The organism is Amorphus sp. 3PC139-8, assembly GCF_040750475.1.
GTDB lineage: Bacteria > Pseudomonadota > Alphaproteobacteria > Rhizobiales > Amorphaceae > Amorphus.
The window spans coordinates 57672-103309 of the sequence record NZ_JABJVY010000023.1; the positions used below are offsets into that span (position 1 = coordinate 57672).

The following is a 45638-nucleotide window of genomic DNA, read 5'->3' on the forward strand; positions in this document are numbered from 1 at the left end:
GCAACGCCGTGCCCGGATGGGCGACGAGCGCGAGGCGCACCACGGCTTGGCGGTGCAGGTCGAGGTAGTTCTGCATCGCCTTGGTGACCTCGGGCCGCGCGACGGTGGCGGCCTCGATCGCTTCGCCGTCCGCGTCGGTCGACGCGGCCCTCTTCGCCGCGCAGCGCGCCTCCTTGCGGGAAAGCCAGCCCTCGTGGATTTCGACCTCGCCCCGGTGCGTGACGGCGATGAACACCTTGCCGCCCTTCTTCTTCGGGGTCTTCTCGTGCTCCCACGTGTGGAAGTGCTGGCCAGGCTCCAGCACCACGACCTCGGTCCATCCGGCTTCCAGAAGCGCGTCCCGCTTCGCCGCGATGGCCTCGTTCTGCTTCTGCCAGAACAGGTCGGCGTCGGCGAAGTAGGCGTCCTCGCCGAACAGGTCGGCGACGATCTGGCCGGGATAGTCCTCAACCGGGAACAGCGCGACGGACGTGGGGATCGACTGGCCGCCAAACAGCCACTGCTTCAACTGGAAGCCGCGCGGCGCGTACTGCTCCGGATCGGCGAAGAGCGCGAGCCAGTCCTTCTGCTGCGCCTTCGAGGCCAGGGTGAGATGGCGCACCGTCTCGGCGTCGATCTGGCCCTTGCGGTAGGCCGCCCTGATCCTCGGCATCAGGTTGCCGAGGGCGAGGCGGCGCTTCACCATGATCTCGGTGATGCCGAAGGTTTCGGCGATCTCGGCCACCGACTTCCCTTCCCTCGTGAGCCGTACGAAGGTCTCGTACTGGCTCATCTCGTCGGGATCGAGCCGGGCCGCGTTCTCGATCAGCGAGGCTTCGAGCGCCCCCGCGTCATCGCCCGGCTCCATCACGGCGCAGGGCACGGGCTCGACCTCGCCGCCTTCCTCGGCGACCGCCTTGGCGGCGAAGTAGCGCCGACGCCCGGCGACGATCTCGAAGCGCTCATCCTCGCCGTTGGGCCGCACCAGCAGCGGCTGCAGGATGCCGCGCGCCCGGACGCTCGGCAGGATGTCGGAGACGTCCGGCTCGCGCTTGGCGTTCCGCATGTTGAACGCGGAGACGTCCAGCTTGTCGAGGGGGATGTGTTGCAGTTGCATGGTCACTCTCCTTGGGCCTTGGGTTCGACGGCCCCGCCGGAAGCCCAAGCCACGGGCGGGGCCGTGCGCCGCCTATCGGCGCGTCGGCCCCGCCTTTTCGGGCGGAAGTTCGGGGTTTCGGGTGCGGAGCGCGGTGGCAGCCTGCGCGAGCACGCGCTCGGCCTCGGTGACGCGGCCCGCGATCTGCGCCGCCTCGGCGTACACGGAGAGCGAGAAGCGGGCGGCGAAATGGAGGTCGCGCTCGATGCCGAGGCCGAGCGGTCCCTTGACGCTCTCAAGCTCGGCAAGGCTGACATAGCCAAGCTCGGGACAGCCGAAGCCGAGGTCGCAGAGCCCGAACAGGATGTCGCGCTCGTCCGGCATCATCTCGGTGATCAGCCACGTGGCCGCGCCGGTCGGGTCGAACAGCTTGACCACGGGTACGTGGTCGGTCTCGCGCTCGGCGGCGCCGTTGGCGAGAAGGCGCTGGCGGATGTCGTCGGGGATCAGGATCATGGCGGGCTTCCGGTCAGAACAGGTCCAACTGATTGCGCGCGTTCTCGTCGAACAGGCCGATATCGAGCGGCTTCTGCGGCACGCGTGGGGTGAGCGGCGCGACCATCCGGGCCTCGATGCGCGCGCCGGCACTGATCGGCTGGACGCCGGGGACGAGGGTCTGCTCGCCCTCTTGTGTCGGCTCGCTGGCGAGCGGCTCGCGCGGGGGGATGGGGGGCGCGGTCATGTCACGGCCTCCGCGTCGCGGAAGGCCAGCAGGTAGTCGGCAGCCTTGGAGGCGAGGCTCGCGGCGCGGAAGATGGCGCGGTTGTCCTCGCGCAGGACCTCGAGCCACGACCCGATGTAGTCCGCGTGGCGCACGGTGGGGGTAATGCCGAGGCTGGCGCAGACGAACGCGCTCGCCATCTCGGCGACCAGTTCCTCGCGGGCGTAGGTCTTGCAGCCGAACGAGCCCGACAGGTCGCGGGCGAGCCGGGACGCGTGCCCCGTCCAGTGGCCGAGCTCGTGAAAGCAGGTCCGGTAATAGTTGATCTGCTCGAAGAAGGCGGGCTGCGGCGGCACCTGGATGTAGTCCGCGCTCGGCACGTAAAAGGCGCGCTCGCCGCCGATGCGGAAGTCCGCGCCGGTCGCGGCAATCAGCGCCTCGGCGTGCGGGACGGTCTCGCGCTCAGGCGGCGGCTCCGACCCGCCATGGACGCGCTCGGGCAGGTCGTCGCACTGCGCGACGTTGAACACGGTGAAGCGCTTGAGGAACGGCACCGCCTGCGGCTCGTCCCCCGTCTCCGTCGCGCGCTTCCGCTCGTCCTTGGGGATGAAGCGGTCGGCATAGACGACGGTGGTGCCGCGCTCGCCCTTGCGCACGTGCCCGCCAAGGCTGAGGGCCTGGCGGAAAGTCAGCCAATGCTGGGCGGGGTATCCCTTCTCGATGACCGCGCCCCACAGGATCAGGATGTTGATCCCGGAATAGGTGCGATCCGTCGCCGCGTTCCGGGGCAGGCCGATCCCGGCCTTGGCCCTACCCCAGGGCTGGACCCACGGCACCCGGCCGGCCTCAAGCTCCGCAATGATCCGGTCAGTGACCTCCTGATAGACCGTCTCCCGCTTGCGCTCCGGCATGGCACACCTCCGCTCGCAAAAACTCGCGCGCCTTTCCCCGGAAGCGGGGTGGGCGGCGAGATGCGACCGAAAAGGCCCGCCAAAGGGGCGGGCCGCACCCGGAGGGCCGGAACGCCAGTGGAGGACCCGGAGCGAAGCGGAGGGTTGCGGCACGTCGCGGCGGGCCTAGAAGGGAGCGCCGCCCACCCCGCGCCACCGGGAAAGGCAACAGAAACAAGCTCGCCGCCCGGAAGGGCGGCGGCCGCCGGGCAGCCCGCAGGGCTGCCTATCGCGCCAGGGATCGAAGCCCGAAGGGCCGAGACCGCGTCAGCGGGCTCGGTTCACGAGAGCCCGGCGACCGGCCGCCAGGCCGGGCGGGCGCCCTAATCGGAGAACCAAGAGCCGAAATCGATGAACTCGGGGAGCGAGGAACAGCGCCTCAGAGTTGAGGCTCTTTCGCGGATGTGGCGGGCCGGCGCAGGAGATCCGCTGCCTCCACGCCAAGACCCTGGGCGAGCCTGTCCACCACCTCGATGCTGGCGGCGTAAACGCTGCGCTCCAAGGCGCTGATATAGGTGCGGTCGATGTCCGCGCGGTCGGCGAGTTCTTCCTGCGACAGGCCCTGGGCCTGCCGGTATTTTCGCAAGTTGAGCGCCAGCACCTCTCGTATTTCCATGGACGAGAGAGCACCGGCTTGTTGAGTATTTCACCACGGAGTATTTTCGACAATCGCGAGCTGTCGGCGCTATGAGTCTGCTGCGGGCTTCACCGCCGAGACGCGAGCGGCGGCGCCGACAGCAACAACGGCAGAGGAATTCCGACGATGCCGACGGATGATCACAGCTCGGACGTTGCGGACCAGGTCTCCTGGGCGGAGCGGATCACCCCCTACGACGAAGCGCATTTCATCACCTACCTCCGGCTGCTGGACGCCGAGGCGGACGGGGCCGACTGGCAGGAGGTCTCGCGTTTGGTGCTCGGACGGGACCCGGATACCGATGCCGCGGCCCGCCGCTGTTGGGAAGACCACCTCGCACGGGCGCATTGGATGACACGGTCCGGCTACCGGCAACTGCTCGAGGACGCCTGAGCGGCGTGTCAAAGGAGAAGCTTGCGGTAGCCACCCCGCATGAGCTGCCGACCACGGCGAACGGCGCGACGCACGTGGTCGCGGAGATGATCCCGGGGGTCGGTCCAGTCGGCGTCGACGCGCGCCTCACCGAAGAGCGCCACGGCAATCTCGCGGTACGGCGCGTCGGCGAGCCAGCCGTCGAGCGCTTGCAGCACCACGCGCAGGCGCCGCCCGGAGGGCTCGATCCGCGGGCGGCTCGAGAACCGGCCGCGCCCGATGATGTTGGCGAGGCACTCGAGCGCGTGGAAGCGAGCGCGGAGTCGTTGAGACTGGAGGACGGCATCGGTCATTAGCCGCACCGGCTGCAACAGGCTCGTCCCCGTGACGCTGAGTTGAAGCGTGTGGCCTGCGTCCATGACCGAGAGGTGCTGTCGCCCGTCGGGCGTCAGCAGCACGGTCGTTTGGCACGGGATGTCTGGCAGGATGAACCGCTCCACGCCGAGGCGTGAATCCGCCACGAGCGCGATCGCGGGGAGCACATACGGGCACACGCAGGGGTCCCAGAAGACGGCAGCCGAGGTCGCGTTCTGGTCAGGCGCGTCGGCGAAAAAACAGCCCCCAATGCGCCATCTCGCGCAGTTCGGCCCGTGCCGTCATCACGGTGAGGTTGGGCGACCGCGTCTCGACCGCGACGGCGGCCGACGCGTCCGCCCAGGCGCGCCGGTAGGCGCCGTCGCGCCGAAGGAACTCCCAGGCCCAGCCGCGTCGCGGCAACGACGCGGTGTAGCCATAGGCCGCGCGATGGCGCCATCCAGCAACTTGGCCGGTGTTCGGTTGCTCTACCATGCCTGCAGGTTTCCGCGCTTATGGCAGATGAAGATCGCTGCGTGCCCCCCAACCTCGCCTTGGCGATCTCCTCTCGCCAGTCGATCCCTGCACCCGGTCCGCCGGACCTACGCGGCGGCCGAGGCCACCGGTGCCCAGAGGACGGGTCCGCGGAGCGCGCCGCCCTGCCGCATCTTGGCAAGTGCTTCCGGCGAGACCCCGAGGTAGCCAGCCACCGAGCGCATGCCCCCGATCGTCTGCGGCTCGCCAAGGCGCCGCAGTGGCCAGGCAGCGCGGCGGAGGATGCGCTCCATGCGGAGATCCGTGACGGTAACGATGTCAGCAAGGCCGCGGGCGAGTCCGAACTCGATCATGCCGGCGAAGAGTTCGTAGGTCGCCGAGGCGATCCCGCTCGCGGGGTCGCCAGCCTCGTGTCCGACGTCGAGCGCAAACCGGCTGCTCTCCCATATGGCCGGGTCCGAAGGTGCCGGGTGGCCGGCCAGCAACGGGGCGAAGGTGTCGCGGAGCATGGTCGGGCCCGAGGTCGGCAGCAGCCGCACGCAACCGCGGACATGGCCGTCGGGCGCGCGCTGAAGGAGATAGGCGGGATGGAGCGCATCGAACGCGTCGAGCTCCATGTCGCCGCTGACCTCGACATCCCAGTCGAGCCGTTGCTTGAAGACGCGGTAGCGCAGGCGGTACATCTCGGCGAGATCCTCTGCGAACTCGCCGTAACGGTCGGGAGTGATGAGCTGCATCATGATCGCCTCCTACGAAGATTGGCCTTCGCGTATTGGAGGCGAGACGTCAGGAAGAAACACCCTGTGCAGTTGCACAGGGTGACGGCGGATGGCCCGTCAGTGCGAAGTTGGCCTGGATGCGGACAGGCGCGCAACGGCCTGGCAGACCGTGCGGACGTCGAGCTTCGCCCTCGCGTTATCCAGGTGAAACGCGACCGTTCGGCGAGAGATGCCAAGGATGCACCCAATCTCCCAGGCGGATTTGCCCCTGGCGGCCCATTCGAGGCACTCGAACTCGCGCGGCGACAGAGCGGCTCCGTCGACGACGCGGTCGGCGACGAGCTTGCGGCGAGCGTGGGCATGAAAGTACATCGCCATGAGCTGCAGGACCGGCGCATGGGTCTCGATGCTGCGGCGGAACGCTGGATGGCGCTGATCGGCGGCGAAGGTAATGGCCGCGACCGGCCCCTGGCCGTCGTGGATCGGGATCGTGAAGCCGCAGCGGATGCCGAATCCGGCGGCCTCGTCGAAAAACCGCTGCTGCGGCGGCGTGAGCTCGTTCAAATCCACGCCGTGGCCCCACTCGAACGGATCCGGGGTACGCGCGGCCCTGAGAATGACCGGGTCGACGCGCTCGTAGTGGCTTTCGACGTAATGGCCGGTCCAGGCTGCCGGATAGGTAGAGATCACCTGTGCGTCCGCCCCGCGCCGGCGGGGCATGGACAGATAGGCGAAACAGCGCAGGTCGAGGGCGGCCGTAGCCTCGGCCATGGCCTCCTGCAGGCCCTGGAGGTCGACGCTTTCCCAAATATCGTCGATGAATCTTTGGAAGATGCGATGCATTTCGACATCTCCCGACTACCGGAACGAATTCCTCCTCTTTGCATGGCGAATGGAAGCCGTATGCGATCCAGAGCGGCCATCCGACGACTATGTAGTGACCCAAACCGGCACGTCCAGTGCTCAAATGACTGCCGGAGAAGCCGAGCTAACGCCTTTCATTCAGCCGCGATCGGGCGCTCAGTATTGTGATTGCTACGAACATGGAAAGTCGAATCCTGTAGGCCTTCTAGTCAGGGAGCACCGCTCTATGTGAGGTCCTCTCGGAGGCTAGGAAGCCTCGCCGTGCTGGCGCCGGGCCCGACGTGTCGGATCGAAACCTCGGGAGACCCTCAAGCGAAAACGACGGAAACATGACATCGGCAAGAACAAGGACAAGCGAAAGCGTGCAGCTCTGGGCGTTGCTGGCAGGTGTTGCCCTGCTCGTGGCGGGCAACGGCCTGCAGGCTACGCTGCTAGGCGTACGCGCGGGGCTGGAAGGCATGGCCGACGAGACGGTTGGCGTGGTCATGTCCGCTCACTTCGCCGGTTTCGTCGCCGGCTCGATCTACGCGCCCAGCCTGATTCAGCGGGTCGGCCACATCCGTGCCTTCGCCGCCCTCGCCTCGATCGCGTCGGCCGTCGCGCTCTGCTTTGCGATCTTCGTCACGCCGCCGGCATGGATCGCCTTCAGGGGGCTGCACGGTGCCTGTTATGCCGGGCTGGTGATCGTCGCTGAAAGCTGGCTCAACGCCTCGGCCAGCCGCGAACGGCGCGGACGGGTGCTGGCGCTGTACATGATCGTGATGTACGGGAGCTGGACGGCGAGCCAGCTATTCCTGACCCTGGCGCCGGCAGACGGGTTCGTTCTGTTTTGTCTTGTCTCGGTGTGCCTCTCGCTGGCCCTGGTGCCGATCACGCTTACCGAGGCGGGCATTCCCGGGGTGGTGGCAGCCACACGCCTGAAGCTGGGGCGGCTCTACGCCCTGTCGCCGCTGGCCCTGGTCGGCGCCTTCGTTCTCGGACTCACCGTCAGTGCGTTCTTCGGAATGGCGCCGACCTTTGCCCAATCGATCGGGCTGGAGAAAGACGCCATCGCGATTTTCGTCGGAGCCATGCTGACGGGTGCACTGATCCTGCAGTGGCCGCTTGGCTGGCTTTCGGACCGGGTAGACCGACGATACGTCATCGTTGGCACGTCCGCCGTGGCCGCCGCGACCGCCGCACTCATAGCGGCCTACGCCGGAGCGTCGCCGGGGCGTCTTATAGTGCTGTCTTGCCTGCTCGGCGGCGCGACGATGCCGGCCTACTCCCTTTGCGTTGCCCATCTTAACGATCATATCGAAGAAGACGAGTTGATCGCCGCCGCCAGCGGCCTCGTGCTCGTCTACGGGATCGGCTCCGCCGTGGGACCTTTTGCGGCGAGCGTGGTTATGGGGGGTCTCGGCCCGGACGGGCTCTTCGCTTTCATCGCCGTCGCCATGGGTGCCTATGCCGTCTACAGCGGGTACCGCTTTACCCAACGTGCGGCACCGGCGCCTGAAGACAAGGAAAGCTACACGGCCGTGCCGCAAACCAGTCACGCCGCGCTACCCCTGCATCGGCATGGCACCGGCAAGGCCGAGGGCGAGCCGGCACCGCGCTAGGTGTTCAGTCCCGGCATGTGGTGGACGGGATTGAGTCTGAACTGTTTGGGCTGCTCGTTCCAGATTTTGCAGATGTGCTCATATGGCGTTAGGCCTTTGAGCGTCTTGAGGCGCTTGGCGAAGTTATAGGCGTCGAGGAACGCTGAGAGATGCGTTCTGAGCTGTTGATGGCTCTCGTAGTGGTAGCGCCTGACGGTGGCCTCCTTGATGGTTCGGTTCATGCGTTCGGCCTGTCCGTTGGTCCAGGGATGGTTGGGTTTGGTGAGACGGTGTTCGATGCCGTGCTCACGGCATCGCATGTCGAACATGTGCGCGGTGTATCGGGCTGTCGGTCCGTCGCGATACCGTGTCGGGAAGCTGAACTGGATGCCGTTGTCGGTTAGTACGGTGTGGATCCTGTAGGGTACGGCTTTGATGAGGGCTTCCAGGAAGGCTGACGCGGTGCGCCGGTTTGCTTTCTCCTCGAGTCTGGCGAAGGCGAACTTCGATGTCCGATCGACCGCCACGAACATGTAGAGCTTGCCGTCTGCGGTGCGCAGCTCGGCGATGTCGATGTGGAAGTAGCCGATGGGATAGTCCTTGAAGCGCTTCTTCGGCTTGTCGCCCTCGACACTGGGCAGCCGGCTGATGCCGTGACGCTGGAACAAGCGGTGCAGAGCTGAGCGTGTCAGCTGTGGAACCGTTGTCTGCAAGGCGTAGAGACAGTCGTCCAGCGGCAGCAACGTGTGCTTGCGGAAGGCGACGATGAGCGCTTCCTCCTCGGCCGACAGCACGGTCGAGTGGCGCTCCTTCGGCCCCATCGGGGCGTCCTCCACAAAGGACCGTTTACGCCACTTCCGCACCGTCTTGGGGTTGACACTGTAGCGTTCGCTCAGCTCCTGGACCGAAGCTTGCGATCGCTGTATCGCAGCTCGGACAGCGTGCGTGGTCGTGGCGCTGCCGTGTAGTACCTGTCCCATAGCGTGTCCTTGTCGCTGGCCAGAGATACACTGCCATCACACCTTGGGACTGAACAGCTAGGACCAGAAGAGCGCGCCTCTACCGATTCAGCAGCCAAAACAGGAGGCTCAGGACTAGGCTCACGACCAACGACGTCATAAGCGGCAGATAGACGCGGAAGCCCTCCCGCTCGATGACAACGTCCCCAGGCAATCTACCCAGGCCCAGCTTTCCCAGCCATGGCCAGAGAAGGCCGGTGATCACAAGGACGATGCCGAGTACAACTAGAATCCGGCTCACCGCGATCCACCCGTACCACTATTCCCACGCCAAGCTCAGTACCAGATGCCCGGCCAGCGGTACCGGGGTGGTCTCGCAACCGGCATGATCGTGGCCGGCACGACCACCACGCGGGTTGCCGGGGGCGACAGCGGCGGCGACGATACTTCGTCGCGGAGCCTCATCAGTCGACGAATGCGCTCCTCGGTCGGCGGATGGGTGCGAAGAAGAGACGGGTCCGGCACGTGCCGACCGGGGAAAAGCACCCTTTCCCAGAAGCGCCCCTGCCAGCTCTCGAGTTTCGCGAGCGCTAATGCCAACCCCTCCGTCTCGCCTGTCAGCCTGACGGCGTCGAGATCGGCATCGAACTCACGCGCCCGCGAAAGCGCGAGCTGAAGCAAGTCCATGAGCGTTGGCGCGACAATCATGAGCAGTACGAGAAACCAGGGCACCACACCGCCGTCGGCCGCGATCAGCGGAAGATTCACCGCCAGCAAAACGATGCCGAGATAGGACATCAGCGCGGTGACCCGGCTCATCGCGTCGGCAAGATTCATGACCCACAAGTCGTTGTTCGCGATATGGCTGACCTCGTGCGCGAGCACACCGACAAGCTCGCGGAAGGTCAGGTTGCGCAACATGCCGTCCGTCACCGCAATTGCTGCGGCGCTCCGGTTGCCGACGGCGAAGGCGTTGAGCACCGCGCTTGGCACGTAGTAAAGGCGGGGCGGTGCCGGCAAGTCGGCCCGCCGGCCGAGTTCCGCCAAGGCGGCATAGACGTCCGGCAACTCCGCGTGGCCGACGGGCCGCGCTCGATAAAGTGAAAGTACGAGAGCCGGCGGCACCGCGGGCGAAAGCACCATCGCGAGGATCGCCCCGGCGAGCCCCCAAAGGATCCCTTCCGTCCCCCAAAGGGTCCACGCGCAGGCGCTCACGATCAGCGCCATTCCGGCAATCAGAAGCGCCGAATGGACAATGTTGCGCAGCTTGTGCATGGCGTGGGCGCTCATTGTCCTATTCCTTGTCGTTACCAGCGGCCGCTGGCTTCGCCACATCAAGGGCAAGCAAGGCCTCCTCGCCGCGAAGCGCGCGGGCGTGCAGCCACCTGAAAAGAAAGAGGGGAAGCAACGTGGTAAGGGCGATCACGAAGACCATGACGGCGTAGACGTCGCTCGTGAAGACGCCCGCGCCGCGACCCAGCTCGGCAAAGATCAGACCGACCTCACCCCTCGGCACCATCGCCGTGCCGATCAACACGCGGGACGGCGATGGCGCCGGGATCAGCAAGGGCCCGATCATCTTGCCGAGCACAGCTGCGACAAGCAGGCACGCGGAGAACGTCCAGACGAAGGGCTCGTCCCAGCGGACCAGGCTCAGGTCCAGGGAGAGACCGACGACCACGAAGAAGAACGGTGTGAAGAGATGGATGATCGGCTTCATTTGCCCCTCGACCTTGTGCGCAAAGTCCCGGTCCACCCGGGGGACGACGCCGAGCGGCAAGAAGAAGCGACGAGAGAGCGAAAGGCCCGCGGCAAGGCCCCCGAGGATGGCGGGAGCGCCAACCAGGGTCGCGAGCCACGCAAAGAAAAATACGAGTGCCGCGATGACGGTCGGTACCAAGCCAGGGATGCGCCCCATCTCATCAAGTCTGCGGATTGCCCAGGTGAGCGGATGGGCAATGAAAGGCGCGAACACAAAGAAGCCCACAAGAAAGACAAAAACGCGGGCCGTCTCGGTCCAATGGACGGCACCCTCGGTGGCAAACTGATGGACGAGGACGAGCAGCAGGACGCCGAGCACATCATCGACCACTGCCGCGCCGATCACGATCTGTGCCTCCGGGGCTTTCTGGAGGCCCAACTCCGAAAGGGCACGGACGGTTATACCGGTGCTGGTCGCGGTGAGCGTGCCGCCGACCAAAAGCGCGACGAGGAACGAGGTGTCGAACACCCAGTAGGCAAGCGCAAAGCCTAAGCCGAGCGGGAGAAGAAGGCCGGCAACAGCGACGGCCAGGGCCTTGCCTCCCGTACGGACCAGCCTCGCAACATCCGTCTCGAGCCCGACCTCGAAGAGCAGGAGCGTGACGCCGATCTCGGCAAGAAGCCTTAGCATCTCGCCCGGCTCCAACCACCCGAGCAGACTGGGGCCGAGAATGACGCCGGCAACCAGCTCGCCGATCACCGCCGGCGCGCCCGCCTTGACGGCGACGGCCGCGAACAGGCGCGCCGATACCAGGACCGCCACCAGCTCCAGGAAGAATCGATGATCGTCCATCGTTCCCCTCGAGCAGGTCAGCGGACGACGACGAACAGTTCGGCGCCATTCCGGTAGAGGTTGAGCGCGATGACCGGTCCGGCTTCGTCGATCGCTCGGGAAAGATCGTTAACTGTCGTCACCGGCTCGCGGTTGACGGCCATGATCACGTCACCCGGACGCAACCCCACTCGCGCGGCGGGACTGCCGGGCGCCACCTGTGACACGACGACGCCGTCGACCACCCCGTAGCCGTTCATTCCTGGTTTCAGCTCCTCGAACTCGGCGCCCGCGAGCGCGCGGCCGACCCTGCCGGATGGCGCCACCGACACCCGGTCACCCGGCCCCAGACGAGCGGAAACGGTGATTTCTCTTCCATCCCGCAGCAGGGTGAGCTCCACCTCCGAGCCAGCGCGCATCAACCCGATGGCATTTCGCAGGTCCGCGGAGTCCTCGACCGCACGTCCGTTCACCGCCACCACGATATCGCCCGGCCTGAGCCCTGCCCGCTCGGCCGGCGTGTCTTCTTCGACACTGGCGATGACGGCACCGGCAGTCCGCGGCAGCCTCAGAGCCTCGGCAAGATCGGGCGTGAGATCCTGGATCATCACGCCGAGCCGGCCGCGGCGGACTTCTCCGTACTCGATCAGTTGCTCCATGACGGCGCGTGCCATGTTGACGGGGACCGCGAACCCGATACCGACGTTGCCGCCGGCAGGCGCGATGATGGCGGTGTTGATGCCGACGAGCCTGCCGTCCAGCGTGAGCAGCGCACCGCCCGAATTGCCGGGATTGATCGGGGCGTCGGTCTGGATGAAGTCCTCGTAGCCCTCCACGTTGAGGCCGCCGCGGCCGAGCGCGCTGATAATGCCCGAGGTGACGGTCTGGCCGAGGCCGAACGGGTTGCCGACGGCAACCACGAAGTCTCCGACCTTCAGCCGGTCGGAATCGCCGAGCGGGACGTCCGTGAGCGCCTCCGGTTTGATCTTCAGCAAGGCGATGTCGGTTGCGGCGTCGCTGCCGACGAGCTCCGCGTCGAACCGGCGCCGGTCCTTCAAGGTGACGACGATCTGGTCTCCCTCGTCGACCACGTGATGGTTGGTGAGCACATATCCTTTTGCAGCGTCGACGATCACGCCCGATCCGGCGCTCATCTGCGGCCTGCTGCGGGGCAGTTCGGGGAGATCGAAAAAACGCCGAAAGAAGGGATCCTGATAAAGCGGATTGCTTTCGATGGGCCGCTCAGAGACGACCGAAATGTTCACCACGGCGGGCGTTACCTTCTCCAGCAACGGCGCCACGGTGGGGACACCGCGGCCATCGCCTTCTCCCGCGAGCGGCGCGACAGCGTCCGCGCGCCACGGCATGGCAAGCGCGACCACAATAATTATCGCCTTGAGAATCGATGAGCTGGCTCTCGTCATGCTTCGTACTCCTGGTCTAAGAGCTGGTCATGAGACGGTGCCTCCCTGTTGCCAAGAGGAGCCGGTTGCGAGCCGCTGCAGAGCGCTGTTGTGATCGGCGTCGGGGCATCGGCTTCCAAGGGGAAGGCCGAGGATGCCTGCTTCCCGGCAGCGAGCCGGTCTACGAACGCGCGGTGCCAGGCCTGTGCATCCTGTTTCCGGAGTCTCCGCAGCAGGGCATCATGCCGAGCCAGGCGCTCGTCGAGCGGCATGGTCAGTGCCTGGTTGATCGCGTCGGCAGTGCCGTCGACATCGTGCGGGTTGACGATGAGCGCTTCCTTCATCCCCTCCGCCGCGCCGGCGAAGCGCGAGAGGACGAGGACACCGGGATCGGCCGGATCTTGCGCGGCGACGAACTCCTTGGCGACCAGATTCATTCCATCGCGCAAGGGTGTGACGAGGCCGACCCGGCTGGCACGAAACAACGCCGCGAGTGTGGACCGCGCGAGCGGCTTCACGTGGTAGCGGATCGGTGTCCAGTCGAGGTCGGCGAAAACCCCATTGATCTCGCCGCTGAGCCGGTCCAGCTCCTCGCGCGTGATGGCGTACGGGCCGAGCTCTTGGCGGCTCAAAGGCGCGATCTGCAAGAGCGATACCTTGTTCCGCCACTCGGGAATGCGCTCGAGGAGGCTTCGGTAGGCGGCGAAGCGATGCGACAAGCCCTTCGTGTAGTCGAGGCGATCAACGCCGATGATGACGTCGCGATCCTGAAGCGCGCCCGTCAGCCTTTCCACGTGGTGGCGCGCTTTCGGTGACGTCGCCAGATCGGCAAAACCATCGACGTCGATGCCGACCGGAAAGACGCCGACTTGGACAGATTGGCCGAACGCGTCGATCTGGCCGTGCCCGTCTTGACGCGCACCCACCAGCCTTTCCATGGTCGAAAGGAAGCACGCCTTGTCCGTCTCCGTCTGGAAGCCGAGGAGATCGTTGGCGACGAGCGCGCTGAGAATCTCCTCATACCCGGGCAGAGAGGCGAACACTTCCTTCGGCGAGAAGGGAACGTGAAGGAAGAAGCCGATCCGGTGCCGGCATCCCAAGCGGCGCATCTCGCGCGCCAGCGGAATCAAGTGATAGTCGTGGACCCAGATGAGGTCGTCTTCTCGCAGCAACGGCGCCAGAGCTTCCGCGAAGCGCCGGTTGACGGCCCGGTAGGCCTCAGCATAGCTATGCCGGAACTCGACCAAGTCGGTCCGATAGTGAAGGATCGGCCACAAGCAGCGGTTGGCGTAGCCGAGATAGCAGTCCTGATGCTCCCGCGGAGTCAGATCGAGCGTCACGAGGTCAACATTCTCAGCCCTTCGATTCCTGGCGGGGCTGCCATCGGCGTCTCGACGAACCTGACCGCTCCATCCGAACCAAAGGCCGCGTCGCACGCGGAAGATCTCGTCCAGTGCGACGGCCAGGCCCCCGGCCTGCCCGTCCTGGTCAGGGTCCGCCACGCGGTTGGAAACGATGACCAGACGCGAGGTCGACGCGTTGCCGTCTGACCGGACCGCGCGGCCGCACGCAGCGAGGCTCGCCGGCAACTGGAGCCCGGCTTCATCGGGAGCGAGGCGATCAGCCGCCTTCCGTTCCGTCGAACCCGTCTCCTCGCGCCGCGTCTGGCGGAGTGTATTCGTTTTGTCTCGTAGCTCCTCCGGTCTGCACATCACGGCCTCCATGGTCTCGCATCGGCCGTCCCACCTCGCTGTCCTAGCGTGGTCGGACGACCCGCGGAGCATGGGCACAGGGCCTGACGGCTCTTGGGCCGTCAGGCCCTGTGCACCGATTCACGACGCCTTCACCTCGATCTTCCGAACCTTCGCCTGCGCCTCCGGCGTCTTCGGCAGCGTCACCGTCAGAACGCCCTTCTTGAACTGCGCTTCTGCCTTCTCGGAATCGACGCCCGGCGGCAGGGGAATGCTCCGGTAGAAGGACCCGTAGCTGCGTTCGGCGAGATAGTAGCCCTTCTTCTTCTCCTCCCGCTCCGCCTTCTTCTCGCCCCGGATGGTGAGGACGTCATCGCTCAGGCTGACATCGATATCCTTCTCGTCCATACCCGGGAGCTCGACGGAGACATCGACAGCCTCGTCGGTCTCGGTCACGTCGGTGCGCGGGCCCGTCACCGACAGCAGCCCGTTCGAAACGCCGGCGGAACGGTCGAACCGGCTCCAGAAGTCGTCGAAGACGCGGTTGATATCCCGCTGCAGGTTCAACAGCGGGTTGTCGCCGTCCCCTTGCTGCCGCGCGACCTCATTGCGGTCGCGGCCCCAGGGAATGAGATCACTGATCTGCATTTCAACCTCCTTCTCTTGCTTGCTCGGCGCCGACGGTGTCAGGCGGCCTTGACCGTGATCTTCCGGGTCTTGGCCGATTCCGCCTTCGGCATCTTCAGCGTCAGAACGCCATTCTTGTGACTGGCCTCGATACGGTCGCGGTCGATCTCCTCGGAGAGGGTGAAGACGCGTTCGTAATCGCCTTCGCCGTACTCGGCATGCACACGCCGATAACCATCGTGCGCCTGCCGATGGACATGACCGCGGATGGTCAGGACGCGACGTTCCAGGTTGACGTCAACGTCCGCGGGCGCGACGCCCGGCATATCCGCGACGAGGACCACATGGTCCTCGGTCTCGTAGATGTCGGTATCGGGCCTGTAAACCACCGCGGAGCGCGTCACCTCTCCCTGCTCTGTGGGCGTGACCTCGCGTTTCGCCGTGGTCGTCATTTCCTGGGCCATGGTTGCCTCCTTTCCGTAGTCATTACTTCCCGTTGATCGCGATCTTGCGCGGACGGTCCGCCTCGGGGCGCTGCATCTCGACCTCGAGCACACCGTTCTCGAATTTCGCCTGGACCTGGTCCGGATCGACCCGGAACGGCAGGCCGATCGTGCGCGAAAAGGTGCCGTAGGGTCGTTCGCGACGATGCCAGCCGGCGTGTTCGGCTTCTTCCACCTGGTGCCGTTCTCCGCGCATAGTGAGCGTGTCCTCGCGGATGGTGAGCTCCACATCCTCGGCGGACAGGCCCGGCAGCTCCGCCGTCACAACGACGCTGCTGTCGCCGATCCAGAGATTGACCGGCGGATAGGCCTGCGCCGCGGGGAACACCCCCGCGTTGTCGAAGAGCCGGTTCATCTCGGCTTGAAGCTGCCGCATCTCGGCAAAGGGATCCCAGCCGGTGCGGCCCATCTGTGTCAGCTGCATTGCTCTTCCTCCTTTGTTCACGATCCTCTCGGTCAACCGCGCATCGCCGACAGACGCGCAAGCGCATGCGCGTGATCGCTCGACGCCGGTTGTGGAACCTCAAGGTGCGGGGGGTGTCCTGCCGGGCCCGGAGGAAGAGCAAGAGATGGACAGGGCCCGACTCTGTTCGACGCGGCCCGGCTACAACCGGGTCGTGCGACAATCAATGACTAGGCGCACATCCTTCCGTTGCAAAGCAACGTGCTCGCGCCCAACCCTGCCGGTCGGACTTGCCATTTCTTGCCCCGGGACCCGTCAGTGGCATCCCGCGATCACCGATTTGGTATGAAGTTGCGGCTTGTCAAGTGCCTTCGCTCGAACCGATTCTCACAGGGCGGCTGTAGATCTTGAACAGCTGCATTCCCGCGCCTATCTCGATGCCGGCTAAAATGAGCGCGGTCGCGTCCGTGCTCAGGTGAAGGAGGTAAGGACATGGCTCTGAAAATCGACCAGAAGTCAGGTTGGCAGGATTGGGCCAATATTGTCTTGGCCGTCCTGTTGTTCATTACACCCTGGGTGTTCCAGTTCACGACCCCCACGGATACCACGGGCGCCAGCGAGACGAACGCTGTCTCCGCGGCTGCCTGGAACGCGTGGGTCAGCGCGCTGGTCGTCGCTGCCCTGGCGGCCGCGGCGTTGCTGCGCTTCGCGGAGTGGGAAGAATGGCTGAACGCCGCCGTCGGCATCTGGCTGGTGGTCTCGCCTTGGCTACTCGGCTATGTGGCGCTGGCCGAGGCGATGTGGAGTGCCATAGTTCTCGGGGCGCTTATCGCCATCAGTTCCAGCTGGAAGGCCCTTGAGACACGCAGCGGAGGCTGGCGAGCGACAGCGTAAACCGACCGCGAAAGCTGCCCGCGATGCGGTGAAGCCGAGGTCACGCTTCTGGCTGCCGAGAAAGGCCTCGGCTTCACCTCACTTCATCGCGAAGCTTACGCGAACCACATAGCGAGGTTGGCGGGAAGGGATGTATCGCGTCTTCACCGCAATGGGACGTGCGGGCAAAACCACTTCGCGCTCCAGTGCCCAGTTTCTGTTTCAGAGCCCGCCAGCGGCAGCGTTGAATTGACAAGTTTGGTGCAGCTGGAAGGTCGACCTTATTGCGGTAACGTCGTCATGGAACGCAAGACACAAATCAACCTATGGTATGTCGTTCTGGCCGTTTTCGGGGTGATCCTGCTGCGCGATCTCTGGGTTCAGACGCAGTCGGTCGAGCCTATTCCCTACAGCCGGTTCGAACGGTATGTGGATGAGGGACTGGTCCGGGACGTTGTGGTCGGCAAGGACTACATCCGCGGCACCTTCATCCAGCCTCAGAACGGCAAGAGCCATTTCGTCACCACGCGCGTGGAACCCGGGCTCGCAGAGCGTCTGAGCGGCACCGGCATCGAGTATACCGGTGCCGTCGAAAACACGTGGCTCAGCACCCTGCTCTCCTGGGTCGTACCCGTCCTGCTCTTCTTTGCCCTCTGGATGTTCGTGATCCGCCGCTTTGCGGAAAGGCAGGGTTTCGGCGGGCTGATGTCGATCGGCAAGAGCAAGGCCAAGGTCTACGTGGAGACCGACACCAAGGTCGGCTTCCGCGACGTGGCCGGGGTCGACGAGGCTAAGGAGGAACTGCAGGAGATCGTCGAGTTCCTGAAGGCGCCTGAAGACTACGGCAAGCTCGGCGCGCGCGTGCCGAAAGGCGTGCTGCTGGTCGGGCCGCCGGGCACCGGCAAGACCCTGCTCGCCCGCGCCGTCGCCGGCGAGGCCGGTGTGCCGTTCTATTCAATCTCCGGCTCCGAGTTCGTGGAGATGTTCGTCGGCGTCGGCGCGGCGCGCGTGCGCGACCTCTTCGAGCAAGCCCGGGCCAAGGCGCCGGCGATCATCTTCATCGACGAGCTCGACGCGCTGGGCCGGGCGCGCGGCGCGGCCGGACCTGTCGGCGGCCATGACGAGCGCGAGCAGACGTTGAACCAGCTTCTCACCGAGCTGGACGGCTTCGATCCGAGCACCGGGCTCGTGCTGCTCGCCGCGACCAACCGCCCCGAAATCTTAGACCCGGCCCTGTTGCGCGCCGGGCGCTTCGACCGCCAGGTCCTCGTCGACCGGCCCGACAAGAAGGGCCGGGTCGATATTCTGCGCGTCCACATGAAAAAGGCGCGGATCGCCCCGGACGTCGACGCCGAGCAGATTGCCGCGCTCACCACCGGCTTCAGCGGCGCCGACCTCGCGAATCTCGTCAACGAGGCAGCCCTGCTCGCGACGCGGCGCAAGGCCGAGGCCGTCACCATGGACGACTTCACCCGCGCCATCGAGCGCATCGTCGCCGGGCTCGAAAAGAAGAACCGGCTCTTGAATCCCAAGGAGCGCAAGGTCGTCGCCTACCACGAGATGGGGCACGCCCTCGTCGCCATGGCGCTTCCCGGCGTCGACGAGGTGCACAAGGTCTCCATCATCCCGCGCGGGATCGGCGCGCTTGGCTATACCATCCAGCGGCCGACCGAGGATCGGTTCTTGATGACGCGCGAGGAACTCGAGAACAAGATCGCGGTCCTTCTGGGCGGCCGCGCCGCCGAGCGCCTCGTCTTCGGCCATCTTTCCACGGGCGCTGCCGATGACCTCGCCAAGGCCACCGACATCGCCCGCTCCATGGTGGCCCGCTACGGGATGGACGAGGAGCTGGGCTACGTGAGCTACGACGACCAGCGGGCGAGCTTCCTGGGCGAGACGCGCCCCGGGTACGCCGAGCGCCGCTACAGCGAGGCCACGGCCGAGAAGATGGACGCGGCGGTCAGGCGGGTGATCGACGACGTATTCCAACGGGCCATGGCGATTCTACAGGTAAACCGGGAGCTTCTTGATCGCAGCGCGAACGAGCTGCTCACGAAGGAAACCCTCGACGACACCGCATTGAAGACGTTGGGACGAGAACTGACCAAGCCGGACACGGACGCCCAACCCGTTGAAGAATCTGCGGCCGTCGACGCGGCATAAGGGCGCGTCGACGGCCGAGGGTGTTACAAGATTCGAAGCACGACACGTCGAGGAGGTTCCCTATCGCCTCGTCCGAAGCGTGCCGCGCCCCGCTTGACGGTCTGGCTCCTATGTGCGGCCGGAAATGTAGTCTTTCAGCGCGGCGGCTTCAGCATCGATCTCGGCGAGTCGATGCTTCACCACGTCGAGCGTGTTGATGATTCCGCACAGTGCGCCACCGTCAGTGATCGGAATGTGGCGGACCTGGTGCTCGTCCATGAGTTCATAGATACGGCTAAGAGGGTCCCCGATGTCGCAGGTTGCGACCTCGCGCGTCATCAGGTCCCCAACCGGACGGTCCATCACGTCGCGGCCAAACTGCTTCAGGCCGCGCGCGATGGCGCGCGCGGAGACGATGCCCTCGATCTCCTTGCCGTCACCGCTGATCACGACCGCAGCAACATCGTCGCGCTCGAGCTGGTCCACGACGTCCTGGACCCTGGCCGTGGGCGGCGCCACCGAGACGAAGTTTCCCTTTTTTTCTAGCAAGCTCCGGACTGTCATGGCCTGTACTCCGATGGATCCCTTTCCTCCTCGATAATGGAATTGCCCCAGCCTCAATACGTCACGGTCACGGCCACGTCGTCGTTGCGGCCAAGCACATTGACCGAGACATCGTCTTCGTAGCGGCGGAGCAGGATGTCCGCGCGTGTTTCGCCCAATCGCAACGATCGGATGACCAGTTCGTCCAGGAAGCGGGGCAGCCAGGGCCGCCGGAATCGTATTTCATTCGCGGCGTGATCGAACTGGATGCCAAGACACGCCTGTAGCAAGGCGAAGGGCGTTCCGCTTGCCGCGACCGCGGCAGGCCGGGCCGCCGCCTTCCAATGCGTGGCGCGCAAGTTGTCGACCCTTGCGGCTTCGGCGGGGCGACCGGGCAGGCTCATGAGCGCCCACACCCAAGCCGGCGGCGCCCAGAAGAACGGCGCCGGCGCTATCAGCAGTGCGGTGTACGCCGCAGCGACCGCATAGTCCCAGGTCGACCAGCGCTCGACATGGCTCGCTGTCTGGCTGTCACCCATCGCGCGGCCTTCTGCCAATCCGTTCTCATGCCGCATGGCTGCGTGGCTCCTCATGCGCCTGATTAGCGGCGGCGAGTATCGCCTCGCCATCACCGCCATCGCTTCCCAGGCCGAGGCTGGCGTCCTCCCGCAGCGCATCGAGCTCGGGCTCCTCGTAGCCACGACGCTGGAGCCTGCGAACCAGCCGTTCTCGCAACGCGTTGACATCGACCTTGCCGGCGGCAATCTCCCGGAGGGACACGAGCGTACGCGGCTCGCCCGCGACTTCGATCATCTGCGGCTCACCCCGGCCCAGCTGTCGCGCGCGCTCGGCCGCGAGCAGCACGAGTTCGAAACGGTTCGGGACCCGTTCAAGACAGTCGTTTACGGTGATGCGCGCCATGCTCACCTCCCCCGGGCCTGTCCCTTCTCGACGGTCGGAGCGGCTGGTGGATGTTGCCACCGGAAGTTGTCGGCATAGCTCTTGGGACGGATTCTCGGCTCGTGCGGCTCGATGACCGTATAGGGCCAGCCTCGGCGTTCCGCGAAAGCGACCGCCCGTTCCTTGCTCGGAAAGGTCAGCTTCACCTGCTGGAGCGTGTCGCGCGAACTCGTCCACCCCATGAGAGGCTCGATTTCGGTCGCCCATCTCGGCTCGAATTCGAGCACCCACTTCTTGGTCCGTGCCTGTCCCGCCTGCATGACGCTCCGTGCCGGGCGATAGATGCGCACGGCGAGGCCCTGTGCCGGGCTGGCAGAGAACTGAGACGATGGACGGCGCTTCGACCGCTCCTGGCCTAGGTCAATGAGATCGGCGTTCCTGGCCGGTACGGATCGGGCCGGGGCTTCCTGCCCGCAAGGACCGAAATCCCGTTCGGTCTTGGCAAATGCTCTCATTGCCGCCTCCCTTTGGCAGGTTCACTTCCGGGGTATCTGATCGGGGTGCCGGCGGTGATGCCGAGCCATCCTGGCGGATCGCTCGCGGGAAACGACTCGAGCGCAGCCAGGTCAATGGGATCTGGCCGCACAGACGCCTTTTGCGAGGCGTCCGTGCCCGAGTACAAACCCGCGACGTCAGCATTGACCGTCGCGGTGTCACCACCACCTCTGTCCGTTTCCTTCGCAGGCCACGCTCCGACCGGTAGTGGCCTGGTTTCCGCAGCGAATGATCTCATGACCGGACTCCTCCATCTTCTCGAAATTCATCGCCATGAACCTCGAGGACAGAAGAGCCGCCGGCGGCGGCCGCACTGCATCGGAAGGGCAAGAGGCACGAAACGTGCCGGGCCGGTCCATCACCGGGCTGCCGGTGGAGCCCGGCAGCGGCATCGGACGCACGGTCAAACACACCCTTCGCTAGAAGCGATGTGCAAGCGCGCGGCGGCTCACCCTCAAGGTCGAGCCTCGCGCCGAACGCGGTAATCCGCCGTTCGGCGAGAAAAATTTAGGATCGGAGAATGCCACTTCAAGACCTGCAGGATCGGTCTTGGACGCTGCGGGCGACGGCCGTCTCGCGCGGATAAGCGCAGATGCGCGGGGCCGGAAGCGAGAGGGTCGACGGGTATTCGATTTCTTCAGCCTTCGGCGTCACGGCGTCAGCGAAACCGATGTCGACCTGCACCGGAAAACGCGCGCCGGAAAGCCTCGCTCAATGCCGCATGCGGGTGCCGACAGAGCCATTCTCCCGTCCCGCATCTTCCCAACGCTGGCCCGGACCGCAAAAGCATTACCACTCCGACGGATGACGTTGTGGACAAAATACAAAGGCCCCGCAAGCAGTTAAGCTTGCGGGGCCCTGGTCAGATCTGGATTTCCAGCGAGTTATAACAAAAGTGGTTGCGGGGGTAGGATTTGAACCTACGACCTTCAGGTTATGAGCCAAGTGCAAAGCCATTTTTGGCACACATTTCCAACAGGATCCAACATATAACATATTGTATTTTTATGCTTTTCTAATCCAGACCGCTTGGTCATTGTTGGGAGTTTTTGATTTTAAGTGTGCCAAAAGTGTGCCAAAAAAGTTCGGTGGAGCGCGTCGCTCTCGAGACCGCGAGGACACCCGTGGCCACAATTCAGAAGCGTGAAGGAAAGAGAGGACCATCCTATCGGGTGATGGTCCGGATGAAGGGCTTTCCCGATCAGGTACGCACCTTCAAGCGGCTAACCGATGCGAAGCAATGGGCTCAGGAAACCGAAAGCGGCATTCGCAAAGGCGAATTCAAGAACGTCGTTCGCACAGCGGCGGCAAAAACTTTGCAGGATGTGATCGACCGGTTCCGCGCCGAGGTCTTCGTTCATCGCGCGGAGAGCACAAAGCGGGCCGAAGCCTCTTTCCTCAACTATTGGGAGCGGGAGCTCGGGCCGTACTCTCTTGCCTACATCACGTCTGATCTGGTGAGCGAGAAAATGCGTGCGCTCGCGGCTGAAGGCGACAGCCGCCGCAAGACCAAGGGCACCGATGGGAAGGCGAGGAAACCACAGAAGCCCAAGAGCCCGAAGACGCTGAAGCACTATAGGGATGAGCTCGCCCTGCTCTTCAAATACGCCATTCAGTGGGGTTGGACAGCCTCCAGCCCGCTCGATGGCGTGAATAAGATTACCAAGATCAGAAATGAACGGACCCGCTACCTGGACGATGACGAGCGAGCGCTCCTGCTCAAGGCCTGCCAGGAAAGCGATAATCCGCAGCTCTATCCGGTCGTGCTGCTTGCGATCAGCACCGGCGCGCGTCGCAGCGAGATTCTCAGCCTTACGCAGGCCGACGTGAACTTGGAACGCGGCACCGCCATCCTACGCAATACGAAGAACGGCGATACGCGCGTTGCTTACATCGTCCCGCAAATCTTGCCGGCTATTCGCGATCAAATTGCCTACGCCAAAGCCCTCTATGGAAAACTACACGAACCGCCGGAAACACAATGGTTGTTCCCACGCCGTGACGGCCGGGGACCGATCGACATACGCAAGGCATGGGAGAACGCCCGCGACGCCGCCGGTCTGGCGGATTTCCGCTTCCATGATCTTCGACACAGCACGGCCAGCTATCTGGCCATGAACGGCGCGAGCCTTGTCGAAATCGCGGAAGTGCTCGGGCATCGGACGCTTCAGATGGTCCGCCGCTATGCCCATCTTTCCGACAGTCACATCAAGGATGTTGTCGGGCGAATGAACAACCGCTACCTCGGCCCTTCCGAGCCCGAACGGCCAGACAGCTGATCGGCGTTGTGCCCACCCATTGGTTCGACCGGCGTCGGGCCGCTCTGCGAGTTTCCGGGAACGCCTACGATGATCCCATGTCCGCGAAGGCGTCGGCATAGATCGCCTCGATTTGTCGGGCCTCTTCGTCGGTGAGCGCGGCGAACTCCTTCTCGCGGGCGCGGTTCGAGAGTGCGCCGTCATTCTGTTTCAAGAAGCGGAAGAGCAGATCGACCGTGCGCTCGGGCATGTCGATCATCGCCTCGATCCGGGCGCGGAATGTGTCGTAGCGGCGCAGGAAATCCGTCTCGTAGGGCAAATCGTGGTCGATCGTCTGGCGGACGCACGCGTAGAGGAATTCCGCGTGGGGGGTCGCATCGAAGAATCGGTAGAAGTCGCCGGTGTCGTTGAGCACCCGAACGTTGAATTGCTCCGTCGGTTCCCAGCGGATCAGCGGCAGCAGCCGCTCCGAGTAGCTTTCCAGCGTGTCGCGATAGCGGTCGATGCGATCTAGAATGACGGCGGAGACCGGAAAGACCAAGCCCGGCGGGTTGTATCCTCGTTCGGCAAGGACATGGTGGATGAGGTAGCGATGCAGGCGCCCGTTGCCGTCCTCGAACGGGTGAACATAGACGAACCCGAACGCCAGGACTGCCGCGGCGATGACGGCGTCCATCTGGCGGGCGGGACCGTGGTCAAAGGCCGTCATGCCGTCGATCAGCGTCGAGAGGTCTTCCGGGCGCGCGCTGATGTGCTCCGGCAGCGGCATCCGCGTCTCGCGATCATGCTCGCCGACAAAGCCGCCTTCCCGGCGCAGGCCGAGACGAATGAAGCGGGCATCGCCGATGACGATGCGCTGCAGGCGCAGGAGCTCGTCGCGGTCCAGCGGCGTGCGGCCGGCCTCTCCGATCGCCCGGCCCCAACGCTGGATGCGATCCTGGGGCGGGCGCTCGCCTTCGATCGCGTAGCTCGACTTCGAATCCTTCAGCAGTAGGAAGGCTGCCGTCCGGGCAAGAATGTCGCGCGGGACGTCCGCGACGATCTCCTTTGCCTTTCGGGCCAAGTCGCGTGCGACGAAGTCCTCAAGCATCTTGGTGCGAAAGACCAACGGGCAGAATTCCGGCGTCCCAGGGAGGTTGTCCTTGACCCGGTAGCGCGGTGCTGTTTTCGCCTCGGCCCCCCACTGAAGCTCGGGATCGAGGGCCGGGACGTACCGCCCCGTCTTCGCATCCGGTAGGTCCAGGGTTTCACCTGTCAGCCATTCATAGAGGAACCAAACGCGACGGGCGTAGGCTCCGGTGGGCTTGCCGCGCACGATCGCTTCGATCGGTGCGGGGCCGGTTGTTTGAAACAGGCGCTTGAGCGCGGCGAGATCGAGCCCCTCATATTTGAGGGCGAAGGTGAGGTGGCCTTCCAGAGTCGCTTCGGGCGCGTGCCGAGGCGTCATCAGCCGCCAGCCGTCCTTTTCGATGAGACGGTGATGAGCGCCGATCGCCGAGAGCGTGCGGGGCAGCGGCACGTCGAGCCCGTAGGCGTCGATCAGCGCGCTGTAGCCCGAAGGCGTGGCAGGCTCGGGCAACCGCCTTTCCTGAAAAATGGTGACGGGGCCTGAAAATGGAATCTCGTTCGCTGCTGACATGAAATCCGTGCCTTGTTCTTATGTTTTGGTTCCGGCACAGGCCGTCTATGAATTTTGATATTAGCACGTGAAATATGATTCTTCAGTATAAAACTGCGCGAAACTCGACGTGGTCCCCTTGGTCAGGGGACACGTCGCCACCGCTCGGGGACGGAAGAGGGTTTCTCCGTAAATCCCTTTGAGTACTGCGTAATGACCAGGAGCTTGCGGGAGACGCCGCGTCGGCTACGCGCCGATTGTGTTGAAAAAGTCCGGTTGCGCAGGAGCTTGAAGGCTGATTCCGTCTTTTTGGGAATGACGGAGGGCGACGGCCATGATGGGATCGCGGCATGCAATGCAAGGTGCGCTGTTCTACGAGTTCTCGCTCGAGGACCACGTGCCGGCCGACCATTTGCTCCGATCGGTCGATCGGTTCGTGGACCTGACTGACATCCGGGCTCGCCTGCGCCCCTTCTACAGCGACACGGGGCGACCTTCGATCGACCCGGACCTGATGATCCGGATGCTGCTGGTCGGCTACATCATGGGCGTCCGCTCTGAGCGCCGTCTCTGCGAGGAGGTGCATCTGAACCTGGCGTATCGGTGGTTCTGCCGGCTCGACCTGACCGATCCGGTACCGGATCACTCGACCTTCTCGAAGAACCGTCACGGCCGGTTCCGCGACTGCGACCTGTTCCGCCAGTTGTTCGAGGGGGTTGTCGCACGCTGTATCGCCGAAAGGCTGGTTGGCGGTGAGCGCTTTGCCGTGGACGCCAGCTTGATCCGGGCGGACGCGAACAAGCAGAACGCAACGCCGATCGGCGATTGGCCAATCGATCGGCTCGATCCGGAGACGGCCCCCCGCGCCGTCAGGGAATATCTGGACACGCTCGATGACGCGGCCTTCGGCGCCGCAACCGAGGTGAAGCCGAAGTTCACCTCGCACGTGGACCCCGCGTCACAATGGACTGGCGCCCTGCGCGGGCCGGCATTCTTCGCCTACGCCACCAACTATCTGATCGACACCGATCATGCGGTCATCGTCGATGTCGAGGCGACGCGCGCCGTTCGCCAGGCGGAGACCGGTGCAGCCCGGACCATGATCGAGCGAACGATGGATCGCTTCGGCCTCTATCCCGAGGCGCTCACCGCCGACACTGCCTATGGTTCGGCCGATATGCTCGGCTGGCTGGTCTATGAGCACGGGATCGAGCCGCACATCCCGGTCTTCGACAAGTCCGAACGGAAGGATGGCACCTTCTCCAACACGGACTTCGTCTTCGACCGCGAGGCGGATGAATACATCTGCCCTGGTGGCAGCCGGCTGAAGAAATACTGGCGGACGATGACCAAGGCGCGCACCGGCGTCTGCAAGGACGGGTTCATCCGCTACTACGCCCGCAAGAGGGACTGCGCGTGCTGTGCTTTGAGAGACCGGTGCACACCAAACCAGCCGGCGCGGAAAGTCGCCCGTCACGTCCACGAAGGCGCCCGCAACCTCGCCCGCGAGATTACCGGTAGCGATGCCTACGTCGCTTCAAGCCGCGCGAGGAAGAAGGTCGAGATGCTGTTCGCCCACCTCAAGCGCATTTTGAAGCTCGACCAGCTGCGCCTGAGAGGACCCAACGGCGCCCGCGACGAGTTCCACCTCGCAGCCACCGCCCAGAACCTCAGAAAGCTCGCCAAGCTCTTCCCGGCGCCGGCTCCAACACCCGCCTGACCGAGGGCGGTCACGCGTGCCCTTCGGCGAGCCCACCCGTCAGTTCAGCTTAGACGCCGACTTCTTCAACACAATCCGCCCATGTCGGTCGATCAACGGTGTGCTCTCAGCAACGAAAAGAACCCATTTTCGGATCGGCCAACCTCACCGCATCAAGCTTGGACTGACGGGCGGCCACCTTCTTGCACATTCCGATCCTTCGGTTCCATCAAACACCCCATTTCGCCGTAGACGAAACCGCCAGTTGCCCCTTACCGGAAATCCCTGGAAGTCAGGACATATTCGCGCTGCCGCCTGTGTGAATATGCTTCAGAAGCAACTCCTTCGATCGTGCCGCGCGCTTTGTCGAAGGCTGAGAGAAGATCCTCCTCGGAGGTCGACGCTCGCGCCGAAAATGCTGGAATGGCATTCACTTCGAGAAAAAAGGGGATCTCAAACATGCCGTCGTGACCGACGAAGCAAATCAGTCGGCGCCTCGGGTCGTAGCTGCGGCTGGGATTTATGAAGCTGAGCGTCACTTGTGGCTATCCTCTGTTTAGCGACGGGTTCAACCGCCCGGTCATCTGCGGAGGCAGTTCAGTCGGCAGCACGCCGCGATATGCTGCTCGGTGAGCTAGGCGCATTGGCCATGACCGGGTTTTCCGGTCGGGTCGTCTTTGGCTGAGGTCTGACTCAGCGAGTGGGTTGAGCAACTGCGTCAAACATGTAGTCACGTGTGATCGGCAAGGCGTCGATGCGGCGTGCAAGCTGCATCTGAAAGACCATCATGGTGCGGTGCCGAAAACCAACCTCGCAGGACGCCAGATAGAACTCCCACATCCGAAAGAAGCGCTCGTCGTAGAGGGAAACCACTTCCTTTGAATGGCTCATGAATCGTTGGCGCCAATGGCGCAGTGTTTTGGCGTAGTGAAGCCGGAGTACCTCCACGTCGGTAACCCGGAGCCTGGTCGGTTCGACAGCCGAAAATACCTCGGACAGAGCCGGAATATCTGCGCCCGGGAAGATGTATTTGCGAATGAAGGGGTTGATTGGTGCCGGCGTATCGGAGTATCCGATCGCGTGGATCAGGGCGACGCCATCGTCGCTCAGCAGGTCGCGAATACCCGCAAAGAACTCCGGATAGTTCTTCTTTCCGACGTGCTCAAACATTCCGACGGAGACGATCCGGTCGAATTGGCCATCGATTTCACGATAGTCTTTCAATTGAAATCGGACCCGGCCATCAGATGTGGATCTTGCAGCTTGCTCCATGCTGTAGCTGTGCTGCTCTCTGCTTAACGTGATGCCGGTGACGTCGGCGCCGTAATTCTCCGCCAGATGAAGGCCAAGGCCGCCCCAGCCGGATCCGATGTCCAGCACCTTGAGACCTGGGCGGTCCAGGAGAAGCTTTGCCGAGATATGGCGTAATTTGTTCTCTTGCGCTGCCTCCAGCGTATCGTCTTCGCGTTCGAAATAGGCGCAAGAATATTGCCGCCCCTGGTCGAGAAAGAGATCGTAAAAATCGGAGGAGAGGTCGTAGTGATGCGCCACGTTGCGCCGGGCACGGCCGATCGGGTTCGCCTGCTTGAGTCCTCTTTCCAACCGTTCAAACAGGGCGAGCCAAGGATAGTCCGGCGCCGCTCCATAGTTGCGCACCACGACATCCAAAAAGTCGTAGATAGACCCGTCTTCCACCACCAGCCGGCCGTCCATATAGGCTTCGCCAACCGACAGGGTGGGATTGAGAGCCAGTCGATACTCGCTGGCCTTCGATGTGAGGCGCAGCGTGGCTTCCGGCGGCGAGCCATCGCCAATCATATGTCGGCGGCCTGCAGCATCGATCAGACAGAGGCTGCCTTCGTGCACGATGGTTTTAAGTAGTGTCGTAAACATCATGACCTGAAAAGCTCGATTTTAATGAATTGTGCCGGTTCAGTCTGCTCGATTGATTCTGGCGAGGCAACAGCCCCGCATCCGAACCGCACCCGCGTTCAGCCTTCCGGTTGACGGCGTGCCTGCAAGGGGGCTTTCCGGTCTGCCGGAAGAAATCCCGCTGACCCGAGGCCGATAGGCACTGCAGCCTCCCGGCCTGGACGGTCGGGGAGCTGTGTGTGCTGCTTATGATGACGTGAGTGCGTCCGCACACCCGTCGGCTCCGCGGCGGCTGGCAGAGGTCTCACCGGGCATCGTAGCCCAGCCGCCGGCTTCGATGAACCGTCGCCTTTCGTAGGAACTGGTGATCGATTCCAGTTCAGAGAGCTGCGCGTTTGAGTCCGGCGTGGCGTTGAAGCGCTCGACGCAGATCAGCGATGCCAACTCGCCGTGGGCGATGTCGCCAGCCACCGATGCCTGTTCGTCTGCTGTCGCGCCTGTCACCCAGCCTCCCCAAGTGAAGCCGACGACAAGCGTTGCAGCGACACTCACGACGCAGGCCCAGAGGAGGGTCGACTTTGCGGGTTGGTACTCTTCCCAGCGGGTTCCGATCGATCGTTTCGTGTCTGGCGTCCTGGGATTGCTTTGCGTGGCCATGGAATTGATCCTTCCTGTTGGAGCAAAGCGCCTCTCGACGAGGGTCGCCGAAAAACGAAAACGTGTCTTGAGTCCACTCGTCGTATCGAAGTCGCGACCGCCGGCTGAGCGAGGGCATATGCGGTCCCTGGCTCAGCGGTGGCAGCTCACTCCCGGCACCTCAGAAACCGGCACCGTCCATGCTGCTGTTCGCCATAGGAGGCGCGCCAGTTTCCCGTCGACCTACGATCATGACTTCGGCAGTGATCAGAAGCGCCGCGACTGAGCCCGCATCCTGCAGGGCCGCCCGCACCACCTTCGTCGGGTCGACGATGCCAGCGGCGATCATGTCGACATATTGCCCCGTCTGGGCGTCATAGCCTTGCCGCATGTCGGTTGCGGCCAGCGTTCTGCCGACCACGATCGATCCTTCGATCCCCGCGTTATCCGCGATTTGCCGGATCGGCGCCTCCAGCGCCCGCGTGACGATCGAGATGCCCGCCGTCATGTCGGCATTGGATCCCGTCAGTGTGGCGAGCGCCGCCTTGGCGCGCAGCAACGCGACACCGCCCCCCGGCACGATGCCTTCCTCGACGGCTGCGCGCGTGGCGTTGAGCGCGTCGTCGATGCGGTCCTTTTTCTCCTTGACCTCCGTCTCGGTTGTACCGCCGACACGGATGATCGCGACGCCGCCGGAAAGTTTGGCCAGCCGTTCCTGGAGCTTCTCTCTATCGTAGTCCGAGTCTGTCTCCTCGATCTGCGATTTGATCTGCCGGACGCGTGCGGCCATGGCGGATGTGTCACCGGAGCCATCGATGATCGTGGTCGCGTCCTTCTCGATCACAACGCGCTTCGCGCCGCCGAGCATCTCGATCGTTACGTTCTCAAGCTTGACGCCGAGATCGGCCGAGATCACTTCGCCACCCGTGAGTACCGCAAGGTCCTCGAGCATCGCCCTGCGACGATCGCCGAACCCGGGCGCCTTGACCGCCGCGACCTTGAGGCCGCCGCGGAGCTTGTTGACGACAAGCGCCGCCAGCGCGTCGCCCTCGACGTCCTCGGCGACGATGAGAAGTGACTTTCCGGCCTGCACGACAGCCTCGAGGACCGGCAGCATCGTATGGAGATTGCCGACCTTCTTGTCGTGCAGAAGGATGTAGGGATCCTCGAGTTCAACGCGCATCTTCTCGGTGTCGGTCACGAAGTAGGCCGACAGATAGCCGCGGTCGAACTGTGTGCCCTCGACGACGTCGAGCTCGGTTTCGGCCACCTTGGCCTCTTCCACCGTGATCACGCCGTCCTTGCCGACCTCGTCCATGGCCCGGGCGATCATCTTGCCGATCATCGCATCGCCATTCGCGGCAATCGTTGCGACCTGAGCGATCTCGGCGGAGGTGCTGACCTTCGTCGCGCGGCCGTGGATGTCCTTTACGACCGCGGCGATAGCGAGGTCGATGCCGCGCTTGAGGTCCATCGGGTTCATCCCGGCGGCGACGAGCTTGGCCCCTTCGCGCAGGATTGAGGTTGCCAGAACCGTTGCGGTGGTCGTGCCGTCACCGGCGAGGTCGTTGGTCTTTGAGGCCACCTCGCGCAAAAGCTGCGCGCCCATGTTCTCATATTTGTCGTCGAGCTCGATCTCCTTGGCGACGGAGACGCCGTCCTTGGTGATCCGAGGTGCGCCATAGGCCTTATCGAGGATGACGTTGCGGCCCTTCGGCCCGAGCGTCACCTTGACGGCCCTGTTGAGGATCTCGGCGCCGCGCAGCATGCGATTGCGCGCATCGGTCGAAAACTTGATTTCCTTGGCAGCCATTGTCGTCGTCCAGTTCTGTGCGGGGCCGTCGGGAGGCAGCGTTCAACGTCAACCGGTCAGGCGGCCTCTTCGACCGCCGTGGCCCTCTCGACGATTCGCAAGATGTCCGCCTTCTTGAGCATCACGAGGGTCTGCCCGTTTACCTTCACCTCGATTCCGGACCATTTATCGAACAGAACGATGTCGCCCGCCGACACGTCAAGCGCAGTCAGTTCGCTGCCATTGGCCTGCAAAACAGGGCCGACGACAATAATCTGACCCTTCTGGTGCGCTTCTCCGGCGGCTCCGGGAATAATGATCCCGCCCTCGGGCGACGTTTCATCTTCCGCGCGCCGAACGAGGACGCGGTCATGGAGTGGCCTGAATGTCATGATAATTCTTTCTACAGCCGCATCTTTTAGGGCCTTAAATTCAATATAATATTTTTTTCTCCCGAATAATAGATGCTTTAAAAAATATTATTTTCTCCAAAAATCAGAATACAATCAAACTCTGTTTACGGTTATTTTTCCTCTCGAATAAAGAAAATATTCAGCCACCCAAATCAGTCCGACCGGGAAATGCTTCACAACAAACACACCTATCCGGAGGCGCGGTCATTTTGCTGAGCGCCCCATATGCAAGAGGGACGGTGCTGACCCGGGCAATGGACCGGCATTCTCACGGCGCCTGAATTCAGACCGTGGGCATCCAGCGGTTCCGACTTTGCGTAGAGACCGTCCGCGATGCCAAGTGGTCAGCCCGGATCCGGACAGTTGATGCGCCCTGCTGGGCGAAGCTTACGCGCTGCCTGCTTCCGCAGACTGCGAGGGGATCTTCGCGGCGGGAACCAGTCTCTTTTCACACCACGTGACAGGTCTTCCGGAGGAAGCACGTGTCACCATCGGAGACAATCGTGACAAAGCTTATCGGTATTCAGCACAAGACCAGCTATCGCTACCGCCGTTCCGTTGGACTCGGTGCGCACCGGCTGATGTTGCGCCCGCGCGAAAGCCAAGACCTCAGGCTCGTCGGGTTCGACCTGACTACCGAGCCGGAAGCCACCTTGACCTGGGCCCAGGACGTCTACGGAAATGCCGTGGCCACGGCGACGTTCGCGGCGCCGACGACCGGTCTTGTCATCGACTGCAGGACCGAGATTGAGCTCAGCGCCTCTGCATGGCCGGTCTTCGATATTGCCGCGGCGGCGATTTCGTTTCCTTTTCGCTATCCCGACGATGCCTGGACCGATCTCGGCCCGCTTTCCGCCTGCCAGTACCCCGATCCCGCAGCACGTCTCGCCGCGTGGGCGCAGGGCTTCGTGGCCGGGCATCCGACTGACACGCTCTCCCTGCTCAAGGATCTTAACGCCGGCGTCTCCGCACAGATTTCCTACGAGATACGGGAGGACGAAGGCACCCAGTCGCCGCTTCGAACTTTGGAGCGCGGAATGGGCTCGTGTCGGGACTTCGCAGTGCTGTTTGCCGAGGCAGTGCGCAGCTTGGGCTTCGGCGCGAGGATCGTTTCCGGTTACCTCCATAATCCGGACCAGGCCCTGGTCGGCTCGCAGGGCAACGGATCGACCCACGCCTGGGCCGAAGTGTATGTGCCCGGAGCCGGCTGGATCACGTTCGATCCCACCAATCTTGCCGTTGGCGGCGCCAATCTCATTCCGGTCGCGGTCGCCCGGGATATCCACCAGGCGATGCCGGTTACGGGTAGCTTTACGGGACCGGGCCAGGACTATGACGCGATGACCGTTGACGTTCGAGTCTCCGAGCTCTCTGGAGAAAATAAATATTAGACTATTCCGGTAAAATACTGAAGCATCAGAACGCAATATAGAATTTTCCGGCAATCGGATTCGAATGGACACAATTAAAGCGCAATGGTGGTATTGTATGAATACAGCCGGACGAATTGTCTGGTAATTTCCTGATTGGATCACTGACGACCTTTCCCTACTAACAGGGTCAGTAAGGCTGAAAGTGCTTCTACAGGAAAGGACGCGGCACCAAGCCGCGCCTGAGCCTTTCGACGCGATTGCGCGTCGTGGCTCTACTAGCCTGTCCCAGGAGGGACCCATGGCTATCGAAACGACCCCGAACATGTCTGCTGAAGATCCCAAGAACCCTGCTCCGGCTGCCCCGACAAGTCCGCCGAAGGCAGAGCCGCATGAGAAGAAGGCGGCGCCTTCGGAGGCTGGGAACGTCCAGGCGGTGCGCAAGTAGCGTTCTCGGAAAGAAGGGGACCGCCTCCGTGCGGCCCCCTTTTTTGTGAATCGGCGCGGCGACCGGAACAGGGGAACGGCATGTTCAACTCGGGAATAGAAATTCACGACATCGTCGTCAATCACGTGCGAGCCATGCGATCGCGCTGGCCCCGCTTGGAGCCGTCCGAGTGCGCCAATATCCGGACTGTCGGAGAGCTGGTTGCAGCGGTCGAGAGCCGATATCGGTTCTCTGCGGGACGAGCCAGTCAGGACGTGCAGGTCTGGCTGAAGGAGGCCGGCACTCCGCAAGCGCCCATCCGGCCGGACGAGCGCATTGTCCGCGAGACAATAACGTTCGATGAACCGTTCTACATCGACGGGCTCGGACGCCAGCACAGTCCCGGGACCTTCGAGGTTGAAATCGTGGAAGAGCTGATTGAGGGGCTCTCCTTCGTCGCCTTTCGAACGGTTTCCACATCAATCGTGCTGCCGCGGTCAAACGGCGCGTCTCAGTCCTACAAGATTGCTCGGATCGACCCGGAGATCGTGCGTGCGGCCCGCGAGGCGCGGCCGGCCATGAGCACAAATCCGGTCGAGGATCTCGAACAGAGCAGCTGATCAGCGTCCTCTTGAAGTCGCCAAGCTGCGAAAATCGTCCCCCCCGGGTGAAGAGAACGGTCGGCGCCCCAATTGTGGAGCTGCGATCTGACCGAGAAAGGCAGAACATGGAAACGGAGAAGATCACTGAGGTTCGTTCGGAAAACAGCGTTTCGGCTGCAGACGCTGAGATGGCCGAGTATGGCATCACGCGGGTCCCGGTGGACCATTTCCACTATCGTGAATTCCGCTACACGAACCTGAAGGATGCTATTGCACAGGCGGAGCGAGACGGACGCGGAAGATAGACAGGCTTCAGGCCAACCTTGGCCGCCGGATCATCCGGATAGATCGTCCTTCTGCGATCCAAATGGAAACCCGTTTCGATGCCCATCGATAGCGCGACGTGATCCACGGGTCGCGGGGGCAGGGTTTCCTATGATCTCCCTGATCATGAGCCTTGACACCAGCATGGGGCAAAACCCGTGCTCGTCGCGTTTGCCCGGCGCCACAACGGGCATGGGAACGGTCCGTTTCGCCCGTGAGCGCATCCCCCGACACGGATAGAGTGAAAAGTCATCATGGCCGAATCTAGCCGCATGGACCTGCCGCGCGAGATAGCCGACCGCTTCACGAAACCGTTCGCACGATTTCTCAAGATCGAGGCGGTGGCAGGTGGATTGCTGTTGCTTGCGGTGCTTCTGGCGCTGGTTCTGGCCAACTCACCGTGGTCGACGCCGTTCCTCTCGTTCTGGGAGACGCCTCTCGGCCTCCGTTTCGGCTCGTTGGAATTCAGCCGCTCCTTGCGGCATTGGATCAACGACGGGCTGATGACGTTCTTTTTCTTCGTGATTTCGCTGGAACTCAAGCGGGAGCTCGTTCTCGGCGAATTGCGGAACGTGCGAACGGCGGCACTTCCGCTCTCAGCTGCCCTGGGTGGCATGGTCGTTCCGGTGGCCATCTATGTGGCATTGATGACCGGCCAGCCGGGCGCGCACGGGTGGGGTACCGTGATGGCCACCGACACACGGCGTTCGTGATCGGCTGCCTCGCGCTCCTCGGGTCCCGTATCCCGCCAGCTCTACGTTTGTTTCTGTTGTCCCTGGCGATCTTCGACGATGTGGGGGCAATACTGGTGGTGGCGATCGGCTACGGCGAAGCGTTGAACTGGTTCGCACTGGGGCTGGCCGTGCTCGGGCTCGGCGCAGTCGCAGGCATCGCCCGCCTGGGGATTAGGGGTATTCCGATATATTTCGTGTTTGGAAGCCTGATCTGGCTATGTTTTGACTTCTCTGGAGTCCATGCGACGATTACCGGAGTGGTTCTCGGATTGATGACGCCGACGCGTGTGTGGGTCACCGACGTACGTCTTCGGGCGATCCTTTCCGGCATGCTTGCCTATCCCGGAGGCGAGCATTGGAGCGGAGACACTGCGGATCGGCGCGACCTCCGGCAAGCCGGGCGGGCTGTCAGGGAATCGCTTTCCCCGGTGGAACGACTGGAAATGATGCTGCACCCGTGGGTGGGCTTTGCGGTGATGCCGATCTTCGCCCTGGCCAATGCCGGAGTTTCGATCAAGGGGGCCGACCTCGGCCAGTCCGTCTCGCTGGCGATCGTTCTCGGCTTGGTTCTGGGCAAGCCGGTTGGCGTTTTCAGCTTCTCCTGGATTGCCGTGCGTGTCGGCCTGGCCGTCCGAGCTGCCGGTTTGAGCTGGTCCTTCCTCGCAGCCGGCGCTTTCCTCACCGGGATCGGCTTCACGATGTCACTGTTCATCGCTGGCCTCGCCTATGCTCCGGCCACGCTCAGTGCTGCCAAACTCGGTATACTCGTGGGCTCCGTCGTATCTGCCGCTGTCGGGCTTGCAATGCTGGTTGGGCTGACAAGGCGGCAAAGCAAGGCTTAACTCGCCGCAAAACGCAGTAAATCAACTTTCTGCTACGTCTTTCCGACAAGCTGCCGTCTTCACTATTGGGCCATTCGATTGTCAACCGTCTCTCAGACTGCGGCGACAGTCAGCTTCTCAGAAGTGCATTCAGATCCGCGCTTGAGGCGATGAAAGATCATCGTCCCCGCTGAAAGCATTGGTACCTCTGGCGCGATGCGAGCGCCCTGAACCGGTCGAGATCAATTAAGTAGGCGAGGCCACAGTAAGGAAGAATGAGCAACCGCGACCCCGGCCCTCCCGAGCCCGGATGTCAGGAGAACTGATCGTCCATTGTACGGGCGATTCGGTACGCATCCGCTTTGCCTGCGAGAACCCGACCAGCAGGAGAAAGGTGATGGGACCTTCTGAGTCTGAGCCCGCCTGCTGGTTTCCGACCAGTGAAATTCCGTCAAGCAGTCTCGCCCGCAACTGCTTTTCGCACAGCGTCTTGTGTGCGACGCTGATTTATCGCGTTCAGACGCGCACGAAATGACCTCATTCTGCTGAAGTCGCACGGCACCCTTTTTGAGCGGGCTGTCCGTGCTGTGCAGGTCAATCCGAATGCCAGGATGAGTGAGGGCGCAGGGGCCTGAATAGGAATTCGCTCAATGAAAAGGCCTCGCGGCCATAAGAAGCAGTCCAGGCTACGCCGAAAAATACCCCTGCGTGCAGCAACTGTGTGGCTGCTCGCCCTGGCCCTGCTTGCGGGTGTCCTTGCACAGAACATCTGGGCGTCTCGGCAGGATCTGCTGAGAAATGCCGAACAGCGTCTGATTTCGGATCTTGCTGTCGGCTCCCGCTACGTCTTCGAGCGCATCGCCTCGCTCAAGTCGAAGCTCGAAACGCTGGATCATCAACTGCCAAACGGCGACACGCTCTTCGCCAAACGCCAGGCCCATAGCCTGCTGAAGAATCTCGCTGGTGACGACAGGTCGCTTCTTTCGATGTTCATCATCGAGCCGAACGGTATGGCTTACGCAACCTTCCGGACCCCGGAGGTCGAGCACATGGACCTGTCCGACCGGAGTTACTTTCGTGCGATTGTCGAGGGCGGCGGAACTGGCATTTACATATCCGAGCCCCATACCGGTCGTTTAGGTCATGCCGAAGGACGGCAATTCGTCGCCGTTTCGGCCCCCTGGCACGATGATCAGGGAGGGCTTCAAGGCGTGCTGGTTGGCCTCCTGGACTATACGTCCATCACCGAGTTGCTTACGGCCAGCGTCCATGATGGGTCAACGCGGATTTCGGTATTCACGGACGATGGGCGCCGTGTATTCGGAAGCGCTCATCATATCGTGCCGTCCGATCAGCTGGCGTCCTGCACGGATGCGGCCCGGGGGTATGAGGTGGAGCGGATCGACATCGCGGATCGTCAATACCTGTTCGCTTGCCAGGAACTCGGCCCTCTCGGTCTATCCGGCGCGATTACACGGCCGATAGATGCGGCGCTCATGTCGTGACGCGCGAATTCCACCGAGAAAGCGCTGATGGGGCTAATCCTTGCTGCGATCCTGCTCGGCGCCTTCGTTCTGCTCCGCCTGAGCGCCGGTCGAAGCAGAGTGAATGCCGAAAGAGCAGAGCTCTTGTCCACGGCGCTTGATCAGGCATCCGGCGCGATCGCGATCGCAGACGACCGGCTGAATCTTGTCTGGGTGAACGAAAGTGCATGCCGTGTAACCGGCTACGACCGCTCCGAGCTGCTGGGGCGCCCCGTCAGTCGGCTTCTCATTGGAACGGCACCCCGGTCTTTCTTCATCAACGTATGGCGAACCATCCGACGTGGGGCGGCCTGGATCGGCATACTGACGCTTCGTCGAAGAAACGGATATTTCACGTCGGTACATGTCGGGCTATCGCCCCTACTCGATCAAATGGGCCAACTGACCCACTTCCTGGCTATCCAGGACCAGAGCGCTGCACTGGAAGCTCAACAGCGCGACTTCGATACGCGCATCCGAACCGACGACCTCACCGGCCTACTCAATCGACCAGGCCTTATCGCGGCTTACGCCTCCGCTTACGCTCGCTCCCAAAGTGCCTGGATCGGTGTCCTCGACATCGAGCGGTTCCGATGAGTTTCACCGGGGTTGGAGAATGGACGTCGCCCGAGTTCGATGTCGATCAGCCGTGGCGCGTCGTGTGGTCCACCGAACAGTCGATCTTAACGCTCGAGCGACGGACCTCCGACGGCCAGTTCGATACCGTGATCGGCTTCCAGACCGGCTCCGGGGACGGTCAGAGCGAGGTCAGCCAGCCCGGAAGCTACCGCCTCGGTGTTCGTGGCAGCGAGGAAAGCTGGCAGTTGAGGGTGGTGCCATCGCGATAGGCCGCCCCCCGAATTCCACTGAGATTTGCAAGCAAAAGAGCTGTAACGGCTCAATCAACGCCCGATATTTGAAGTTTTTTTCCCGTCAACCGAACCCAAAAGCGAAGGAGACGCGAAAGATGCGTACGATTCTCACGGCCACGGTCTTCCTGGCAGCCGTCAGTACCGGGGCGATGGCTCAGTCTCAAAACCAGCAGCAGCGGCAGCCAACCTGTGCTGAGGCGCTGCCGCAGATCGAACAACTGAAGTCCCAGGCCGACGAACTTGGTATCGACACGACGGCGGCCACCACGCAGTTGGACGCCGCGCGGCAGGCGCATCAGGCCGGCAACGAGCAAATGTGTATGAAGGCCCTCGTAACCGCTCAGCGCGACATCATGCAGCGGGCCGAAGCCAGAGGCATGACCCAGTAGCATCCGACGAAGATCCGGGACCGGCCTGGACGGCAAATGGGCCGGTTCCGTCACCATCACGACCATTCTGCAACGCCCGGGTCGCCGTGAACGACCATGGAGCTCCGCGAAAGGCCGAAAGGAGAGCGCCCTTCTGGACGGTGATCCGAGACAAATCGTAAACGGAGGAACGTCACCATGAAACGCTTACTCGCAACGACAGCGCTGATCCTGCCGATGGGGTTTGGCATCGCGTTTGCCCAGGAGCCGCCGACCTCGGCCGATCAGATCGACGGAAGCGCCGTTGAGTCACAACCGAACGCGAGCACAGACGCAGCCGACAGTGACACCACGTCTTCCGGTGAGCAAACAGGACTGCCCGGCGAATCTGCCTCCAACACGGAAGCCGACAGCACGCCGATCGTTCGGGAGCAAGCTTCAAACGAACTGCGGCTCGACTGGATCATGGACACGACGGTGACGTCGCCCGGTGGCGAAATCATCGGGTCGATCAACGATCTGATCGTTGATCGCGATTCAGGAGAAATGCAGGCGGCAATCCTGGCGGTTGGCGGCTTTCTGGGGTTTGGCGCGAAGCAGATAGCCGTCGAGTGGTCGGAGCTGGAAATCGATTTCGACGCGAACAGGATCTCGCTGGACCTGACGCGGGAGGAGGCGGATAACGCGCCTGAGTACAACTTCCGTGAGCAAGTCAGCAGCGAGCCGGCCGACCCCGCTGACACGAGTGTCGGCGGAACGGGAACCAGTGGCATGGGAACCGGCACCGGAGTGGGCACGGGCGTCGGGCAGGGCAATTGATCGGTCTCCTTTGCCCAAAGCCCTACTGCGGCAGGCCGCAGGCGAGCCGTCGCCTGCGGCCAAAATTGAAAGACCGTCGGGTCTGTTGATGTCACAGTGAGGCGGTATCTTGGTGTCATTTCGAGCCGGAAGAGCACCAAACGTCCTGACCTCTCCGATTGCCAACGTCCGATCGGATCAGAAGGACGAGCTATGTTAGCCTAACCGCGTCTCCGAAAGGCCGGCAGCAGACCAAGTACAGCGAGTCTCGTCGAGACTGCCAATGTGCTCGCGCACCGGACGCTCCAAATTGTGCGCTGCCACACCACCTGTCTAAGAACCACATCAAGGACGTGGTGGGCCGCATGAACACCCGCTACCTCGGGCCAAGCGAAGGCGATCAACCGAACGCTTGACGCGCTTCCGCACCGCCGGAAATTGAGATTCCCGCCGTTTCCGCGTAGTTTCGACCTGTTCCTGCTCTTTTTGACGTCAATCGACGACGGAGGGCTCAGCCCTTGATCGATTACAAGGAGCTGCGAACGGTCAAGCAGCTTGCGGCGGAGGCGCCGTTCGTGACCGAGAGCAAGCTGCGCTGGTGGATCTTCCATGCCGAGACAAACGGCATAGCCCCGGCGCTCATCAAAATCGGCGGTCGGGTCTACATCGACCGCGCCGAGTTCAACAAATGGCTCGAAGGCCAGCGCAGGGCGCCGAAGTCCCAGAGCCAGGCTGCCTGACACCAACCAAACTTGAAGCCCCGCCAATCGGCGGGGCTTCTTTTAGAACGAGATGTCCTCGTTGCATATTCGGGTCGCTGTCTTGCAATCGTACCCGGTATCGATCTTCGTGATCTCCGGGTCACGGCAAATGCTCCCGTCGGGATCGTCATAGACGGCCGTTCGCCGTTTTACCTCGCCCACCTTCACGTCGCTCAGACGGACGACGGTGCCGAAATTATCCCGTGGCTTTGTGCCGTTCATGTAAGGCCATATGGAGATTAACTCGATCGGCTCTTGCAGGTTGTTCGTCACTTCGACCTCGACGCGGCATTGGTCACGCGCCCCGTCATACTGCGCGCCGACGACGACCACTCCGATGTCCTCGGTCTCAAAGCACCCGGCCACGCTCAGCGGCAACAAAGCGCCAACCGCCAGACGGCGGATCGACTTCGCCGCCCTCATTGCGCTTCGATCCGCGTGAGCTCGAAGTCCGTCCGCGGCGAATTGGAATCGGATCGGGTCGGCCGCTGTACGAACTTCACGGCTGCGCCCACCTCGGGCGACACGTAGGAAATCATCTCCCGCCACTTCGTGCGGCAGACCACTTTGTAGGTGTCATAGGTGCCGGCATGCGTAGTGACACGCGCCTGCCCTTCAACCTCGCACGTACGATCTGCCGACCAGTCGTTTCCGCCAGCTGTGTAGCCCGTGCCTTCGTAAGAAACGGTCTTGCCGACTTCCAGTGGCCAGATGTCGCCCGACTTGTTCGTGATGGTCGTGGTGCCGCTGGAATTGCAATTCTCCCAGCTCACTTCCGGACCGAATCTGAGGGCAATATCTGCATCCATCGTCCAAGTGCAGCCGTCCGTATCGCGCTGCCACGTATAGCGATCCCCCTCAACGGCAATCAGCGTGTTCCGAACCTGCTTACCGTTCCGAATGCCGTGGAACACAGTCCCCTCGGCATACGGGGCCGGCTCCGCCATCGGCCCGAGCGGTTCGGCGACCGCCGCTTCCTCGACCTGCGTCGTCTGGCACGCCGCCAGCGCGAGGCCCGCGAATGCGAGCCCTGCCGCCCCGCGGATGGATGCTTTGAAGGTGCTCTTCATGATCTCACTCCCCGTGCAGTTGTGTTGCACGCCAGCCACAGGGCGACATGCGAAGTCAGTTACAGAATGCAGAAAAGTGTCACCCGGGGAGTCTCCGCGCGTTACGATTCACACAGTGAAATCAACGCGTAAGGAGGAACGCCGCCTTCGATAGCATCGGAAACCCCATGGCCAACTGGAGCCTCTATGACGACGCCGGCCATCGTAAATATCTCAGCATCAAGGAGCGCACCGCCTTCATCCACGCGGCCCGCAAAGAGCCCGCGGAGGTGGCTGCGTTTTGCCTGACCGTGGCTTATACCGGCTGCCGTCTCTCCGAGGCGCTGAACCTCACCCGCGACCGGGTGGATCTCGTCGAACGGGTGGTGGTGCTGGAGACGCTCAAGAAGCGCCGGCACGGGGTGTATCGGGCCGTGCCGATCCCCTCGGCCATGTCACGCCGTCTCGGCAATCTACTGCACAAACTGCCGCCGGATCAGGAACTTCTCTGGCCCTGGTGCCGGATGACCGGCTATCGGCGGATCAAGGCGGTGATGGAGCGGGGCGGCATCGAAGGCCCCTATGCCAGCCCAAAAGGGCTGCGGCACGCCTTCGCGATCGCCGCCTTGGAAAAGGGCGTGCCCCTGAACCTGGTGCAGAAATGGCTTGGTCACTCCGACATCGCGACGACCGCGATCTACGGCAATGCCGTCGGCTTGGAGGAACGGGAAATAGCCCGTCGGATGTGGGGAAGAGACTAACGCCAAAGCCCGCAAGAATTGGGGGTTGACCCTGTTACACTTTTCTGCATTTCGGCACACGGATGATATCATGTCGTTCCTAAACTACATCCCCGAACGTGCCGATTTTCAGGCTAAATCTATGATTTCTTTCCCATTCTTCTTTGATCGCATCAGCTTCACAAATTTCCAAAAGCCCTTCATGGATCATCGAAACGACAAGATCTTGTGTTGTCAGGATCTTTAGATTTTTCGCGGTTCGCTGCGCCTCATTAGCCGCCCTCCGATCATCTATCGCAAGGCAATAATCCCGGTTGGCAGCTAATGCTATCGCCGAGCACTCGCCCGCGCCCAAACGGCCCGATCCAATTAGGGAGCCAAATATTGCAACCTCATCAGGATCATCGATGCTGACCTGTTTGATGACGCCACCGTTAATAGCAGCAGAAAATTGCTTTTGCTGAGCGGGGTATTGGTCGGTGATCTCCGCTGCGACGTGATCCGTCACCAAGACGGTGAATGCGCAGGCATCCACAAGATCCATCCGGCCGACCTTGATAAAATTCAGAAGGACAGACGTATCTGTCACAATGATTTCAGCCTGCCCTTCCGCCATCGCCTTCAGTCACTCCCCGCGCGCAACTTCTGCAAGGTTCAGCAGGGTTTCCCCGTCGATGCGCAAAGTCTTACTCAGCTCGACTAGCCTTCCCCGGGAAATCTCTTCTCGCCGGTACGCCTCGATAGCTAAATGAGCAATTTCGCTCCTAAGTTCTCGATCCCAATACTGACGTTGCTCCTGTTCCTCAACGTCATCAAACATGCAAAGAACGCGTAGATACTCACGCCCGAACCGTTCATTCTCCAACAACTCTTGGGATTCCGGCTGCGAAACATGCTTCAGGCTTTTCATCCGATAAAGAGCAGCTTGATAACTTACCCCGAAGTGGTGCGCGACAAGAGCGACGTCCTTATAGGTAATTCGCTGAGACCGAGCGGCCGGCCGCGATTCCGCATCTATGTGCCCACCACTGGCTACATCGAAGATGGTTTGCTCGGAGCGGCTTGGGAGCCCCTTATCGAGACTTCTCAACACCTCATAGATCCCGTTACGTGGCATGAGGAAAGCTGCCGCGAATGCATTCGCGCGTTTTTCAACCAATTCGGCCGAGTTATCCGCAGTTGAAATGGTAATTTTGTGGTCGCGATCCATCAGAGCATGCGCATACTCGTGCGCGTATGAGAACCGTTTACGTCCTCGCGGGTGATGCGCATTTACCAGAATAGCCAGACCAATCGACGGATGACGCAAAAAAAGTCCTGACATCTCATTTGGAAGCTCAATTCCGGATGCCCAAATTCCCTGAGTAGCAATAAGCTCGGAGACATCAGCAATTGGCGCGCTACCAATACTAAGACGGCGGCGCTCTTCTTCGGCAACACGCTCACCTTGCTGAATTGCATCTCCGGCATTCCGCGGCAAATGCATCTCATATGCTGGCGGCCCTGAGCGCTCTTCATCTCCGAGCAGGCGCTCTAGAACCACACCTTCTCTGCAAAGGCTAACGCAGTGATCTACCTGCTCCCGTACGGCCGCTTCCCGCTCCAAGCCGGGAGCAATCCGGTGAAGCGCGACCAGCACATCTTCTTCCTCACCCTCAGCCCTATCATCAAAGAAATAGGCAATGGGACGAAGGTAGAGGTCAGACAGCTTGGTCAGTTCAAGGGTCGACACCGAGCGGTTGCCCGCCTCCATCTGAGTGATGGCAGTGCGAGGCAAGCCGAGCGCGCCCGCTGCGGCCTGCTGGCTAAGCCCGCGTGCCTCACGCGCAATCCGTAGTCTACGACCGAGCTCGACCGCTTCCATCACTGACCTCCTTTCATGGGTTGGCTTTCATCGCCTTATACATCCAATATGATAACGAGAACATCATTTGTCAAATTTTTCCGTTGACAGACCTATTATCGAACATACATGATAGCGCGTGCCGACTAGGCGAAAACCACAAAATATAGGCAAATTGGACGAGTTTAATGAGCAGGCAGCACGTAGATCACGGGGACATTGAGCGCTTCGCCCAGGAGAAAGTGAACCTCCCTAAGGCGAAGGCCGATGAATTCCGGGCACAGGCGCGCCGGCTCCGCGAGAAGCTGGAGGGCCACCTCTCGGAACACCCGGATTTTTCACTCAAGAAAATGCTCCTCTCAGGCAGCCTTGCAAAGGGCACGGCGCTTCGCACTCTCAATGACATTGACGTGGCCTGCTACATTAGCGGTGCAGACGCGCCTCATGATGTTAACGCGCTGCTTGAATATCTGGCTGAGCGCCTCCGCAAGGCTTTCCCGAACTTTCAGCCCGACCAAGTGCAACCTCAGACCTACTCGGTCACCGTCTCATTTCGCGGTTCCGGTCTCGACGTGGACGTGGTTCCCATCCTGTACGATGGGGATCCGGATTGGTATGGCGAGCTCGTCAGCCAGGAGGATGGCTCGTTCCTTCGCACCAATATCCCCCGTCACTTAGAGTTCATCCGCAAGCGTAAAAAAGCCAATGATACGCACTTTGCACAAGTTGTCCGTCTGGCAAAGTTTTGGGCACGGCGTATGAAGCGCGAGCACGATGGATTTCGCTTCAAGTCGTTCATGGTCGAAATGATTCTCGCCAAACTCGCCGACGACGGCCTCGACTTCTCGGACTACCCTGAGGCGCTCCAGCATTTCTTCACGTACATCGTCGAAAGCGATCTGGCGGAGCGGATTGTCTTTAGCGACTATTACAATCCTTCCATCGTCGGCAATCTCGGCGCCCCGCTACAGATCATCGACCCGGTAAACGCTGAAAATAACGTCAGTCGATTGTACACCCGCCAACAGGTCGATCAGATCATTGACGCAGCACTCGACGCTGGCGATGCCATCGATGCGGCCCTGGCAGCGCCAACCAAAGACAAGACCGTCTACTACTGGCAGAAGGTCTTCGGCCCAGGATTTCAGGTGTGAGGCGCCAATGAGTAGTAGCTATACGATCACCGAGACGCAGACCTTCACGGTCACGCATGCGCGTCACATGGCAAGCAAGGTCGCCACTGACTTGAAGCGCATGCAGCGCTTCTACGGCCAACCAAGCGACATCAAGATAGCGGACTTCGAAGAAGAGATGGTCGCGCTCCTGAAGGCCGGATATCTCGGCACGGTCACCTATGGCTTTCGGCGCGATGGAGAGATGATCAATCCGACCTTGATATACACTGCGCATGAGTTGGCCGGCGTATCCGTCAACGATGACGATCCTGGCCGTATTCGTCCTGGCGCGGACATCTCCGGCGCATCTTTCTACAGTTATATGACCTACAGTTCAGCTTGGTCGCAGCTCAGCCAAGCTGACAAAGAAGCTTTCGAAGTCAGCTTGCCAATCCAACGGACAAGCGCACCCGAGCCGGGTATCAATGGATACGTCGTCAGCGATAAGACCTACTCTTCCGGTGGGCGTTCTTTGAACCGCGAAACGGTCAGGAGTTGGTGATGCAAGACGGTCCCAATTTCAACGAACTTTTCGAGTGTCGCCAGACGCTCCCCGACATTGATGCCCGTGGACGCCTGGCACGGCTCATCGGGATCGAAGACCAGAAATCTCGACTTGCCAAAATGCTTAGCCTATTGATTAACCCGTCGGACCTGGAGGCTTGGGCCAAGAAATACCACCCCAATTCGAACAGCATCGTTGCCACCGTAACTAACCGCCCCCCACTTGTGGTCCTTGCAGGAGATGTTGGCTCTGGGAAGACCGAACTAGCTGAGACCATTGGCGACGCAGTAGCGCGAAATTTGGATCTCGACATCACACTTCTCCCTTTGAGCCTGTCTAGTGGATAGATCGGATCAAAAGAGTCCCGTTACGGGATTCCCCTGAGAGTCGTTCGGTGCGAGTCTGCCCGGCATGCGCACTGGGATCATGTTTACGCTGTCGGCCCGCGATCGTAAGCGGCTAGAGGCCATCATCGCCAATCCGAAGAGCTCGCAAAAGCACGCCTGGCGAGCCCGGATCGTCCTCCTCAGCGGCGACGG

51 protein-coding genes and 3 pseudogenes (1 of these 54 only partly in view) are annotated in these 45638 nt (G+C 62.4%); 21 read left to right on the forward strand and 33 right to left on the reverse strand.

The features are described from left to right. The 5 genes from HNS03_RS19220 to HNS03_RS19240 all read right to left on the reverse strand — a co-directional run. Window positions 1-1096, reverse strand: the 5' portion of a protein-coding gene (locus tag HNS03_RS19220; RefSeq protein ID WP_367197679.1) for a ParB/RepB/Spo0J family partition protein. Its footprint begins 644 nt before the window's first position; the window shows 1096 of its 1740 coding nt (coding positions 1-1096); it begins with the start codon at window positions 1094-1096; its stop codon lies off the left edge, out of view. Between the two features lie 72 nt (window positions 1097-1168). Beyond that, entirely contained in the window at window positions 1169-1591 is a 423-nt protein-coding gene (locus HNS03_RS19225) for a DUF2958 domain-containing protein (protein WP_367197680.1), read from the reverse strand. A 13-nt stretch (window positions 1592-1604) separates the two neighbouring features. Continuing rightward, window positions 1605-1817 carry a hypothetical protein gene (locus HNS03_RS19230; RefSeq protein ID WP_367197681.1) on the reverse strand — a complete coding sequence of 71 codons (213 nt, stop codon included), beginning with the start codon at window positions 1815-1817 and terminating at the stop codon, window positions 1605-1607. Beyond that, window positions 1814-2707, reverse strand: coding sequence for an ArdC family protein (locus HNS03_RS19235; protein WP_367197682.1), 894 nt, complete (start codon window positions 2705-2707; stop codon window positions 1814-1816). Before HNS03_RS19235 ends, HNS03_RS19230 begins: the two co-directional genes overlap by 4 nt. Before the next feature lie 418 nt (window positions 2708-3125). Further along, the gene (locus HNS03_RS19240) at window positions 3126-3362 is read right to left on the reverse strand and encodes a helix-turn-helix domain-containing protein (RefSeq protein WP_008892293.1); all 237 of its coding nucleotides are present in this window, start codon (window positions 3360-3362) and stop codon (window positions 3126-3128) included. Between the two features lie 147 nt (window positions 3363-3509). Here HNS03_RS19240 and HNS03_RS19245 point away from each other — a divergent pair, with 147 nt between their 5' ends. Next, on the forward strand, window positions 3510-3776 hold the full coding sequence (locus tag HNS03_RS19245) for a DUF2285 domain-containing protein (RefSeq protein WP_367197683.1): 267 nt from the start codon (window positions 3510-3512) through the stop codon (window positions 3774-3776). Between the two features lie 8 nt (window positions 3777-3784). Here HNS03_RS19245 and HNS03_RS19250 read toward each other — a convergent pair whose 3' ends face one another. From HNS03_RS19250 to HNS03_RS19265, 4 genes are all read right to left on the reverse strand, one after another. After that, a complete protein-coding gene (locus HNS03_RS19250) occupies window positions 3785-4309 on the reverse strand; it encodes a DUF2285 domain-containing protein (protein ID WP_367197684.1) in 525 nt (174 codons plus the stop codon). A gap of 40 nt (window positions 4310-4349) precedes the next feature. Then, a complete protein-coding gene (locus HNS03_RS19255; protein ID WP_367197685.1) occupies window positions 4350-4604 on the reverse strand; it encodes a DUF6499 domain-containing protein in 255 nt (84 codons plus the stop codon). Window positions 4605-4711: 107 nt separating this feature from the next. After that, window positions 4712-5344 carry an acyl-homoserine-lactone synthase gene (locus HNS03_RS19260; RefSeq protein ID WP_367197686.1) on the reverse strand — a complete coding sequence of 211 codons (633 nt, stop codon included), beginning with the start codon at window positions 5342-5344 and terminating at the stop codon, window positions 4712-4714. Window positions 5345-5440: 96 nt separating this feature from the next. Next, window positions 5441-6166 (reverse strand): LuxR family transcriptional regulator, encoded by a 726-nt coding sequence (locus HNS03_RS19265; RefSeq protein WP_367197687.1) that lies wholly within the window; start codon window positions 6164-6166, stop codon window positions 5441-5443. 350 nt (window positions 6167-6516) lie between these two features. Between HNS03_RS19265 and HNS03_RS19270 the strand changes: the two genes are divergently transcribed. Continuing rightward, the gene (locus tag HNS03_RS19270; RefSeq protein ID WP_367197688.1) at window positions 6517-7788 is read left to right on the forward strand and encodes an MFS transporter; all 1272 of its coding nucleotides are present in this window, start codon (window positions 6517-6519) and stop codon (window positions 7786-7788) included. On the opposite strand, the gene HNS03_RS19275 is transcribed toward HNS03_RS19270, so the two are convergent. The 9 genes from HNS03_RS19275 to HNS03_RS19315 all read right to left on the reverse strand — a co-directional run bounded on the left by HNS03_RS19275 (window position 7785) and on the right by HNS03_RS19315 (window position 15907). Further along, the gene (locus HNS03_RS19275; RefSeq protein ID WP_367197689.1) at window positions 7785-8747 is read right to left on the reverse strand and encodes an IS481 family transposase; all 963 of its coding nucleotides are present in this window, start codon (window positions 8745-8747) and stop codon (window positions 7785-7787) included. The genes HNS03_RS19270 and HNS03_RS19275 overlap by 4 nt on opposite strands. Before the next feature lie 79 nt (window positions 8748-8826). Next, a complete protein-coding gene (locus HNS03_RS19280) occupies window positions 8827-9027 on the reverse strand; it encodes a DUF2905 domain-containing protein (protein ID WP_367197690.1) in 201 nt (66 codons plus the stop codon). A gap of 35 nt (window positions 9028-9062) precedes the next feature. Further along, complete coding sequence (locus HNS03_RS19285; protein ID WP_367197691.1) at window positions 9063-10016, reverse strand: zinc metalloprotease HtpX; 954 nt, start codon at window positions 10014-10016, stop codon at window positions 9063-9065. Window positions 10017-10020: 4 nt separating this feature from the next. Next, a complete protein-coding gene (locus tag HNS03_RS19290) occupies window positions 10021-11280 on the reverse strand; it encodes a cation:proton antiporter (RefSeq protein WP_367197692.1) in 1260 nt (419 codons plus the stop codon). Window positions 11281-11297: 17 nt separating this feature from the next. After that, the gene (locus HNS03_RS19295) at window positions 11298-12626 is read right to left on the reverse strand and encodes a DegQ family serine endoprotease (RefSeq protein ID WP_367197726.1); all 1329 of its coding nucleotides are present in this window, start codon (window positions 12624-12626) and stop codon (window positions 11298-11300) included. Window positions 12627-12679: 53 nt separating this feature from the next. Continuing rightward, the gene (locus HNS03_RS19300) at window positions 12680-14386 is read right to left on the reverse strand and encodes a trehalose-6-phosphate synthase (protein ID WP_367197693.1); all 1707 of its coding nucleotides are present in this window, start codon (window positions 14384-14386) and stop codon (window positions 12680-12682) included. A gap of 108 nt (window positions 14387-14494) precedes the next feature. Next, window positions 14495-15001 carry an Hsp20/alpha crystallin family protein gene (locus tag HNS03_RS19305; RefSeq protein ID WP_367197694.1) on the reverse strand — a complete coding sequence of 169 codons (507 nt, stop codon included), beginning with the start codon at window positions 14999-15001 and terminating at the stop codon, window positions 14495-14497. A gap of 38 nt (window positions 15002-15039) precedes the next feature. Further along, window positions 15040-15444 (reverse strand): Hsp20/alpha crystallin family protein, encoded by a 405-nt coding sequence (locus HNS03_RS19310; protein ID WP_367197695.1) that lies wholly within the window; start codon window positions 15442-15444, stop codon window positions 15040-15042. 22 nt (window positions 15445-15466) lie between these two features. Then, window positions 15467-15907, reverse strand: a complete 441-nt coding sequence (locus HNS03_RS19315; protein WP_367197696.1) for an Hsp20/alpha crystallin family protein — start codon at window positions 15905-15907, stop codon at window positions 15467-15469. Between the two features lie 471 nt (window positions 15908-16378). Here HNS03_RS19315 and HNS03_RS19320 point away from each other — a divergent pair, with 471 nt between their 5' ends. Together HNS03_RS19320 and ftsH are read left to right on the forward strand one after the other, a co-directional pair. Next, a complete protein-coding gene (locus tag HNS03_RS19320; RefSeq protein WP_367197697.1) occupies window positions 16379-16780 on the forward strand; it encodes an SPW repeat protein in 402 nt (133 codons plus the stop codon). Between the two features lie 279 nt (window positions 16781-17059). Further along, on the forward strand, window positions 17060-18922 hold the full coding sequence (gene ftsH / locus HNS03_RS19325) for an ATP-dependent zinc metalloprotease FtsH (RefSeq protein WP_367197727.1): 1863 nt from the start codon (window positions 17060-17062) through the stop codon (window positions 18920-18922). A 108-nt stretch (window positions 18923-19030) separates the two neighbouring features. Here ftsH and HNS03_RS19330 read toward each other — a convergent pair whose 3' ends face one another. The 5 genes and pseudogenes from HNS03_RS19330 to HNS03_RS19350 form a co-directional block, all read right to left on the reverse strand. Continuing rightward, window positions 19031-19465, reverse strand: coding sequence for a CBS domain-containing protein (locus HNS03_RS19330; protein ID WP_367197698.1), 435 nt, complete (start codon window positions 19463-19465; stop codon window positions 19031-19033). Between the two features lie 53 nt (window positions 19466-19518). Further along, window positions 19519-20019, reverse strand: coding sequence for a hypothetical protein (locus tag HNS03_RS19335; protein ID WP_367197699.1), 501 nt, complete (start codon window positions 20017-20019; stop codon window positions 19519-19521). Beyond that, the gene (gene rpoZ / locus HNS03_RS19340; protein WP_367197700.1) at window positions 20009-20365 is read right to left on the reverse strand and encodes a DNA-directed RNA polymerase subunit omega; all 357 of its coding nucleotides are present in this window, start codon (window positions 20363-20365) and stop codon (window positions 20009-20011) included. Before rpoZ ends, HNS03_RS19335 begins: the two co-directional genes overlap by 11 nt. A 2-nt stretch (window positions 20366-20367) precedes the next feature. Further along, entirely contained in the window at window positions 20368-20694 is a 327-nt protein-coding gene (locus tag HNS03_RS19345; protein ID WP_367197728.1) for an ETC complex I subunit, read from the reverse strand. 733 nt (window positions 20695-21427) lie between these two features. Beyond that, a pseudogene (locus HNS03_RS19350) lies at window positions 21428-21586 on the reverse strand (hypothetical protein); the annotation flags it as partial. 437 nt (window positions 21587-22023) lie between these two features. Between HNS03_RS19350 and HNS03_RS19355 the strand changes: the two are divergent. After that, complete coding sequence (locus HNS03_RS19355; RefSeq protein ID WP_367197701.1) at window positions 22024-23178, forward strand: tyrosine-type recombinase/integrase; 1155 nt, start codon at window positions 22024-22026, stop codon at window positions 23176-23178. Window positions 23179-23242: 64 nt separating this feature from the next. Here the strand turns inward: HNS03_RS19355 and HNS03_RS19360 are convergent, their stop codons facing one another. Beyond that, window positions 23243-24796, reverse strand: coding sequence for a Fic family protein (locus HNS03_RS19360; protein ID WP_367197702.1), 1554 nt, complete (start codon window positions 24794-24796; stop codon window positions 23243-23245). A 313-nt stretch (window positions 24797-25109) separates the two neighbouring features. On the opposite strand from HNS03_RS19360, the gene HNS03_RS19365 reads away from it, so the two are divergent. Beyond that, window positions 25110-26495 (forward strand): transposase, encoded by a 1386-nt coding sequence (locus tag HNS03_RS19365; RefSeq protein WP_367197703.1) that lies wholly within the window; start codon window positions 25110-25112, stop codon window positions 26493-26495. A gap of 251 nt (window positions 26496-26746) precedes the next feature. On the opposite strand, the gene HNS03_RS19370 is transcribed toward HNS03_RS19365, so the two are convergent. The 5 genes from HNS03_RS19370 to HNS03_RS19390 form a co-directional block, all read right to left on the reverse strand. Continuing rightward, window positions 26747-27013 carry a DUF1488 domain-containing protein gene (locus HNS03_RS19370; RefSeq protein WP_367197704.1) on the reverse strand — a complete coding sequence of 89 codons (267 nt, stop codon included), beginning with the start codon at window positions 27011-27013 and terminating at the stop codon, window positions 26747-26749. A 154-nt stretch (window positions 27014-27167) separates the two neighbouring features. Next, window positions 27168-28370, reverse strand: coding sequence for a class I SAM-dependent methyltransferase (locus HNS03_RS19375; protein ID WP_367197705.1), 1203 nt, complete (start codon window positions 28368-28370; stop codon window positions 27168-27170). A 222-nt stretch (window positions 28371-28592) separates the two neighbouring features. After that, window positions 28593-29003, reverse strand: coding sequence for a hypothetical protein (locus HNS03_RS19380; RefSeq protein WP_367197706.1), 411 nt, complete (start codon window positions 29001-29003; stop codon window positions 28593-28595). 160 nt (window positions 29004-29163) lie between these two features. After that, complete coding sequence (gene groL, locus HNS03_RS19385; protein WP_367197707.1) at window positions 29164-30795, reverse strand: chaperonin GroEL; 1632 nt, start codon at window positions 30793-30795, stop codon at window positions 29164-29166. A gap of 56 nt (window positions 30796-30851) precedes the next feature. Next, window positions 30852-31166 carry a co-chaperone GroES gene (locus HNS03_RS19390; RefSeq protein WP_367197708.1) on the reverse strand — a complete coding sequence of 105 codons (315 nt, stop codon included), beginning with the start codon at window positions 31164-31166 and terminating at the stop codon, window positions 30852-30854. 521 nt (window positions 31167-31687) lie between these two features. Between HNS03_RS19390 and HNS03_RS19395 the strand changes: the two genes are divergently transcribed. The 10 genes and pseudogenes from HNS03_RS19395 to HNS03_RS19440 all read left to right on the forward strand — a co-directional run bounded on the left by HNS03_RS19395 (window position 31688) and on the right by HNS03_RS19440 (window position 39766). Next, entirely contained in the window at window positions 31688-32578 is an 891-nt protein-coding gene (locus tag HNS03_RS19395; RefSeq protein WP_367197729.1) for a transglutaminase domain-containing protein, read from the forward strand. A 681-nt stretch (window positions 32579-33259) separates the two neighbouring features. Next, entirely contained in the window at window positions 33260-33604 is a 345-nt protein-coding gene (locus HNS03_RS19400; RefSeq protein ID WP_367197709.1) for a hypothetical protein, read from the forward strand. A 107-nt stretch (window positions 33605-33711) separates the two neighbouring features. Beyond that, window positions 33712-33891, forward strand: a complete 180-nt coding sequence (locus HNS03_RS19405) for a hypothetical protein (protein WP_367197710.1) — start codon at window positions 33712-33714, stop codon at window positions 33889-33891. A 291-nt stretch (window positions 33892-34182) separates the two neighbouring features. Continuing rightward, window positions 34183-35486 (forward strand): annotated as a pseudogene (gene nhaA / locus HNS03_RS19410) (Na+/H+ antiporter NhaA). Window positions 35487-36115: 629 nt separating this feature from the next. Next, window positions 36116-36970: a cache domain-containing protein gene (locus tag HNS03_RS19415; RefSeq protein WP_367197711.1), complete on the forward strand. Its 855-nt coding sequence runs from the start codon at window positions 36116-36118 to the stop codon at window positions 36968-36970. A gap of 27 nt (window positions 36971-36997) precedes the next feature. Next, window positions 36998-37585, forward strand: coding sequence for a PAS domain-containing protein (locus HNS03_RS19420; RefSeq protein WP_367197712.1), 588 nt, complete (start codon window positions 36998-37000; stop codon window positions 37583-37585). Continuing rightward, complete coding sequence (locus HNS03_RS19425; protein WP_367197713.1) at window positions 37582-37836, forward strand: hypothetical protein; 255 nt, start codon at window positions 37582-37584, stop codon at window positions 37834-37836. The genes HNS03_RS19420 and HNS03_RS19425 overlap by 4 nt, the downstream gene beginning before the upstream one ends. A 119-nt stretch (window positions 37837-37955) precedes the next feature. Further along, window positions 37956-38249 (forward strand): hypothetical protein, encoded by a 294-nt coding sequence (locus HNS03_RS19430; RefSeq protein WP_367197714.1) that lies wholly within the window; start codon window positions 37956-37958, stop codon window positions 38247-38249. A gap of 177 nt (window positions 38250-38426) precedes the next feature. Then, window positions 38427-39047: a PRC-barrel domain-containing protein gene (locus HNS03_RS19435; RefSeq protein WP_367197715.1), complete on the forward strand. Its 621-nt coding sequence runs from the start codon at window positions 38427-38429 to the stop codon at window positions 39045-39047. 497 nt (window positions 39048-39544) lie between these two features. Beyond that, on the forward strand, window positions 39545-39766 hold the full coding sequence (locus HNS03_RS19440) for a DNA-binding protein (RefSeq protein WP_367197716.1): 222 nt from the start codon (window positions 39545-39547) through the stop codon (window positions 39764-39766). A 42-nt stretch (window positions 39767-39808) separates the two neighbouring features. Here the strand turns inward: HNS03_RS19440 and HNS03_RS19445 are convergent, their stop codons facing one another. Both HNS03_RS19445 and HNS03_RS19450 read right to left on the reverse strand, forming a co-directional pair. Then, window positions 39809-40210 carry a hypothetical protein gene (locus tag HNS03_RS19445; RefSeq protein ID WP_367197717.1) on the reverse strand — a complete coding sequence of 134 codons (402 nt, stop codon included), beginning with the start codon at window positions 40208-40210 and terminating at the stop codon, window positions 39809-39811. Next, entirely contained in the window at window positions 40207-40857 is a 651-nt protein-coding gene (locus tag HNS03_RS19450; RefSeq protein WP_367197718.1) for a hypothetical protein, read from the reverse strand. The genes HNS03_RS19445 and HNS03_RS19450 overlap by 4 nt, the downstream gene beginning before the upstream one ends. Window positions 40858-41024: 167 nt before the next feature. On the opposite strand from HNS03_RS19450, the gene HNS03_RS19455 reads away from it, so the two are divergent. Further along, a complete protein-coding gene (locus HNS03_RS19455) occupies window positions 41025-41597 on the forward strand; it encodes a tyrosine-type recombinase/integrase (protein WP_367197719.1) in 573 nt (190 codons plus the stop codon). Between the two features lie 79 nt (window positions 41598-41676). Here the strand turns inward: HNS03_RS19455 and HNS03_RS19460 are convergent, their stop codons facing one another. Continuing rightward, window positions 41677-42192, reverse strand: coding sequence for a hypothetical protein (locus tag HNS03_RS19460; RefSeq protein ID WP_367197720.1), 516 nt, complete (start codon window positions 42190-42192; stop codon window positions 41677-41679). Window positions 42193-42201: 9 nt separating this feature from the next. After that, complete coding sequence (locus HNS03_RS19465; RefSeq protein WP_367197721.1) at window positions 42202-43440, reverse strand: helix-turn-helix domain-containing protein; 1239 nt, start codon at window positions 43438-43440, stop codon at window positions 42202-42204. Between the two features lie 167 nt (window positions 43441-43607). Here HNS03_RS19465 and HNS03_RS19470 point away from each other — a divergent pair, with 167 nt between their 5' ends. From HNS03_RS19470 to HNS03_RS19485, 4 genes and pseudogenes are all read left to right on the forward strand, one after another. Next, window positions 43608-44573, forward strand: a complete 966-nt coding sequence (locus tag HNS03_RS19470; RefSeq protein WP_367197722.1) for a CBASS oligonucleotide cyclase — start codon at window positions 43608-43610, stop codon at window positions 44571-44573. A 7-nt stretch (window positions 44574-44580) separates the two neighbouring features. Then, window positions 44581-45096: a hypothetical protein gene (locus tag HNS03_RS19475; protein WP_367197723.1), complete on the forward strand. Its 516-nt coding sequence runs from the start codon at window positions 44581-44583 to the stop codon at window positions 45094-45096. Next, complete coding sequence (locus HNS03_RS19480; protein WP_367197724.1) at window positions 45096-45446, forward strand: hypothetical protein; 351 nt, start codon at window positions 45096-45098, stop codon at window positions 45444-45446. The genes HNS03_RS19475 and HNS03_RS19480 overlap by 1 nt, the downstream gene beginning before the upstream one ends. 64 nt (window positions 45447-45510) lie before the next feature. Further along, window positions 45511-45638, forward strand: a pseudogene (locus tag HNS03_RS19485) (IS630 family transposase); the annotation flags it as partial.

Coding starts and splice junctions, on each gene's coding strand:
- HNS03_RS19290 (WP_367197692.1), bottom strand. CDS start 11,280: ATGGACGATCATCGATTCTTCCTGGAGCTGGTGGCGGTCCTGGTATCG.
- HNS03_RS19435 (WP_367197715.1), top strand. CDS start 38,427: ATGAAACGCTTACTCGCAACGACAGCGCTGATCCTGCCGATGGGGTTT.
- HNS03_RS19415 (WP_367197711.1), top strand. CDS start 36,116: ATGAAAAGGCCTCGCGGCCATAAGAAGCAGTCCAGGCTACGCCGAAAA.
- HNS03_RS19445 (WP_367197717.1), bottom strand. CDS start 40,210: ATGAGGGCGGCGAAGTCGATCCGCCGTCTGGCGGTTGGCGCTTTGTTG.
- HNS03_RS19475 (WP_367197723.1), top strand. CDS start 44,581: ATGAGTAGTAGCTATACGATCACCGAGACGCAGACCTTCACGGTCACG.
- HNS03_RS19405 (WP_367197710.1), top strand. CDS start 33,712: ATGGAAACGGAGAAGATCACTGAGGTTCGTTCGGAAAACAGCGTTTCG.
- HNS03_RS19310 (WP_367197695.1), bottom strand. CDS start 15,444: ATGGCCCAGGAAATGACGACCACGGCGAAACGCGAGGTCACGCCCACA.
- HNS03_RS19425 (WP_367197713.1), top strand. CDS start 37,582: ATGAGTTTCACCGGGGTTGGAGAATGGACGTCGCCCGAGTTCGATGTC.
- ftsH (WP_367197727.1), top strand. CDS start 17,060: ATGGAACGCAAGACACAAATCAACCTATGGTATGTCGTTCTGGCCGTT.
- HNS03_RS19375 (WP_367197705.1), bottom strand. CDS start 28,370: ATGATGTTTACGACACTACTTAAAACCATCGTGCACGAAGGCAGCCTC.
- HNS03_RS19460 (WP_367197720.1), bottom strand. CDS start 42,192: ATGGCGGAAGGGCAGGCTGAAATCATTGTGACAGATACGTCTGTCCTT.
- HNS03_RS19430 (WP_367197714.1), top strand. CDS start 37,956: ATGCGTACGATTCTCACGGCCACGGTCTTCCTGGCAGCCGTCAGTACC.
- HNS03_RS19225 (WP_367197680.1), bottom strand. CDS start 1,591: ATGATCCTGATCCCCGACGACATCCGCCAGCGCCTTCTCGCCAACGGC.
- groL (WP_367197707.1), bottom strand. CDS start 30,795: ATGGCTGCCAAGGAAATCAAGTTTTCGACCGATGCGCGCAATCGCATG.
- HNS03_RS19240 (WP_008892293.1), bottom strand. CDS start 3,362: ATGGAAATACGAGAGGTGCTGGCGCTCAACTTGCGAAAATACCGGCAG.
- rpoZ (WP_367197700.1), bottom strand. CDS start 20,365: ATGGCGCGCATCACCGTAAACGACTGTCTTGAACGGGTCCCGAACCGT.
- HNS03_RS19380 (WP_367197706.1), bottom strand. CDS start 29,003: ATGGCCACGCAAAGCAATCCCAGGACGCCAGACACGAAACGATCGATC.
- HNS03_RS19335 (WP_367197699.1), bottom strand. CDS start 20,019: ATGCGGCATGAGAACGGATTGGCAGAAGGCCGCGCGATGGGTGACAGC.
- HNS03_RS19255 (WP_367197685.1), bottom strand. CDS start 4,604: ATGGTAGAGCAACCGAACACCGGCCAAGTTGCTGGATGGCGCCATCGC.
- HNS03_RS19360 (WP_367197702.1), bottom strand. CDS start 24,796: ATGTCAGCAGCGAACGAGATTCCATTTTCAGGCCCCGTCACCATTTTT.
- HNS03_RS19320 (WP_367197697.1), top strand. CDS start 16,379: ATGGCTCTGAAAATCGACCAGAAGTCAGGTTGGCAGGATTGGGCCAAT.
- HNS03_RS19230 (WP_367197681.1), bottom strand. CDS start 1,817: ATGACCGCGCCCCCCATCCCCCCGCGCGAGCCGCTCGCCAGCGAGCCG.
- HNS03_RS19390 (WP_367197708.1), bottom strand. CDS start 31,166: ATGACATTCAGGCCACTCCATGACCGCGTCCTCGTTCGGCGCGCGGAA.
- HNS03_RS19265 (WP_367197687.1), bottom strand. CDS start 6,166: ATGCATCGCATCTTCCAAAGATTCATCGACGATATTTGGGAAAGCGTC.
- HNS03_RS19285 (WP_367197691.1), bottom strand. CDS start 10,016: ATGAGCGCCCACGCCATGCACAAGCTGCGCAACATTGTCCATTCGGCG.
- HNS03_RS19235 (WP_367197682.1), bottom strand. CDS start 2,707: ATGCCGGAGCGCAAGCGGGAGACGGTCTATCAGGAGGTCACTGACCGG.
- HNS03_RS19450 (WP_367197718.1), bottom strand. CDS start 40,857: ATGAAGAGCACCTTCAAAGCATCCATCCGCGGGGCGGCAGGGCTCGCA.
- HNS03_RS19295 (WP_367197726.1), bottom strand. CDS start 12,626: ATGCCGTGGCGCGCGGACGCTGTCGCGCCGCTCGCGGGAGAAGGCGAT.
- HNS03_RS19315 (WP_367197696.1), bottom strand. CDS start 15,907: ATGCAGCTGACACAGATGGGCCGCACCGGCTGGGATCCCTTTGCCGAG.
- HNS03_RS19465 (WP_367197721.1), bottom strand. CDS start 43,440: ATGGAAGCGGTCGAGCTCGGTCGTAGACTACGGATTGCGCGTGAGGCA.
- HNS03_RS19420 (WP_367197712.1), top strand. CDS start 36,998: ATGGGGCTAATCCTTGCTGCGATCCTGCTCGGCGCCTTCGTTCTGCTC.
- HNS03_RS19275 (WP_367197689.1), bottom strand. CDS start 8,747: ATGGGACAGGTACTACACGGCAGCGCCACGACCACGCACGCTGTCCGA.
- HNS03_RS19455 (WP_367197719.1), top strand. CDS start 41,025: ATGGCCAACTGGAGCCTCTATGACGACGCCGGCCATCGTAAATATCTC.
- HNS03_RS19470 (WP_367197722.1), top strand. CDS start 43,608: ATGAGCAGGCAGCACGTAGATCACGGGGACATTGAGCGCTTCGCCCAG.
- HNS03_RS19305 (WP_367197694.1), bottom strand. CDS start 15,001: ATGCAGATCAGTGATCTCATTCCCTGGGGCCGCGACCGCAATGAGGTC.
- HNS03_RS19260 (WP_367197686.1), bottom strand. CDS start 5,344: ATGATGCAGCTCATCACTCCCGACCGTTACGGCGAGTTCGCAGAGGAT.
- HNS03_RS19365 (WP_367197703.1), top strand. CDS start 25,110: ATGATGGGATCGCGGCATGCAATGCAAGGTGCGCTGTTCTACGAGTTC.
- HNS03_RS19330 (WP_367197698.1), bottom strand. CDS start 19,465: ATGACAGTCCGGAGCTTGCTAGAAAAAAAGGGAAACTTCGTCTCGGTG.
- HNS03_RS19270 (WP_367197688.1), top strand. CDS start 6,517: ATGACATCGGCAAGAACAAGGACAAGCGAAAGCGTGCAGCTCTGGGCG.
- HNS03_RS19480 (WP_367197724.1), top strand. CDS start 45,096: ATGCAAGACGGTCCCAATTTCAACGAACTTTTCGAGTGTCGCCAGACG.
- HNS03_RS19300 (WP_367197693.1), bottom strand. CDS start 14,386: ATGGAGGCCGTGATGTGCAGACCGGAGGAGCTACGAGACAAAACGAAT.
- HNS03_RS19245 (WP_367197683.1), top strand. CDS start 3,510: ATGCCGACGGATGATCACAGCTCGGACGTTGCGGACCAGGTCTCCTGG.